The organism is Nakamurella sp. GG22 (assembly GCF_052976845.2).
Genome location: NZ_JBRIIO020000004.1, coordinates 219,079 through 276,454, shown reverse-complemented (window position 1 = coordinate 276,454; position 57,376 = coordinate 219,079). Strand labels below are relative to the sequence as shown.

At 67.0% G+C, this 57,376-nt stretch carries 52 protein-coding genes and 1 tRNA gene (1 of these 53 cut by a window edge); 21 read left to right on the top strand and 32 right to left on the bottom strand.

Annotation, left to right across the window (positions count from 1 at the left end; all coding sequences use genetic code 11):
* The first annotated feature begins 74 nt into the window (after positions 1–74).
* Complete coding sequence (locus tag ACVBEQ_RS07110; RefSeq protein ID WP_447153575.1) at positions 75–977, top strand: glycoside hydrolase family protein; 903 nt, start codon at positions 75–77, stop codon at positions 975–977.
* A 76-nt stretch (positions 978–1,053) separates the two neighbouring features.
* Positions 1,054–1,908 (top strand): aldo/keto reductase, encoded by an 855-nt coding sequence (locus ACVBEQ_RS07105; protein WP_447153574.1) that lies wholly within the window; start codon positions 1,054–1,056, stop codon positions 1,906–1,908.
* A 109-nt stretch (positions 1,909–2,017) separates the two neighbouring features.
* On the opposite strand, the gene ACVBEQ_RS07100 is transcribed toward ACVBEQ_RS07105, so the two are convergent.
* Entirely contained in the window at positions 2,018–2,968 is a 951-nt protein-coding gene (locus ACVBEQ_RS07100) for a sulfotransferase family protein (protein ID WP_447153573.1), read from the bottom strand.
* Positions 2,969–3,315: 347 nt separating this feature from the next.
* Here ACVBEQ_RS07100 and ACVBEQ_RS07095 point away from each other — a divergent pair, with 347 nt between their 5' ends.
* Together ACVBEQ_RS07095 and ACVBEQ_RS07090 are read left to right on the top strand one after the other, a co-directional pair.
* Entirely contained in the window at positions 3,316–4,449 is a 1,134-nt protein-coding gene (locus ACVBEQ_RS07095) for a DNA recombination protein RmuC (RefSeq protein ID WP_447153572.1), read from the top strand.
* The gene (locus ACVBEQ_RS07090; protein WP_447153571.1) at positions 4,446–4,892 is read left to right on the top strand and encodes a DUF6542 domain-containing protein; all 447 of its coding nucleotides are present in this window, start codon (positions 4,446–4,448) and stop codon (positions 4,890–4,892) included. The genes ACVBEQ_RS07095 and ACVBEQ_RS07090 overlap by 4 nt, the downstream gene beginning before the upstream one ends.
* Positions 4,893–4,953: 61 nt before the next feature.
* Here ACVBEQ_RS07090 and ACVBEQ_RS07085 read toward each other — a convergent pair whose 3' ends face one another.
* Positions 4,954–5,916: a 4-hydroxy-3-methylbut-2-enyl diphosphate reductase gene (locus ACVBEQ_RS07085; RefSeq protein WP_447153570.1), complete on the bottom strand. Its 963-nt coding sequence runs from the start codon at positions 5,914–5,916 to the stop codon at positions 4,954–4,956.
* A 154-nt stretch (positions 5,917–6,070) separates the two neighbouring features.
* Here ACVBEQ_RS07085 and ACVBEQ_RS07080 point away from each other — a divergent pair, with 154 nt between their 5' ends.
* The 3 genes from ACVBEQ_RS07080 to ACVBEQ_RS07070 are packed head-to-tail and all read left to right on the top strand — an operon-like array spanning position 6,071 to position 8,941.
* Entirely contained in the window at positions 6,071–7,378 is a 1,308-nt protein-coding gene (locus ACVBEQ_RS07080; RefSeq protein ID WP_447153569.1) for a lipid droplet-associated protein, read from the top strand.
* Entirely contained in the window at positions 7,375–8,649 is a 1,275-nt protein-coding gene (gene xseA / locus ACVBEQ_RS07075; RefSeq protein WP_447153568.1) for an exodeoxyribonuclease VII large subunit, read from the top strand. The genes ACVBEQ_RS07080 and xseA overlap by 4 nt, the downstream gene beginning before the upstream one ends.
* Before the next feature lie 58 nt (positions 8,650–8,707).
* Positions 8,708–8,941, top strand: a complete 234-nt coding sequence (locus ACVBEQ_RS07070; protein WP_447153567.1) for an exodeoxyribonuclease VII small subunit — start codon at positions 8,708–8,710, stop codon at positions 8,939–8,941.
* On the opposite strand, the gene panD is transcribed toward ACVBEQ_RS07070, so the two are convergent.
* Together panD and ACVBEQ_RS07060 are read right to left on the bottom strand one after the other, a co-directional pair.
* Positions 8,938–9,354, bottom strand: a complete 417-nt coding sequence (gene panD / locus ACVBEQ_RS07065; protein ID WP_447153566.1) for an aspartate 1-decarboxylase — start codon at positions 9,352–9,354, stop codon at positions 8,938–8,940. The genes ACVBEQ_RS07070 and panD overlap by 4 nt on opposite strands.
* Positions 9,355–9,479: 125 nt before the next feature.
* Positions 9,480–10,271, bottom strand: coding sequence for an SDR family oxidoreductase (locus ACVBEQ_RS07060; RefSeq protein ID WP_447153565.1), 792 nt, complete (start codon positions 10,269–10,271; stop codon positions 9,480–9,482).
* Positions 10,272–10,329: 58 nt separating this feature from the next.
* Between ACVBEQ_RS07060 and ACVBEQ_RS07055 the strand changes: the two genes are divergently transcribed.
* Complete coding sequence (locus ACVBEQ_RS07055; RefSeq protein ID WP_447153564.1) at positions 10,330–11,343, top strand: PHP domain-containing protein; 1,014 nt, start codon at positions 10,330–10,332, stop codon at positions 11,341–11,343.
* A gap of 3 nt (positions 11,344–11,346) precedes the next feature.
* Here the strand turns inward: ACVBEQ_RS07055 and ACVBEQ_RS07050 are convergent, their stop codons facing one another.
* The gene (locus tag ACVBEQ_RS07050) at positions 11,347–11,901 is read right to left on the bottom strand and encodes a DUF4245 domain-containing protein (protein WP_447153563.1); all 555 of its coding nucleotides are present in this window, start codon (positions 11,899–11,901) and stop codon (positions 11,347–11,349) included.
* 98 nt (positions 11,902–11,999) lie between these two features.
* On the opposite strand from ACVBEQ_RS07050, the gene ACVBEQ_RS07045 reads away from it, so the two are divergent.
* A complete protein-coding gene (locus ACVBEQ_RS07045) occupies positions 12,000–13,403 on the top strand; it encodes a class II fumarate hydratase (RefSeq protein ID WP_447153562.1) in 1,404 nt (467 codons plus the stop codon).
* A gap of 31 nt (positions 13,404–13,434) precedes the next feature.
* Here the strand turns inward: ACVBEQ_RS07045 and ACVBEQ_RS07040 are convergent, their stop codons facing one another.
* The 6 genes from ACVBEQ_RS07040 to ACVBEQ_RS07015 all read right to left on the bottom strand — a co-directional run bounded on the left by ACVBEQ_RS07040 (position 13,435) and on the right by ACVBEQ_RS07015 (position 21,329).
* Positions 13,435–15,024, bottom strand: coding sequence for an ICP22 family protein (locus ACVBEQ_RS07040; RefSeq protein ID WP_447153561.1), 1,590 nt, complete (start codon positions 15,022–15,024; stop codon positions 13,435–13,437).
* 89 nt (positions 15,025–15,113) lie between these two features.
* Positions 15,114–16,406 (bottom strand): PhoH family protein, encoded by a 1,293-nt coding sequence (locus tag ACVBEQ_RS07035; protein WP_447153610.1) that lies wholly within the window; start codon positions 16,404–16,406, stop codon positions 15,114–15,116.
* Positions 16,407–16,772: 366 nt separating this feature from the next.
* Complete coding sequence (locus ACVBEQ_RS07030; RefSeq protein WP_447153560.1) at positions 16,773–18,470, bottom strand: sensor histidine kinase; 1,698 nt, start codon at positions 18,468–18,470, stop codon at positions 16,773–16,775.
* Between the two features lie 22 nt (positions 18,471–18,492).
* The gene (locus tag ACVBEQ_RS07025) at positions 18,493–19,185 is read right to left on the bottom strand and encodes a response regulator transcription factor (protein ID WP_447153559.1); all 693 of its coding nucleotides are present in this window, start codon (positions 19,183–19,185) and stop codon (positions 18,493–18,495) included.
* A 136-nt stretch (positions 19,186–19,321) separates the two neighbouring features.
* Positions 19,322–20,524 carry a DUF885 domain-containing protein gene (locus ACVBEQ_RS07020; RefSeq protein WP_447153558.1) on the bottom strand — a complete coding sequence of 401 codons (1,203 nt, stop codon included), beginning with the start codon at positions 20,522–20,524 and terminating at the stop codon, positions 19,322–19,324.
* Between the two features lie 37 nt (positions 20,525–20,561).
* Positions 20,562–21,329 carry an isoprenyl transferase gene (locus ACVBEQ_RS07015; RefSeq protein WP_447153557.1) on the bottom strand — a complete coding sequence of 256 codons (768 nt, stop codon included), beginning with the start codon at positions 21,327–21,329 and terminating at the stop codon, positions 20,562–20,564.
* Positions 21,330–21,444: 115 nt separating this feature from the next.
* Between ACVBEQ_RS07015 and trhA the strand changes: the two genes are divergently transcribed.
* Positions 21,445–22,125 carry a PAQR family membrane homeostasis protein TrhA gene (trhA, locus tag ACVBEQ_RS07010; RefSeq protein ID WP_447153556.1) on the top strand — a complete coding sequence of 227 codons (681 nt, stop codon included), beginning with the start codon at positions 21,445–21,447 and terminating at the stop codon, positions 22,123–22,125.
* On the opposite strand, the gene ACVBEQ_RS07005 is transcribed toward trhA, so the two are convergent.
* From ACVBEQ_RS07005 to mca, 3 genes are all read right to left on the bottom strand, one after another.
* Positions 22,118–22,819, bottom strand: a complete 702-nt coding sequence (locus ACVBEQ_RS07005; RefSeq protein WP_447153555.1) for a hypothetical protein — start codon at positions 22,817–22,819, stop codon at positions 22,118–22,120. The genes trhA and ACVBEQ_RS07005 overlap by 8 nt on opposite strands.
* Positions 22,820–23,051: 232 nt before the next feature.
* A complete protein-coding gene (locus tag ACVBEQ_RS07000) occupies positions 23,052–23,354 on the bottom strand; it encodes a hypothetical protein (RefSeq protein ID WP_447153554.1) in 303 nt (100 codons plus the stop codon).
* A gap of 17 nt (positions 23,355–23,371) precedes the next feature.
* Positions 23,372–24,262: a mycothiol conjugate amidase Mca gene (gene mca / locus ACVBEQ_RS06995; RefSeq protein ID WP_447153609.1), complete on the bottom strand. Its 891-nt coding sequence runs from the start codon at positions 24,260–24,262 to the stop codon at positions 23,372–23,374.
* Between the two features lie 511 nt (positions 24,263–24,773).
* Here mca and greA point away from each other — a divergent pair.
* Complete coding sequence (greA, locus tag ACVBEQ_RS06990; protein ID WP_447153553.1) at positions 24,774–25,265, top strand: transcription elongation factor GreA; 492 nt, start codon at positions 24,774–24,776, stop codon at positions 25,263–25,265.
* A 218-nt stretch (positions 25,266–25,483) separates the two neighbouring features.
* A complete protein-coding gene (locus ACVBEQ_RS06985; protein WP_447153552.1) occupies positions 25,484–26,602 on the top strand; it encodes an acyltransferase family protein in 1,119 nt (372 codons plus the stop codon).
* Between the two features lie 39 nt (positions 26,603–26,641).
* On the opposite strand, the gene ilvA is transcribed toward ACVBEQ_RS06985, so the two are convergent.
* The 5 genes from ilvA to ACVBEQ_RS06960 all read right to left on the bottom strand — a co-directional run bounded on the left by ilvA (position 26,642) and on the right by ACVBEQ_RS06960 (position 32,084).
* Complete coding sequence (ilvA, locus tag ACVBEQ_RS06980) at positions 26,642–27,853, bottom strand: threonine ammonia-lyase (RefSeq protein WP_447153551.1); 1,212 nt, start codon at positions 27,851–27,853, stop codon at positions 26,642–26,644.
* Between the two features lie 54 nt (positions 27,854–27,907).
* Positions 27,908–28,882: an ROK family protein gene (locus tag ACVBEQ_RS06975; protein WP_447153550.1), complete on the bottom strand. Its 975-nt coding sequence runs from the start codon at positions 28,880–28,882 to the stop codon at positions 27,908–27,910.
* Positions 28,882–30,033 carry a cystathionine gamma-synthase gene (locus ACVBEQ_RS06970; protein WP_447153549.1) on the bottom strand — a complete coding sequence of 384 codons (1,152 nt, stop codon included), beginning with the start codon at positions 30,031–30,033 and terminating at the stop codon, positions 28,882–28,884. Before ACVBEQ_RS06970 ends, ACVBEQ_RS06975 begins: the two co-directional genes overlap by 1 nt.
* Positions 30,034–30,067: 34 nt before the next feature.
* Positions 30,068–30,610 (bottom strand): hypothetical protein, encoded by a 543-nt coding sequence (locus tag ACVBEQ_RS06965; protein WP_447153548.1) that lies wholly within the window; start codon positions 30,608–30,610, stop codon positions 30,068–30,070.
* 100 nt (positions 30,611–30,710) lie between these two features.
* The gene (locus ACVBEQ_RS06960; protein ID WP_447153547.1) at positions 30,711–32,084 is read right to left on the bottom strand and encodes a cystathionine beta-synthase; all 1,374 of its coding nucleotides are present in this window, start codon (positions 32,082–32,084) and stop codon (positions 30,711–30,713) included.
* Between the two features lie 215 nt (positions 32,085–32,299).
* Here ACVBEQ_RS06960 and ACVBEQ_RS06955 point away from each other — a divergent pair, with 215 nt between their 5' ends.
* Positions 32,300–33,310, top strand: a complete 1,011-nt coding sequence (locus ACVBEQ_RS06955) for an SGNH/GDSL hydrolase family protein (RefSeq protein WP_447153546.1) — start codon at positions 32,300–32,302, stop codon at positions 33,308–33,310.
* A gap of 12 nt (positions 33,311–33,322) precedes the next feature.
* On the opposite strand, the gene ACVBEQ_RS06950 is transcribed toward ACVBEQ_RS06955, so the two are convergent.
* On the bottom strand, positions 33,323–34,099 hold the full coding sequence (locus ACVBEQ_RS06950; RefSeq protein ID WP_447153545.1) for a Bax inhibitor-1/YccA family protein: 777 nt from the start codon (positions 34,097–34,099) through the stop codon (positions 33,323–33,325).
* Between the two features lie 251 nt (positions 34,100–34,350).
* Between ACVBEQ_RS06950 and ACVBEQ_RS06945 the strand changes: the two genes are divergently transcribed.
* The 3 genes from ACVBEQ_RS06945 (at position 34,351) to ACVBEQ_RS06935 (ending at position 39,247) form a co-directional block, all read left to right on the top strand.
* On the top strand, positions 34,351–35,868 hold the full coding sequence (locus tag ACVBEQ_RS06945; RefSeq protein WP_447153544.1) for an aldehyde dehydrogenase family protein: 1,518 nt from the start codon (positions 34,351–34,353) through the stop codon (positions 35,866–35,868).
* A gap of 180 nt (positions 35,869–36,048) precedes the next feature.
* The gene (locus ACVBEQ_RS06940) at positions 36,049–37,773 is read left to right on the top strand and encodes a purine-cytosine permease family protein (protein ID WP_447153543.1); all 1,725 of its coding nucleotides are present in this window, start codon (positions 36,049–36,051) and stop codon (positions 37,771–37,773) included.
* A gap of 118 nt (positions 37,774–37,891) precedes the next feature.
* A complete protein-coding gene (locus ACVBEQ_RS06935; protein WP_447153542.1) occupies positions 37,892–39,247 on the top strand; it encodes a GNAT family N-acetyltransferase in 1,356 nt (451 codons plus the stop codon).
* A gap of 69 nt (positions 39,248–39,316) precedes the next feature.
* Here ACVBEQ_RS06935 and ACVBEQ_RS06930 read toward each other — a convergent pair.
* Positions 39,317–39,390 (bottom strand) — tRNA-Leu (locus ACVBEQ_RS06930).
* 846 nt (positions 39,391–40,236) lie between these two features.
* Between ACVBEQ_RS06930 and ACVBEQ_RS06925 the strand changes: the two genes are divergently transcribed.
* Together ACVBEQ_RS06925 and ACVBEQ_RS06920 are read left to right on the top strand one after the other, a co-directional pair.
* Positions 40,237–41,031 carry a cellulase family glycosylhydrolase gene (locus tag ACVBEQ_RS06925; RefSeq protein ID WP_447153541.1) on the top strand — a complete coding sequence of 265 codons (795 nt, stop codon included), beginning with the start codon at positions 40,237–40,239 and terminating at the stop codon, positions 41,029–41,031.
* Complete coding sequence (locus ACVBEQ_RS06920) at positions 41,028–42,431, top strand: glycosyltransferase family 4 protein (protein WP_447153540.1); 1,404 nt, start codon at positions 41,028–41,030, stop codon at positions 42,429–42,431. Before ACVBEQ_RS06925 ends, ACVBEQ_RS06920 begins: the two co-directional genes overlap by 4 nt.
* Here ACVBEQ_RS06920 and ACVBEQ_RS06915 read toward each other — a convergent pair.
* From ACVBEQ_RS06915 to ACVBEQ_RS06890, 6 genes are all read right to left on the bottom strand, one after another.
* Positions 42,373–43,581 carry a glycosyltransferase gene (locus ACVBEQ_RS06915; protein ID WP_447153539.1) on the bottom strand — a complete coding sequence of 403 codons (1,209 nt, stop codon included), beginning with the start codon at positions 43,579–43,581 and terminating at the stop codon, positions 42,373–42,375. The genes ACVBEQ_RS06920 and ACVBEQ_RS06915 overlap by 59 nt on opposite strands.
* A 53-nt stretch (positions 43,582–43,634) precedes the next feature.
* Positions 43,635–44,123, bottom strand: a complete 489-nt coding sequence (locus tag ACVBEQ_RS06910) for a MerR family transcriptional regulator (RefSeq protein ID WP_447153538.1) — start codon at positions 44,121–44,123, stop codon at positions 43,635–43,637.
* Positions 44,124–44,220: 97 nt separating this feature from the next.
* Positions 44,221–45,360, bottom strand: a complete 1,140-nt coding sequence (locus tag ACVBEQ_RS06905; protein WP_447153537.1) for a hypothetical protein — start codon at positions 45,358–45,360, stop codon at positions 44,221–44,223.
* A gap of 164 nt (positions 45,361–45,524) precedes the next feature.
* Positions 45,525–46,829, bottom strand: coding sequence for a hypothetical protein (locus ACVBEQ_RS06900; RefSeq protein WP_447153536.1), 1,305 nt, complete (start codon positions 46,827–46,829; stop codon positions 45,525–45,527).
* Positions 46,830–46,995: 166 nt separating this feature from the next.
* Entirely contained in the window at positions 46,996–47,847 is an 852-nt protein-coding gene (locus ACVBEQ_RS06895) for a sugar phosphate nucleotidyltransferase (RefSeq protein WP_447153535.1), read from the bottom strand.
* Between the two features lie 74 nt (positions 47,848–47,921).
* Positions 47,922–48,968 (bottom strand): alpha-hydroxy acid oxidase, encoded by a 1,047-nt coding sequence (locus ACVBEQ_RS06890; protein WP_447153534.1) that lies wholly within the window; start codon positions 48,966–48,968, stop codon positions 47,922–47,924.
* Positions 48,969–49,507: 539 nt separating this feature from the next.
* Between ACVBEQ_RS06890 and ACVBEQ_RS06885 the strand changes: the two genes are divergently transcribed.
* Both ACVBEQ_RS06885 and ACVBEQ_RS06880 read left to right on the top strand, forming a co-directional pair.
* A complete protein-coding gene (locus ACVBEQ_RS06885) occupies positions 49,508–50,773 on the top strand; it encodes an MATE family efflux transporter (protein WP_447153533.1) in 1,266 nt (421 codons plus the stop codon).
* Positions 50,770–51,696 carry a hypothetical protein gene (locus ACVBEQ_RS06880; protein ID WP_447153532.1) on the top strand — a complete coding sequence of 309 codons (927 nt, stop codon included), beginning with the start codon at positions 50,770–50,772 and terminating at the stop codon, positions 51,694–51,696. The genes ACVBEQ_RS06885 and ACVBEQ_RS06880 overlap by 4 nt, the downstream gene beginning before the upstream one ends.
* On the opposite strand, the gene ACVBEQ_RS06875 is transcribed toward ACVBEQ_RS06880, so the two are convergent.
* The 5 genes from ACVBEQ_RS06875 to ACVBEQ_RS06855 form a co-directional block, all read right to left on the bottom strand.
* Entirely contained in the window at positions 51,690–52,553 is an 864-nt protein-coding gene (locus ACVBEQ_RS06875) for a glycosyltransferase (RefSeq protein WP_447153531.1), read from the bottom strand. The genes ACVBEQ_RS06880 and ACVBEQ_RS06875 overlap by 7 nt on opposite strands.
* Positions 52,554–52,618: 65 nt before the next feature.
* Positions 52,619–53,905, bottom strand: a complete 1,287-nt coding sequence (locus ACVBEQ_RS06870) for an NAD(P)H-dependent oxidoreductase (protein WP_447153530.1) — start codon at positions 53,903–53,905, stop codon at positions 52,619–52,621.
* Positions 53,902–54,447: a dTDP-4-dehydrorhamnose 3,5-epimerase gene (gene rfbC / locus ACVBEQ_RS06865; RefSeq protein ID WP_447153529.1), complete on the bottom strand. Its 546-nt coding sequence runs from the start codon at positions 54,445–54,447 to the stop codon at positions 53,902–53,904. Before rfbC ends, ACVBEQ_RS06870 begins: the two co-directional genes overlap by 4 nt.
* Positions 54,444–55,472 (bottom strand): NAD-dependent epimerase/dehydratase family protein, encoded by a 1,029-nt coding sequence (locus ACVBEQ_RS06860; RefSeq protein ID WP_447153528.1) that lies wholly within the window; start codon positions 55,470–55,472, stop codon positions 54,444–54,446. The genes rfbC and ACVBEQ_RS06860 overlap by 4 nt, the downstream gene beginning before the upstream one ends.
* Positions 55,473–55,765: 293 nt before the next feature.
* Positions 55,766–56,881 (bottom strand): acyltransferase family protein, encoded by a 1,116-nt coding sequence (locus tag ACVBEQ_RS06855; RefSeq protein ID WP_447153527.1) that lies wholly within the window; start codon positions 56,879–56,881, stop codon positions 55,766–55,768.
* A gap of 221 nt (positions 56,882–57,102) precedes the next feature.
* Here ACVBEQ_RS06855 and ACVBEQ_RS06850 point away from each other — a divergent pair, with 221 nt between their 5' ends.
* Positions 57,103–57,376 carry the 5' portion of a serine O-acetyltransferase gene (locus ACVBEQ_RS06850; protein WP_447153526.1) on the top strand. It continues 311 nt past the right edge of the window, so 274 of the gene's 585 nt are visible here — the first part of the coding sequence; it begins with the start codon at positions 57,103–57,105; the stop codon falls past the right edge of the window.

The following is a 57,376-nucleotide window of genomic DNA, read 5'->3' as shown; positions in this document are numbered from 1 at the left end:
TTCTGCGCATCCTGTTGATTGCCGGGTCCGCCTGCCGGAGGGTGATGTCCGGGAGCCTTCGTATGCTCTGCGCCGTGACACTCATCGACCGCATCGGGAATGCATTGGCAACGGGCCCGTCGGACGTGGTGATCTCGCCTCCCGGAGTCGGCGAGGGTTTCTGGGCCGGCGGACCGAGCGTGGTGTTCGACGAAGGGGCGTTCCATCTGGCCTATCGGCTGCGTCGTCCGGTCGACCAGGGCCGCGGCTACGCCAATGTCGTCGCGTCCTCGACCGACGGCGTCACCTTCGAGACGGTCGCGACTGTCTGGGCACGAACCTTCGACTGCGCGTCCCTCGAACGGCCCGCCCTCATCCGCCGGCCGGACGGCGGGTGGCGGCTCTACGTGAGTTGCTCCACTCCCGGGTCGAAACACTGGTGGGTGGAGGCGGTCGACACACCGCCCGGGGGCACACCGGCGGATCTGCAGAACGGCCGGCGGACGGTGGTGCTGCCCGGCAACGATGTCTCCGCATGGAAAGACGTGGTCGTCACGCGCAGCGGCTCGACCTGGCGGATGTGGGCGTGCGAGCACCTGCTCGACCTCGGCGACGACGAGGCGGACCGGATGCGGTCGGTCTATCTCACCAGCACCGACGGGATCGAATGGGCCCGGCAGCGAACCGCACTGGGACCGACCCCGCAATCCTGGGATGCCCGGGGAACGAGGATCACCAGCGCGTTCGAGTACGACGGGAAGTGGATCGCCAGTTACGACGGTCGCGCGTCGGCCGCGGAGAACTGGTTCGAGCGAACCGGTTTCGCCATCGGGGCGACTCCGGACGACTTCGTCGCGGCGGCCGGCCCGATCGGCGCCGCGGGACACACCCTGCGGTACCTGTCCATCGCGGAGCTGCCGGACGGGCTGCGGCTGTACGTCGAGACGGCAAGGGACGACGGCGCCAACGAGCTCCGGACCACCTTCGTGGCGACGTGACTATTTGTTTCCGCAGGCCCTGCAATGGGCACCGGATTAGTGACACACCAGAGACCCAACAGATCGGGAGTTCTTCGTGACCGAAGCAGCAACGAGCACCGTGCCCAACATCCAGTTGAACAACGGCGTCGAGATCCCCCAGCTCGGCTTCGGGGTGTTCCAGATCGAGCCCGCGGACACCGCCGCTGCCGTGACGGCCGCCCTCGAGGTCGGCTACCGGCACATCGACACCGCGGAGATGTACGGGAACGAGAAGGAGGTCGGGCAGGCCGTCGCGCAGTCCGACCTGGCCCGGAGTGACATCTTCGTCACCAGCAAGCTGAACAACGGATTTCACGCCTACGACGACGCCCTGAAGGCATTCGACCAGACGTTGGCCGATCTCGGATTCGAGCAGATCGATCTGTTCCTGATCCACTGGCCGCTGCCGGACGTGGGCGACTACGTCGAGACCTGGCGGGCGATGGAGAAGATCTACACCGACGGCGGCGCCAGGGCGATCGGCGTCTCGAATTTCCAGCCGCACCACCTGCGTCGGCTGCACGAAGAGGCCACCGTGCCGCCGGCGGTGAATCAGATCGAGGTCCACCCGTACCTCACCCAGGAGGAGCTGCTGGCGTTCGACGCCGAGCACGGGATCGCCACCGAGGCCTGGTCGCCCATCGCCCAGGGCGCCGTCCTGGATGATCCGGTGATCGTCGAGCTGGCCCGCACCTACGGCAAGACCCCGGCGCAGATCGTGCTCCGCTGGCACATCCAGCTGGGCAACATCGTGTTCCCGAAGTCGACCACCCCGAGCAGGGTCAAGGAGAACTTCGAGATCTTCGATTTCGAGCTGGCAGCGCCGGACATGGGCATCATCTCGGCCATGAACCGAAACGAGCGGACCGGTCCGAACCCGGACGAATTCAACTACATCCCCGGCAAGTAACCGTCGGTCGTAGGTTCGGAAAGTGTGTAGCTCGAAGGGCTCCGCGTCTGCGCAGGCAGATGCGGAGCCCTTCGCCGTTGTGGTCCCGTTCTTCGTCTGCTCGCGGTGCTCACTGCCGCTCCGTGAACGCGCCCCGGCCGGTCTCGTTGAGCCAGTCGGAGCAGTCGATCCCGGTCAGCTTCCCGATCAGCGCGTTGTCGGCCTCGAAGTACGGCAGCAATGTCCTGCGCTGCTCCGCGGGCAGCGCCGGCCGTTTCAGGGCCCCCCGATGCAGCGCCGCGAGCAGTGGTCGCTGCGCCTGTCGCCACGCCTGCGGTGGCAGGTGGGCCCCTCCGGCGGCACCGAGCCGGACCACCTTCTGCAGGACCCGATTGACCGCGGTGTCCGGCACCCAGGTGGACACATTCGAGCGTGGGACGCTCGACACGACGCCGGTTCGCACCCCCAGGAACCGGCAGATTTCGTCGAGGATCTCGGCCGAGTTGTCGATCAACTGCCGGTACCTCAGCACGAAGACCTGTTCCCTGGGAAAGACCCCGTACAGGTGCTCGAGCTGCTGCCCGTACAGGCCGGTCTCCAGGTACCGCCAGAACGGCGCGTAGCCGGCAGCGATCCTGGCCGGCTCCGCTCGGCAGGCCGCGAGGAAGTCGGCCTCCGGCTCCAGACCGTCACACCACAGGTGACCCCAGTTGGAATACGCACGGTCGATGGGGTCCCTGATCACCGCGATCATCTTCACCCGAGGCACCTGCGCATGGATACGGCCATGAGAAGCCCTGTCCCACAGGTAAAAGGGCGTGCTCTCGCCGCACAGGGTGCCGGCCGGTGCGCCCTCGAACAATCCCTGGTACCTGTCCCGGTCCCACACCCACTCACGCGCGCTGTGCGCGTCACCGGGACCCTTCTGGTGTGCGGGATCGGGCGGGGCCTGATCGCACATGAAGTATTTCGGCTCTTTCGGGGTGGACAGGAACAGGTCGGGGTGCTGGGCCAGCGCAACGTGCAGGGCCGTCGACCCGGCCTTCGGTGAGCCGATGATCAGGAAATCGGGAATGGCCATCACTTCTCCTCGGGGAGACGATTCGGGGTTGCGCCGCATGGCCCACCAGCGAAGCGTCGATGGCGGGACATCCACAGCGCGAGGGCCGCACCGCGGCTCGGTGCGCGGTAGCGGCAAGAGTGAGAGGGTCCGGAGGGTCCGGATCAGCCGGCACAGGGGCGCAGACAGGACGCACCGGCGACGCGCACGAGATCGATCTCTCGGCGACGGACCAGCAGCAGTTCCCGACCGGGCATGGCGTGCAGGGTAGCGCCTCGACATTGCCGCCAGGTCGATCACGCCTTGGCTCGGGGCGCGCCGAGGCCGTTCTGACCCGGCCTGTCGGTGTGCGCGGTCATGCTGTCGCCATGGATTCCACCGCACTGCTCATCGGGGCCTTGCTGGTCATCGGCTCCCTGCTGGTCGGCCTGCTGCTCGGTCGGTGGTCGGTCCGCGGCGCAGCGACCGATCCGGCGATCGAGGTGGCGGGCCTGCTCGCCCCGGCCGCGGATGCGCTGTCCCGGGTGGAGCAGCGCCTGCAGGAGGTCGAAAGGGACCGGATCGGTGCGTACGCGGGCCTTCGCGAGCAGGTGGCCGCGCTGCACCGGACGTCGGCCGAACTGGGCAGCCAGACCCGCTCGTTGGTCGGCGCGCTGCGCGCCCCGCAGGTCCGCGGGCGCTGGGGGGAGGTCCAGCTGCAACGGGTCGTCGAACTCGCCGGGATGGTGGAGCACTGTGACTTCCAGACGCAGGTGAGTGCGCATGCGGCGGGCGTCGACGGTCCGGGCGTCCGGCCCGACATGATCATCCGTCTGTCCGGCGGCCGGCAGATCCCGGTGGATGCCAAGGTTCCGTTCGCGGCCTGGCTCGAAGCGCTGGACTGCACGGACGACCGACGGCGCGGCGCGCTGATGGCGGCGCACGCACGCGCGCTCCGCGGGCATGTCGACGCTTTGGCCGCCAAGGCCTACTGGCGGCACTTCCAGCCGGCACCCGAATTCGTCGTGCTGTTCGTCCCCGGTGAGCCGTTGCTGGATGCCGCGCTCGCGCTGGACCCCGGGCTCTCCGATCACGCATTCGGCAGGAACGTGGTGATCGCCACCCCGACCTCGTTGATCGCGCTGCTCCGGACCGTCGCCTTCACCTGGCGCCAGGAACGGTTGTCGGCGTCCGCGGCAGAGATCCACGCCCTCGGCCGCGAACTGCACGGGCGGCTCGGCACCCTGGCCGGGCATCTGACCGGTCTCGGTGCGGGGCTGGAGAGGGCGGTGCAGTCCTACAACCACACCGTCCGGTCGATGGAGACGCGGGTTCTGGTGACGGCCCGGCGGTTCACCGACCTGGGAGTGACCGGCGAAGAACTCCCGACGCCGGAACAACTGGACGTGGTTCCCCGACGCCCGCAAGCGGCCGAACTGATCGACGACCCGCCTGACCCCGCGCAGGTGATGCCGCTGCGCAGTGCCTCGCGCCGGGTTTGGGACGCTACCGTGGACGGGTGAGCACCACTGCCGCCGCGACCCGCGTGCCGACCGCCGACGCCTCGGTCCTCCCGGGTGTCCGGGGACTGCCATCGTGGGCGGTGATCCTGCTGGCTCTCGTGCTGACGCTCGGCGGCGCCGCCATCGACGGCCTGGCGACCGGGACCCTGGCCTGGGGTCTGCGGATCGGTTTCTACGCCGGCGTCGTGCTGGCCGCGCTTGCCGTGCGGCGTGGTTCGATCTTCACCGCGATGGTGCAACCCCCGCTGGTGCTGGTCGTGGGCCTGGTGGTCGGCAGCATGCTGTTCACCCAGTCCGGCGGCTTCTACAGCACCGGCCTGCGGATCATCGGCACCTTCCCGACGATGGCGCTGGGTACCGCGGCCGCGGTGCTGATCGGCTTCATCCGGATCCTGGCCCAGCCGCTGCGGTCCGGCCAGCGGTCCCGGGCGTCGCACGCCTGACATCGCACGGCTGGCGTCGCGCGCCTGACGTCACACGCCCTGACGCGGCCGGAAGAGCAGGTCAGGCTGTCGCGGGACGCAGATCCTTCCGCAGTTCCTTCGGCAGTGAGAACGTGAGCGTCTCCTTGGCCGCTGCGAACTCCTCGGCCGCCGGGTAGCCGAGCTCCACCAGGAAGTCGAGTACCCCGATCACCAGGTCGTCGGGAACGGACGCCCCGCTGGTCACGCCCACCGTGTCCGCGCCGGCCAGCCAGCTCTCGTCGATCTCGCTCGCGTCGTCCACCAGGTACGAGGTCCGGGCACCGGCATCCAGGGCCACCTCGACGAGCCGGACGGAGTTCGAGGAGTTCTTCGAGCCGACGACGATGACCAGGTCGCAGTCCGGCGCGATCTGCTTGACCACTTCCTGGCGGTTCTGCGTCGCGTAGCAGATGTCGTCGCTCGGCGGCGCCGTCATCAGCGGGAACCGCCGGCGGAGCAGATCGACCGTTTCCAGCGTCTCGTCCACCGACAGGGTGGTCTGCGACAGCCAGATCACCTTCTCCGGGTCGCGCACGCTGACACTGTCGACGTCGGCCTGGTCGTTGATCAGCTGGATCGACTCGGGCGCCTCGCCCTGGGTGCCCTCGACCTCTTCGTGGCCGCGGTGGCCGATCAGCAGGATGTCGTAATCCTCCGCCGCGAACCGGCGGGCCTCCTTGTGCACCTTGGTCACCAGCGGGCAGGTCGCGTCGATCACCTGCAGCCGGCGCTGCGCGGCCTCCTCGTGCACGGCCGGGGAGACGCCGTGTGCGGAGAACACCACCAACGCACCCACCGGGACCTCGTCGGTCTCGTCGACGAAGATGGCGCCGCGGGCCTCGAGGTTGGCAACGACGTGTTTGTTGTGGACGATCTGCTTGCGGACGTACACCGGCGCGCCGTACTGCTCCAGCGCCTTCTCCACGGTCACGACGGCACGGTCGACGCCGGCGCAATAGCCGCGCGGGCTGGCGAGCAGGACACGTCGGACTGGAGCTGTCATGGCTTCATGGTAGGTCGCCGAGCAGACCCGGCGGGTCGGCCGCGCACGGCCGGTGGCTGATCCCACACCGATCGGGCACGCCGCGACCGCCCTTCATCGGGGCCGCCCGGTGGCCCCGGTGACGCGACGGGGACCAATGGGGCAGGCTGGTGGCATGGCCATCACGCTTCCGCTGCCTTTTCGCGTTGCCGCCGGACTCCTCGCGACCGGCATCGACCGCGTCCGCGCGCTCCCCGAGGACATCCCCGCGCTGCCCGTCTCGCTCGTCGGCAACGCCATGCGACTGTCCATGAAGGTGCAGCAGGAGATCGCGACGCTGGCGACCCGCGGTGACGAACTGCTGGGCGGGGTGATCGGCGCACCGCAGGAGAGCCCCTCCTGGGCACGTTTCGATGACGACGAACCCCCCGCCCGCACCGCTACACAGCCCCGCCCGGCGACGCCGCCGCGCGCCGGGCGCGATACCGCCGCCCGACCGAAGGCCCGCACAGCGGACGCTCGCCCTGCGCCGGAAAAGGAGAAGGACACCTCCCGCAAGACCCCGGAGGCCTCGTCCCTCCCGCCCGAGACGACGATCGCCATGGCGGCGGCCGTCGAGGTCCCGGACGCCGTCGTCGAGCAGGCATTGGTCGCGACCGACGACGCCGCTTCCGAGGCGGCCGCTCTGGAGCAGGCGGCCATCGAGGATTTCGTCGAGGAGATCGCTCTCGACGCCGAGGCCGCCATCGAGACCGCTGTGCTCGCCGAGGAACTCGTCGAGGAGACGGTGCTCGAGGAAGCCGTGCTGGAAGAAGCGTTGGAGGGCGCGGCCGCGCAGGAGGCGCAGATCGAGGAGGCACTCGAGGAAGCCGCCCTCGACGAGGCGATCCTGGAGGAGGCGGTCGAGGAGGCCGCCGTCGAGGAGGCCCTGCTGGAAGAAGCGCTGGACGAGGTCGTCCAGCAGGAAGCCGCGCTTCGTCAGGCCGTCCAGGAAGCCGCAGTCGAAGAGGCCATCCTCGAGGAAGCGCTCGACGAGGTCGTGCAGGAAGAGATGGCCCTCGAGGATCAGGCCATCGAGGTCGCCACCGAGGGGGCGGAGCTCGAGGACGCCCTCGAGGAGGCAGTGATCGATGAGGTCGTGCTGGAGACCGTGATGCAGGACGCGGTCGACGAGGCCGCGGCGGACGCCGCGGTGATCGAAGAGGCACTGATCGAAGAGGCGTTGATCGAGGAAGCGGTCATCGAAGAGGCCCTGATCGAGGAAGCGGTGGCCGAGCAGGCGTTCATCGAGGACGACGACCAGGATCTGCCGCTGCCCGGTTACGACCGGATGACCCTTGCCCAGGTGCGGGGTCACCTTCGTGAGCTGACCGCCCAGGACGTCGCCGATCTGCTGGAGTACGAACGCGCGAACGCCAACCGCCCACCGTTCCTGACGTTGCTCAGCAACCGGATCGTCACGCTGGACGCCCAGAACTCGTGAGCACGGCCGCACGATCCGACAGCTCCGGCGGTCGACCCGCACTGCCGGCCAAGGCCGGTGAAACGACCCGCGAGAACCCCTGGCCAGTCAGGGCTCTCGCCCAGCGAATGGCCGAGTATGTGTCGAAGGCACCCGCTGCCTGGGTGGAGGGTCAGCTCGCCCAGGTGAGCATGCGCTCCGGATCGCAGATGTCCTTCCTGACCCTGCGGGATCCGTCGGTGTCGATGTCGCTGTCCGTCGTCTGCTCCCGATCCGTGCTGACCGCCCTGTCGCCGCCGCCCACCGAGGGCTCACGGGTGGTGGTGCACGGGCGGTTCGAGTTCTACCCGGCCCGCGGATCGCTCACCTTCCGGGTGGACCAGATCCACCCCGTCGGGCTCGGCGAACTCCTGGCGCGGCTCGAACGGCTCCGGCAGCTGCTCGCCGCCGAGGGACTGACCGCACCGGAGCGCAAGAAGCCGTTGCCGTTCCTGCCCGGCGTGGTCGGACTGATCACCGGGCGTGCCAGCGCCGCGGAGTCCGACGTGCTGGCCAATGCGCGGGCCCGCTGGCCGGCCGTCCGGTTCAAGGTCGAGAACCCATCGGTGCAAGGGGTTTCGGCAGTACCGCAGCTCATGGAGTCGCTGGCGAAGCTGGACGCCGACCCTGCCGTCGACGTCATCGTGATCGCCCGCGGCGGCGGCAGCGTCGAGGATCTGCTGCCGTTCTCGGACGAGGCGCTGTGCCGGGCGGTATCCCGGTGCCGGACACCGGTGATCTCCGCCATCGGTCACGAACCCGACCACCCGATCATCGACGACGTGGCCGACGTGCGGTGCTCGACGCCGACCGATGCCGGCAAGCGGGTCGTTCCGGACGCCGCAGGCGAGTTGCGCCAGGTCGAGCAGCTTCGTGGGCGGGCCAGGCGCGCGCTGACCGGCTGGGTGAGCACCGAGCAGGCGCGGCTGCGAAGGCTGACCTCCGCCACCGTCCTGGCCGACCCGCTGACCCCGATCGCCGGCAGGGTCGCCGATGTCAGCCGGTTGCGGGACCGCGGTCGGGCGCAGGTCACCATGACCCTGGAGCGCATCGACCGGGACATCGCGCACCGCCGCGCCCAGCTCTCGGCACTCGGCCCGGCCGCCACCCTCGCCCGGGGCTACGCCGTCGTCCAGACCGGTCACACCGTGCTGCGCTCCATCACCGAAGCACCGGTCGGCACCGAGCTGAGGATCCGCGTCGCCGACGGCGCCCTGCATGCCACCACCACCGGATCCGAACCGGCCGAATGATCCCGACATCACCGACACCGACACCGACACCGACACCGACTGCAGCACAGGAGTTCTGATGACATCGTCCTACGAGCAGGCGCGGGACGAACTCGCTTCGGTGGTGGCCCAGCTGGAGTCCGGCGGACTCTCCCTGGACGAGTCACTCACCCTGTGGGAGCGCGGCGAGCACCTGGCCGGCGTCTGCACCCGATTCCTCGAGGAAGCCAGGGAGCGGGTCGAGGCGGCCCTGCGGAAATCGGAGCAGCAGGAACTGGACGAGCAGCAAGCGGCTGCGGGGTCAGACGCTTAGGAACGGCCGATTCCGGACGGCATGAGTCGGAACCCGAGCGGTACGTCACCGGCGTCGGTACCCAGCTGGACGATGCGGTTCTCGGCGTCGACGAACACCACATTCGCCGCCCTGCTGCGCGCTTCCGCGTCGGTCAACATGCCGTAGCCGATGACGATGACCACGTCTCCCGGATGCACCAGGTGCGCTGCCGCACCGTTGATCGACACCCCGCCCCGGCCGCGGTCACCGGCGATGACGTAGGTGGTGAGCCGGGCGCCGTTGGTGACGTCGACGACGTCGACCTGTTGGCCCGGGAGCAGATCCGCAGCGTCGAGCAGATCCGCGTCGATGGTGATGGAACCCACGTAGTTCAGGTCCGCGGCCGTCACCGTCGCCCGGTGGATCTTGCCGATGAGCATCGGACGGAGCATCGTTGCCTCCCGGGACTGGTCGAGCGTTGACCTGATGAGCGCGCCCAAGGATCACACGGACGGGTCGACCACCGCCGGTGAATGTGGTCACACCCCTTCGGTCAACCCGTGGTCGACGAGGCCGTTCAGCCGCGGCCGACGTACGGCATCGCGCTGGCCATCACCGTCATGGTCAGGACGTTCGCGGCGAGCGGCAGGCTCGACATGTAGAGCACGGCGCGGGCGACGTCGGCGACGTCCATGGTGGGTTCGACGCGCAGGCTGCCGTCCGGCTGCCGGGTGCCCCCGCTCCACTGGGCGGTCAACGGGGTGGCCGCGTTGCCGACGTCGATCTGGCCGCAGGCGATGCCGTAGGGCCGGCCGTCCAGCGAGGTGGACTTCGTCAGCCCGGTGATCGCGTGCTTGGTCACCGTGTACGCCGTGGACCGGACCCGCGGTACATGGGCGGAGATCGACCCGTTGTTGATGATCCGGCCGCCCTGCGGCTGTTGCGCCCGCATCACCCGGAAGGCCGCGCGGGTGCAGAGGAAGGCGCCGGTCAGATTGACCGCGACGACCTGGTTCCACTCGTCCAGCGGTATCTCGTCGGGCTCCCGGGACGGGGCGAACATGCCGGCGTTGTTGAACAGCAGATCTACCCTGCCGTGCTCGGCGACTGCACCATCGAAAAGGGCGGCGACGGCGGCCTCGTCCGTGACGTCGGTCGGCACGGGGTGCAAGCCACCGGTCAGGTCGGCGCCGCTCGCGGCGACGTCGGTGAGCGCGGACGCGCGGCGCCCGGCAAGGACCACCTGCCACCCCTCGGCGGCGAGCGCGAGCGCCGTGGCTGCGCCGATCCCACTGCCGGCTCCGGTGACCACGGCGATCCGGGAGTCCTCCGACTGCTGTGCTGATGACTGCTGTGCTGATGACGACATCGACCGAGCGTGCCATGGCCGGGACAGACCACCGAGGGCCAGGGTTTAGCCTGCGTCAATGGATCCGATGGCCGCCCTGCGTCGGATCGCCTTCCTGCTCGAGCGCTCGCAGGCTCCGACCTACCGGGTCAAGGCCTTCCGCACCGCGGCGCTGACGCTGGCCGGACTCGCCCCCGGTGAGCTCGAGAAGCGCGTGCAGGCAGGCACTCTGGTCGATCTGCCGGGGATCGGGCCGAAGACGTCGGCGGTCGTCCAGCAGGCGGTGTCCGGCCGGACCCCGGACTACCTGGCCGATCTCGAACGCGACGCGCGTCCACTGGCCGAGGGTGGCGAGGAGATCAGGGCGGCGCTCCGCGGTGATCTGCACTCGCACAGCAACTGGAGCGACGGCGGGAGTCCGATCGAGGAGATGGCCGTGACCGCGGTCGAACTGGGCCACGAGTACCAGGCACTCACCGACCATTCCCCGCGGCTGACGGTGGCCAATGGGCTCACGGTCGAGCGACTGGAGAAGCAATTGCGGATCGTCGCCACGCTGAACAAGCATCTCGGGGACTTCCGGCTGCTGTCCGGCATCGAGTGCGACATCAACGAGGACGGCACCCTCGACCAGACCGACGACCTGCTCGGGCGGGTCGACATCGTCGTCGCCTCGGTGCATTCCAAGCTGCGGTCGGAGGCGGCGGCGATGACCAGACGGATGCTGCGGGCCATCGAGAACCCACGGACCGACATCCTCGGGCACTGCACCGGGCGACTGGTGACCGGTGGCCGCGGAACCCGCCCGGAGAGCCAGTTCGATGCTTCCAGGGTGTTCGCCGCCTGCGCCGAGAACGGCGTGGCGGTCGAGATCAACAGCCGGCCAGAGCGCCTGGACCCGCCGCGCCGGCTGCTGCGGCAGGCGGTCGACGCCGGCTGCCTGTTCAGCATCGACACCGACGCGCATGCCCCAGGTCAGCTGGACTGGCAGTCCTACGGGTGCGCGCGGGCCGCCGAGTGCGAGGTGCCGCTCGGCCGGATCGTCAACACCTGGCCGGTGCAGGACCTGCTGGACTGGACGAACCGCCGCTGACTGTCAGGTCGTCACCGCAGCGGCGCCGGCGAGAACCCGGAAGTCCTCCGGCGACGCACTACCGGTGATCAGATAGGTGACCCCGTCGACGGATCGGAACCAGGCCTGCTCGGTGCGCCGGCCGGTCGTCACAGTCCACTCGGCACCACTGACCGTTTCGGTGCCCTTCGCCGGACCGGCGGCGCCGACCTCGGCGGTCAGCACGTCGGTCACCGCGCCGCTCGACTGGACCAGGGTGATGAAGCGGCCCGCCTCGGTGAGCCAACCGGCCCGGGCCGCGGGCGGCTGCGCCGGGCTGCCCGGCTTCTCGGTGAAGGAGAACGAATTCGGCGTCCACCCGGCGGGTATGTCGGACGGGATGACGACCGGGAAACCGACCAGCGGTGGCGCCTTCTCCAGTCCGCCCGTGACGTCCGCGGTGACGACCTGACCGCCGGACGGACCGCCCGGCGAGAAGCTCACCCCGCCGTACATGCCGACCAGGACAAGGGTGACCACGGCGATCAGGCCCATCGAGAGCGCCATGTCACGCAGGGTGTTGGGTCGTCGTCGGGCCACCAGACCATGGTTGCACGAGCGACGCCGCTGCCCGGGTGTGACCGAGTCGGGTCGACGTCGGTTGGTCGCCGGGTGACCGCCCCGGATAGCGTTGGCACATGGCAGATCACAACGGCGAGGTCGACTACCGCATCGAGCACGACACCATGGGCGAGGTCCGAGTACCCCGGAACGCCAAGTACCAGGCGCAGACCCAGCGGGCGGTGGAGAACTTCCCGATCTCCGGCCGTCCCCTGGAGCGGTCGCAGATCAGGGCGCTGGCGTTGATCAAGTCCGCGGCCGCGACGGTGAACGTCCGGCTCGGGGTGATCCCCGCCGAGATCGGCGAGGCCGTGAAGACCGCCGCCGACCGGGTGGCGGCCGGTGAGTTCGCCGGCGACTTCCCGCTGGACGTGTTCCAGACCGGTTCAGGCACCAGCTCGAACATGAACGCCAACGAGGTCATCGCCACCGTCGCCGCCGAGTCGTTCGGCTCCAAGGTTCACCCGAACGACCACGTCAACGCCTCCCAGTCCTCGAACGACGTGTTCCCGACGTCGATCCACGTCGCGGCGACCGAATCCGTGGTCCGCAACCTGCTGCCCGCACTGGAGCACCTGGAGCAGGCCCTCGAAGCCAAGGCCGTCGAGTGGGCGACCGTGGTGAAGTCCGGCCGGACGCACCTGATGGACGCCACGCCCGTCACCCTCGGGCAGGAGTTCGGCGGTTACGCCGCGCAGATCCGCAATGGCCGGGAGCGGCTCACCTCATCGCTCCCCCGGCTCGCCGAGCTGCCGCTGGGCGGAACCGCTGTCGGTACCGGCATCAACACGCCGCCCGGGTTCTCCGCCGCCGTCATCGAGGAGTTGGCGGCGACCACCGGCCTGCCGTTCACCGAGGCGCGCAACCACTTCGAGGCGCAGGCCGCCCGGGACGGTCTGGTCGAGGCATCGGGTCAGCTGCGGACGGTCGCGGTCAGCCTGTTCAAGATCTGCAACGACCTGCGGTGGATGGGCTCCGGGCCCACCGCCGGGCTCGGCGAGATCGCGCTTCCAGACCTGCAGCCCGGCTCGTCGATCATGCCCGGGAAGGTCAACCCGGTGCTGCCCGAGGCCACGATGATGGCCTGCGTCCAGATCATCGGCAACGACGCGACCGTCGCGTTCGCCGGCACCCAGGGCAACTTCGAGCTGAACGTCATGCTGCCGGTGATCGGTCGCAACCTGCTGGAATCGATCAACCTGCTGACCAGCACCAGCCGGGTGCTGGCCGACCGGTGCATCGTCGGCATCACCGCCAACGTCGAGAAGATGCGGGCCTACGCCGAGTCGTCGCCGTCGATCGTCACGCCGCTGAACAAGTACATCGGCTACGAGGAAGCGGCGAAGATCGCCAAGCAGGCGCTCAAGGAGAACAAGACGATCAAGACGGTCGTTCTCGAACGCGGGCACGTCGACAACGGCACGCTGACCGCCGAACAGCTCGACGCGGCGCTCGACGTGCTCTCGATGACCCACCCGTAAACACGGCACCCGTAAATACGGGTGGCCCGGCTTACCGCCGTTGGTCGGGGCCGGGCTCGCCGCCGCTCGGCGGCTGGTCGGGGGTGTCGTCCTCGTCGGGCGTCCACGCCTGGGTTCCCGGCCCATCGATCGGATCGGACGCCGGATCGGACGCCGGCGGCCGGTAGCCCTCACCCTGGCCCTCGCCGAGCGGCGAGCCGTAGGGACCGCGACCCTGGTTGTGGTCCGCTGGCGGCAGGATCTCGGTCGGTCCGGCGGGGTCACCTCCCGGATAGAGATCTTCCCGACCGGACAGCAGACCGTAGGGGTCGGCACCGGCCGGCGGCCCGCCCGGTGCGACCGGGGGCAGGAAGACCGTCGGGGCGTCCGATCCCGGGTCGTAGCCCGGCGTGCCGTAGGTGCCGGCCGCCTGCTCACGGGCCGCGGCGTCGGTGATCTCCTGCTCGTCCCGCTCGCGCTGCTGCTGTTCCTTGTTGCGCCGGTACACCACGATGCCGGTGATGATGGCCGCCAACGCCACGATGCCGAGGATCAGCCACAGCCACCACAGGCTGGACCCGTCGTCATCCGAGGTCCCCGCTGCCGCAGTCGGTGTGACGGCCGTGGACGGCGCGGCACTGCTGCTCGCCGAACTGCTGGCCGGCGGGGAGGACGTCGACGGACTCGAACTGGAACTGGGCGTCGAGGTCGACGACGGGGTCGATGAGGGCGTCGACGAGGTGGACACCGGCGGCGCCGTCACCTGGAAGCTGGCCACTCCCACCGTCCGGGACTCCTGGCCGATCGCCTCCAGCCGGTGCGTCCCGGCGGCGAAGTCCGGGGGTACCACGAACTCCGCCCGCGCCACCCCGGTTTCATCGGCCTGCACCGGTGACAGCGTCAGCGGTGCGGAGAACAGGGTGAGGTTGACCTGCTCGCCCGCCTGGAAGCCGGAAAAGACCACCAGCTGGGTCCCGCCCGCGACGATCGAGGCGCTCTGCACGACCTGGACGATCGCCGTGCCGGGTGCGGTCGGCGCCGTCGAACTCGGCGTGGTCGGCGGCGGCTCGCTGGATGAAGTCGGCGGTGCGGCGAAGGCCAGCGGGACGGCGTTGTCCTCGGCACGGATGGAGTCGTCGTCGCTGGCCGTGTAGAGCGAGCACTTCCCGGTGACGCAGTTGACGTCGCCCTCGTCGACCTTCGGCAGGGCCAGCGTGACGGAGAACGACCCGTCGGGTCCCCACGCCGCCTTGACCCCGCCGGCGCCCTCGCCGTCCGCCGTGATGTGCGCCCAGCCCGTCGTCGTGTTGCCATCCGGGATGGGGCCCCCGACGCACTTCGTCAGCGTCTCCGGAGCGCCGGAGCCATCCTGGCAGACGGCGATGAAGAGGCCGTGATCGACATCGAACCCCTTGCCCTGCACGGCAATCGACGCATTCTCGACCGGCAGGCCGGTGGTCGAGTCGACGACCAGGGTACGGGTCCCGTTGGCCGTGCTGACCGGGGTCTCAAGGCCCGCCGGTTCCGGCGCGGCAACGGGTGGGTTCGGTGCCGCCTGCGCCGGGACGAACGTGATGAGCAGGGCGGCGGCGCCGATCGTCACCGCCGCCAGTGCTCCGGCAGCGTTGCGGGCTCGTCTCATCGGCACCTCTCCAGGTCGGCGGCGCACATCCGGACGCCCGCACCTCACTGTGCCGGTTGCCCGTGACGGGCGCACGCCGACCCGCCGGGTCACGCCAGGTCGGGCAACTCGAGCAATTCGGTCACCAGCGCCGCGATCGGTGACCGCTCGGACCTGGTCAGCGTCACGTGCGCGAAGAGCGGGTGGCCCTTGAGCGTTTCGATGACGGCGGCGATGCCGTCATGCCGGCCGACGCGGAGGTTGTCCCGCTGGGCGACGTCGTGGGTCAGCACCACCCTGGAGTTGGTGCCGAGCCGGGAGAGCACGGTCAGCAGGACGTTGCGTTCCAGCGACTGCGCCTCGTCGACGATCACGAACGAGTCGTGCAGCGAGCGGCCCCTGATATGGGTCAGCGGCAGCACCTCGAGCATGCCCCTGGCGATGACCTCTTCGATGACGGCCGGCGAGGCAACGGCGGACAGCGTGTCGAACACCGCCTGCGCCCACGGCTGCATCTTGTCGTTCTCGCTGCCGGGGAGGTAGCCCAGTTCCTGCCCGCCGACGGCGTACAGCGGCCGGAACACGACGACCTTGCGGTGCGCGCGGCGCTCCATCACCAGTTCGAGTCCCGCGCACAACGCCATGGCGGACTTGCCGGTTCCGGCCCGGCCGCCGAGCGAGACGATGCCCACCTCGTCGTCCATCAGCAGGTCGAGCGCGATCCGCTGCTCTGCCGACCGGCCACGGAGCCCGAATGCCTCACGTTCGCCGCGGACCAGCCGGATCTGCTTGCCCGGAGTCACCCGACCAAGGGCGGAACTGGACGACGTCACCAGCTTGACGCCGGTGTGACACGGCAGTTCCCGCGCCTCGTCGACGTCGATCAGCCCGGTGTGGAACAGCGTGTCCACCTGCTCGCTGGTCACCGGCAATTCAGCCATTCCGGTCCACCCGGACGGCACGATGTCCTGCGCGTGGTACTCGTCCGCGGCCAGGCCGACGGCCGAGGCCTTCACCCGCAGCGGCATGTCCTTGGTGACCAGGATGACGGTGTTGGCCGGTCGCTCCAACGCCAGGTTCAGCGCGCAGGCCAGGATGCGGGAGTCGTTGCTGTCATTGCGGAATCCAGCCGGCAGCACAGCTGAATCTGTGTGGTTGAGCTCGACATGCAGGGTCCCGCCGGGGGCGCCGACGGGCACCGGAGAGTCCAGCCGGCCGTGATCGATGCGCAGCTCGTCGAGGATGCGCAGGGACTGCCGGGCGAAGTACCCGAGCTCCGGATGGTGCCGCTTGGCCTCGAGCTCGCCGATCACCACCAGCGGCAGGATCACCTCGTGTTCGTCGAAACGGTTGAGCGCCCAGGGATCGGACAGCAGAACGGAGGTATCGATGACGTACGTCAGACGCTGGTCGCCGGATGCGCCGGGCGGCGCCGCGGCACCTCCGTGATTGGTGGGGTTCAGATCTGTCGTGCTCGATGCTGTTGCCGGGACTGCGGGGGCGGAACGGCGTGCAACCACGAGCGGCTCCCAAGCGGACGCGGACCAGCACGTCCGGTTCTTCGAGAAGGGCCGGCGGTGTCCCTTCGGCCTCCGACAACTCGTCGGATGGCACGGGGGCCCGGTGCCGGCCCCCTCGTGCTCGGTGCTGCATCAGCGGCACGCACGATCGGGGCCTCCCGTGTGACCGCTTGTCCTGCGGCTCACTCCTCGGACGCTACCCGCGGGATTTCGCGGAACCCTGCTAACACGCGAACAAGCCCGTGAACATCAGGTTGCCGGGCCGTTGCCGGTTCCCCCACCTGCGCTGCCGGCCGGCGGCGTATCGACTCGCGGTGCGCCTGCGGGCGGTGCATCGGAGGGCGGGGGTTGCACCGGCATTGCCCGCACCGGTAAGGCCTGCGCCGGGGGTGCTTCGGCCGGAGCCGGCACGGCGGCGGTTCCGGTGGCCCTGGGCAGGACGACCGTCATGGTGAGACCGCCTCCCGGAGTGTGAGAGGCGTGGATCTCACCGCCGTGCGACCGGACGATCGCCGCCACGATGGACAGCCCGAGACCGGTGCCGCCGTTTGCCCGGCTGCGCGAGGCGTCGACCCGGTAGAACCTGTCGAACAAACGCTGCAGATCCTCGTCAGACACCCCCGGCCCGTTGTCGCTGACCGTGACGGCGATGTCCTGGAGCCCCGGGAGCACCGAGACGGTGGTGGTCGTCCCGGGCTGGGTGTGGGTACGCACGTTGCCCAGCAGGTTCGCGAACAGCTGGTGCAGGCGCAGCCGGTCCCCCAGCACCACGACCGGTCCGAAGCTGCCGGCCAGTCGCCAGGTCCGGCTCGGGTCGATGACGGCGGCGTCGTCGACCACACCGGTCAGCAGCTCGGACAGGTCGACCGATTCGTGCATCATGGTGCGTTCGGCGTCGGCCTGGATCAGCGTCAGCAGGTCCTCCACCAGCGCACCCATCCGCCGGGACTCGAATCCCATACGCTGCATGGCGCGCTCGACCGCTCCGTCGTCGGGCAGGGCGCCCGCCGCGTACAGGTCGGTGTACCCACGGACCGCGGCGACCGGTGTCCGCAGTTCGTGGGAGGCGTCGGCGACGAATTGCCGCAGCCGGTGCTCGCTGCGGCGCCGCTCGTCGAGCAGGGTGGAGATGCCGTCCAGCATGTCGTTGAACGCCACGCCCAGCCGGCCGATCTCGGTCCCAGGGTCCGACTCGTCGACGCGGCGCTGCAGGTCGCCCTGCGCGATCGCGTCCGCAGCCGTCGCCATTGATTCCAGCGGACGGAGCTCCCGGCGGATCACCAGACCGGCCGTCGCGCCCAGCAGGACCAGCAGGCCGCCGGTCACCAGCAACTCGACCAGGATGAGCCGGCGGAACGTCTGGTCGATGTCGGTGAGCGGCATCCAGGCCACCAGGTAACCGGGCCGCTCGTTGATCGCGACCTTGAAACCCCGTGCCCGATAACGATTCTCGGGGTTGGAGGAATCCGGCACGGTGACGGGGCCACTGGTCGACCAGTCGATTCCCGCCACGTCCGGATTCGCCGTGCTGTCACTGACCGTCGGGACCTCGACCAGCGATATCCCGGAACCCGACACGGACGACCAGCCGATCTCGCCGCGCAGTTGCGCGAGGCTACTGAGGTCGGACAGCATCCTGGCGCTGACGTTCGAATCCCGGCTGATCGTGGTGATGACGCCGGTGAGGGTGGCGTCCTTGGCCGCGATGGCGGCATCGCGCACCACCAGCGGCAGCACGATGTTGACCGCGACGAGTGCAACGGCCGCGGTCGCGACGACCAGGGCGATCAACCTCGCCCGCAGGCTCCACCGGCGGTGCGAGACGGTGTTCACCGGCCGCCGGCCGGTGACCTGCGAGCCCGGGCTGGACGGTCGCATGCTGGTCGGCGGTAGCGCCGGCGGTGCTGCGGCCGTGTCCACCGTGTCCTGCCCCCGTCCGGTTCTCATGCCTGCTCAGCGTGCGGCACGGTCACCGCCGCTGGCCGCGCAGGACGTAACCGAAACCCCGATGGGTGTGAATCAGCGGCTCGCCCGTCGCGTCGATCTTGCGCCGCAGGTAGGAGATGTAGGTGGCGACCACCGAATCGTCACCGTAGAAGTCGGTTCCCCACACCGCGTCAAGCAGCTGCTGGCGGGACAGCACGACGTTGGCGTTGATCATCAGGTGACGCAGCATCTTGTACTCGGTCGGTGCCAGCTCGATGGGTTGGCCCGCCCTCGTCACCTGGTACGTCTCGGGGTCTAGCTCCAGGTCGGCGACCCGCAGGACGCCGTCCTCGGCGGCGTCCGGGCGGGTGCGTCGCAGCACCGCGGCGACCCGGGCGGCCAGCTCCTCCAGACCGAACGGCTTGGTCACGTAGTCGTCGCCGCCCGCGGTCAGGCCGGCGATCTTGTCGGCAGGGGTATCACGCGCGGACAGGAAGACGACGCCGGATCCGACACCGGCGGCGCGGACCCGTTTCATCACCTCGAGACCGTCGAAGTCCGGCAGCATCACGTCGAGGATGATCAGGTCGGGGTGGCTGTCCGTGGCGATCCGCACCGCTTCGCGGCCGGTGGCGGCGACCGCGACCTGATATCCGAGGAACCTCATCGAGGTTGCGACGATGTCCTGCAGGGACGGCTCGTCATCGACCACCAGCAATCTGGCCTGACCACTCATCGGTACTCCCTCTTGGCGCGGTCACCGTGGACCCGGCATACGTCGGCCAGCTCACCAGAGCCGAACCGGACACTCCGAAGAATCCCATGGGAACTGCCCATGAAGGCCGGCTTTGCGCGCCGCGTCGAGGCGGTTGTCAGGCGGCCAGCTCCGCCTGGACGACGGCGGGCGTCAACGGCTCGTCCAGCAGTCGTTGGAACCGTTGCAGCGCAGTCGTCTCCGGCGATCGCGCAGTCAGCCATGGCCGGAGCAGTCGGTCCCCCTCGACGTAGGTGGAGGTGTACGCGCGCCACAGCGGATCGGTGAGGAAGCGCATGCGTTGACGCGCCTGCTCCTCGCTCGACATCGCCCAGCGCTGCTGGTAGGCGACGACGTCCTCGGGGTCCGCGCCCCGGTCGTGCAGCAGGATGGCGGCGTTCTGCCGGACGGTGTTCAGCGGCCGTGACGCGACCTCGAGCGCCTCGACCACCTCCGGGTCGAACCTGGGACCGATGCCGTCCAGCACCTCGGCCAGCCAGCGTCCCCAGCCGTCGCCGACGGCGGCGGTCAACGCGAGGTCGCCGAGCCCCTCGGCCATCAGGCACTGCGGGGTGTTGACCAGGAAGATCGTGTGCTCGGCCTCGCCGCCCCGGTTGACCAGCAGGTCCTCCTTGCGGCAGTGCTCGGTGTGGTGGCCGGGGTAGCACTCGTGTGCGACCAGCACGCCGAACTGGCTCATCCGGTGTCCGATGTCCGCGTTCACCGCCACCCGTGACCGGTAGCCACCGAGGTAGTAGTTGAAGCCGCTCCACGCGACGTCACGGGCGATCTCGAAGTCGATGTGCTCGGGCAGTCCCGCGAGCCCGGTCGGCCCGGTGACCCGCTCTCGCAGAGCGGCCGCCACGGTTCGCACCGCCCGCTCGACCAGTTCGGGCGGGCAGGTCTCGGCGGACCGGAATGCCGACAGCCGATCTGCCACGGGGCCGGAACCGCCCAGGATCGTGGAGAGCTCGTCGTGGGCCGCCGCGTAGACGTCGGTGTCGACCTCCTGGATCCGGACCTGGAAGTAGCTGTGCACCTCGTCGATGAACGACATGGCCTCCCCCGCGAGCCGGCGGCCGGCCACCGCCAACGCCTCGAGGTGAGCCGCGATGAAGGCCGCCCGGGGAGCTGACAGGCCGGCGTCCGGCACCGCCGCGGACAGTGCCGCGGCCTGCCGGGAGAGGTCCGCGGGATCCGGGGCCGGCTCGTCCGCGACCTGTTCGCGCAACGCCGGATCGCCGGTGTAGGCATCGACGAACCCGTCGACCACCCTGTCGAACCGCAGGCCCAGCTTCAGATACTCGGTGACCAGATCCACGCGGTCAGGGTAAACGCGGTCAGGGTAAACGCCGAGCTCATTCGCCGTAGCGACGGTGCCGGGCGGCGTAGTCGCGGAGCCCGCGGAGGAAATCGACCCGCCGGAAGTCCGGCCAGTAGGCCTCGCAGAACCAGAACTCCGAGTGCGCGCTCTGCCACAGCAGGAACCCGGACAGCCGCTGCTCCCCGGAGGTGCGGATCACCAGGTCGGGATCCGGCTGGCCGGAGGTGTACAGGTGTTCGCCGATGGCCTCGACGTCCAGTGAGTCGATCACCTCGCGAATACCGTGGCCCTCCTCGATGCCGGTCTCCAGCATCGACTTGACCGCGTCCACGATCTCCTGCCGGCCGCCGTAGCCGACCGCGATGTTGACCTCCAGGCCGCTGCGCGAACTGGTCCGCATCTCGGCCGCGGTCAGCCGGGTGGCCATCGCGTCGGGCAGCAGCTCCCGGGCACCGACGATCCGCAGCTTCCACGGCTGGCCGGGTGCGGCCAGCTCGTCGACGACGTCGGTGATGATCTCGAGCAGCGGCAGCAGCTCGTCGTCGGCCCGGCGGAGATTCTCGGTGGAGAGCAGCCACAGGGTGACCATGCCGATGCCGGCCTCCTGGCACCATTGCAGCAGGTCGGCGATGTGGGCCGCCCCCGCCCGGTGCCCCTCGGTCGGGTCGGTGAATCCCGCCTTGCGGGCCCACCGACGGTTGCCGTCGAGCATGACCCCGACGTGATGCGGGATTTGCGCCCCGACCAATTCCCGGGTCAACTTGCGTTCGTAGACGCGGTAGACCAGCGACGGGAGCCTCACGGGTGTTGACCCTACTGTCGCGCGGCCGGCGTGACGGCTTGTCGGCGCCGGTGGGGGACCGGGATCACCCGACGGCCCGCTGCCCAGATTCGCATCGATCGAGGACGATGGAGCCATGACGACAGCAGAACTCGCCGGCGCGGCGGTTCACGGCAGACCGCGGGCCCGCGGTTGGATCCACGTGTACTCGGCGATCGTCGCCGTGGTGATGAGCCTGGTCCTCATTCCGATGGCCGCGGTGTTCGACGGCCTCGGCGCAGCTTTGGCTTGCACCGTGTACGCAATATCCCTCGTCGGGTTGTTCAGCGTCAGCGCGATCTACCACCGGCACACCTGGGTCTCACCCCGGGCCAGGACCTGGATGAAACGCGCCGACCACTCGATGATCTTCATTTTCATCGCAGGCTCGTACACGCCGCTGGCCACCCTGGCGCTCACCCCGCCGACCAGCACCGTTGTGCTGATCGTGGTGTGGGTGGGCGCTGCGGGCGGCGTCGCGTTGAAGATGCTGTGGCCGCATGCACCGCGGTGGCTGGGGGTCCCGTTCTACCTGGGCCTCGGCTGGGTGGCGGTGTTCGTCCTCCCCGACATCCTGCGGAGCGGTGGGGTGGCCGTCCTCGTGTTGATCGCGACCGGCGGGGTGCTGTACTCCGTCGGCGCGATCTTCTACGCGTTGCGCAAGCCGAACACCTGGCCGGGGACGTTCGGCTACCACGAGTACTTCCATGCCTGCGTGACGCTGGCCGCGCTGTGCCATTGCGTCGCGATCTGGCTGCTCCTGCTCTGCGTCAGCTGAGGTCCGGCCCCTTGTCGCGGAGCCTGGTGACCTCTTCCATGGCGTTGCGCAAATCTCCGAGCCAGGTGTCGGCGTTCTGGCCGAGCAACCTGACCGCCCACACGACCGCATCCGAACGTGACCGTGCGACGCCGGACTCGACAAGCGTGTCCAGGATCTGCCGTTCCGGCTGACGCAGACGGGTCATCACCGGCGCCGAGAGCGTGGTGAACAGTTCCTCGGAACCTCCGAGGCGTGCGCCCCAGGAGATCTCCCTGCCGTACCGGTGCTGGCCCTGACGGGCGATCTCGATCCGCTGCTCCCTGGTGTCCTCCCGGAAGCGTGAGATCCGTCCTGCCTCGGCGGCCGCACGAGCGGCCTCGTCGGCGAATTCCTCGGTGAGCGCCGGCAACTCGCCGACGATGATGATCTCGTCACGATCGACGCTGACGTCGGGCGCACCGGTGAACCACTCGTCGGGCAACCGACCGGCGAACCATGCGGCCGCGTCGGAGGCGTCAGGCGCCTCGGGCGCACCGCCCCGGCCACGACCGCGCGGGCCGAATCCGCGACCCGGCCCGTAACCGCCGAAGCCCGGACCGCCGCGACCGGCTTGACCCCGACCGCCGCCGCCACCTCTACCGTGCCCGTGCTTTCCGGGCCCTGCTGGGCCGGGCTGCTCGCCCTCGCCCCAAGCTGCGAAGTATCCCTTCATCGGAGCCTTCCTTTCTGTTAGGTACGTTGCAATGATTACAACGTTACACCCGCTACAACGCATGTGGGAGCGGTTTGTTCCCCAGCAAAGGTCAGAAGGTGTGCAGCACCGAACGGGGGCTTGGGACGGGCGTCAGGGTGCAGCAGTACGCATGTGCCCGCCGGCGGCGTCGCACATGCGGACAACGATGATCAGGCCGAGATGATCAGGCCGAGATGATCGGCTCGCGGGATCACGCAGGTGGACGAGGCGATCGCTCGCCGACCGGCTCGGAGCCGTCTTCGACCACATCAGACCCGGCTCGTTCAGCCTCGGCAGACTCTGCGTCGAGGGGCTGGGCCCCCTGCTCGGCGATCGGACCGAACGACTTCGGGACCTTGCGCATGTTGCGGTTCATCGAGCGCAGCAGGAAGAAGGTCGCGACGCACATCAGCAGGATGACCAGCAGACCGACGGGCGCCGCCTTGCCGAACTCGGCACCCTTGCCGGTCGTCGGATCGATGTCGGCCGGCGGGGCCTCGGCCAGCGCCTGCATGGCCGTCATCAGCAGGCTCATGCCCGATCCCGGGCGGCTCGGTCCAGTTCGGGTTGGGACCGGTCGCGGAGACCGGCGAACAGGTCGTCCTCCGGCAGCGGGCTGTCCACCAGTGACCGGGCCAGCTCATAGTCGTCGGTGCCCCAGATCTCGGCCTCCAGGTCGTGCGGAACCGCGAACCAGTGCGAGTCGGGGTCGATCTGCGTCTCGTGCGCCTTGAGCGCGGCATCCCGGTGCTCGAAGTACTCCGCGACCGGGACCTTGGTCGTGATCCGGCTCGCCGGGTCGGGACGCGGATGCTCGGCGAACCGCTGGATCCACTCGTCGAACGGTCCCTCCCCGGTTCGTTCCTTCACGGCGTCGTTGATCGCCAGGATGCGCTCACGGGAGAATCCGACGTTGTAGTACAGCTTCAACGGCTGCCACGGCTCGCCCGCCTCGGGGTACGCGTCAGGGTCGCCGGCCGCCTCGAACGCGCCGACCGAGACAACGTGGCAACGGATGTGGTCCGGGTGCGGGTAACCGCCGTTCTCGTCATAGGTCGTCATCACGTGCGGCCGGTACTGCCTGACCACCTTGACCAGCGCCGCAACCTCCTCCTCTACCGGGAGCGCCCCGAAGGAGCCCTCCGGGAGGTCCCAGCTTTCCGGCGGCCCCTCGTGGTAGCCGGAGTCGTGGAAGCCGAGCCAGACGTGCGCGACCCCGAGAATCTCTGCAGCGCGGGCCATCTCGGCAATGCGCAGTGCCGGGATGTCGATGCCGTCGACCGCGAACTTGGGGTTGAGGATGTCACCGCGCTCTCCACCGGTGCAGGAGACGACGACGACGCCCGCGCCCTCCGCGGCGTACTTGGCCAGCGATGCGGCGCCCTTGCTCGACTCGTCGTCCGGGTGCGCATGCACGGCCATCAGGCGGAGCGGCGCGAGCCTTGCGGCGTCGTCCCGCTCGGCGACCGGATCGGTCGCCGCTGTGCCCGCGGGCGCCGGACCGGACGTATTTGTCGCGGCGCTGTCCGCCACCGACGTATTGCCGTTACTCACCGTGTGCCGCTCCCCTTTCGGTCCCGCCTCACTGCCGGGCTCCGTCCATTCTCCACCGCGCACCGACAGTCTCGAACCAGCCGCCGGGATCGGCCGGCGGAATGCTCATCGCCGCAGGTCACAGCCTTCCCCACGGGCTTCGTCGGCATGTGATGGCGACTCGGTGGCCGGCCCGGAGCGCGCATGAAATCGGACTGTAGGTCTTCCTATCGTGGTAGAATTGGTGACGCCAACGGCCCCTGGACGGGGCCGTGACGTGTTTCTCGGGCCCATTGCGAGCGGTTACACCGCATCGCAAACGGTTCAGTACGTCAGCACAACCCCCGCGTCACCGGATCCCCGGTGCTGCGCACGATATCTGCAGTAGTGAGGAGTTGCCATGACCGGCACAGTCGTGACTTGGCTGACCCAGGACGCCCACGACCGCCTCAAGCAGGAGCTCGACGACCTGGTCGCTCACCGCCCGGTCCTCGCGTCGGAGATCAATGCCCGCCGCGAGGAAGGCGACCTGAAGGAGAACGGCGGCTATCATGCCGCCCGCGACGAGCAAGCCAAGCAGGAGGCAAGGATCAGGCACCTGCAGGAGATCCTGCGCAGCGCCCAGGTCGGCGTCCCGCCCGCCGACGACGGCGTTGTGGAGCCGGGGATGGTCGTCACCATCGCCTACGACGGCGACGACAACGACCGCGAGACCTTCCTGCTCGGCTCCCGCGAGGAGGGTGTGCACGGCTCGTTGCAGGTGTACTCCCCGCAGTCACCGCTCGGGCAGGCCATCCTCGGCGCCAGCCGCGGCGAGTCCCGCGAATACGTCCTGCCCAACGGGCGGGTTCAGAAGGTCAGCGTGGTGGACGCCAAGCCGTTCGCCGGCTGAGCTGTCCCACCCGCCCCTCGGCGGAGAGCCGTCCGACGGCCGCGACCCGGTGTATTCACCGCGTCGCGGCCGTTGCCTTCTGCTGTCTTCTCAGCTCGCTCGCTCATCATGACTCCTACTCTCGCCCCGATGGTCTACTCTTACGGAAGGGGAGGGTTGACAGAGAGTGATCTGTTGATCCTTGAGGAGAGCGTCTGTTAGACGATACGGGGAGTGGCGTGACCGCAGTCGGCCAGCGATTCCATCCGCGCAATAACAGCGTCAACGCTCTCCGGCTGGGCCTTGCGATTCTGGTCCTTGTCTCGCACACCCTCAAGTTGCACGGCGGTCAAGATCCCCTCGCCGAGCGCACCAATGGCGCCGTCGACATCGGAACCGTTGCCGTTGACGGCTTCTTCGCGCTCAGTGGCTTCCTCATCGCCGGGAGCTTCCTCAGTTCGCCGTCGGTGTGGCGCTATCTTTGGCGGCGGTGCCTGCGGATCCTCCCCGGTTTCTGGGTCTGCCTTTTGGTGACCGGGTTCGTGCTGCTGCCGATTGCGCAATTGCTGCAGTACGGCAGCATGTCCGGATACCCGTGGACCGGCGATCTGTCAGTTGCTGGATACATGATCGGCAATTCCGCGCTGTACATCCAACAGTACGAAGTCCGCGGCCTGCTCGGCGGACAGGCAGTCAACGGGTCGCTCTACACACTGTTCTACGAGTTCGTCTGCTACTTGGGCATTGCGGTACTCGGGGTTGCCGGACTGCTCAGCCGCAGGCGGTGGATCGTTCTGGTGATCGCATCGGTCGCCTGGCTCGCGAGCTTTGCCGATCTGGTTACCGATGGGGGTTTGACCGGGGGCAGCGTCACCGCCTCGATCTTTCTTCGGTTCGGTTCGATGTTTCTTGCCGGTGCAGTCTTGCGGTTGTGGTCTGATCGGATTCCGCTGAACTGGTTCTTCGGCGCCGGCGCGGCCGTAGCTTTCGCGGGCGGATTGGCGGCCGCAATCTTCATCGGATCCGACCCTGCCGGTCGGCTGGCCTACGTCTTGATCGCTGCCCCGGCAGTCGCGTATCTGGTCCTTTTGCTCGGGTCGAGTGCCCGCCTGGCGCGCGTTGGGGCGAAGCGCGACTTGTCGTACGGCGTATACGTGTATGCCTGGCCAGTGCAGGTCCTTCTACTGCTGGTCGGCGCGGAGGGGTGGTCGGTCTTGGCCTACTTTGCAGCGTCGCTGGTCATCACGTTGTTCCTGGCGTTGCTCAGTTGGACGCTGGTGGAATCACCAGCACTGGCACTGAAGTCATGGACGCCCCGCCGACTGGTGAGGCCAGGAAGTCAATCCGCCCCGCGCTGAGTTGCGATGACGCCGCCAGGTGTGACCCTCTACGACGCGTCAGCGCTGTTCCAACACGCGGAAGCCGGCCGCGGCCAGCGCCTGTACGATCTCCGCGCAGTGCGGTGCTCCCCTGGTCTCCAGCCGCAGGGCGACCTCGACATCACCCAGCGGCAGCGACGAGCCGACCCGGGAATGCTCGACGTCCACGACGTTCCCGCCCAGGTCGCCGACCAGTGCCAGCAACGAGGCCAGTGAACCCGGCCGGTCGATGATCTCCAGCCGCAGCGAGAGGAAACGACGCGCTGCCACCAGGCCGTGCTGGGTGAGGTGCAACAACACCAGCGGGTCGATGTTGCCGCCCGAGAGCACCGCGACCACCGGCGGCCGGAATGCCTCGGGGTGCGCCATGATGGCCGCAACGGCCGCGGCACCGGCCGCTTCCACCACCAGCTTCGCGCGTTCCAGGCACAGCAACATGGCCTGCGAGAGCTGGTCCTCCGACACGGTGACGATCTCGTCGACCAACTCGCTGACGTGCGCGTAGGTCAGCGCCGTCGGCTCCCCGACGGCGATGCCATCGGCGAGTGTCGACATGTTCCGCAATCTGACGGGCCGGCCCGCCCGGAGCGATCCCGGCCAGGCGGCGGCCTGTTCGGCCTGCACCCCGACGATCCGGACGTCCGGGCGCAGGGCGCGGACGACAGCGGCCACGCCGCTGATCAGCCCGCCCCCGCCCGCAGCCACCACCACCGTTGCCAGCTCGGGGACCTGCTCGAGGATCTCGAGGCCGACCGTGCCCTGACCGCGCAACACGTCGGGATGGTCGAACGGATGGACCAGCACCGCGCCGGTCCGGGCGGAGAACTCGGTGGCTGCGATGAGCGCGTCGTCGAGCGACTCACCGACGAGGTCCACGGTGGCGCCGTAGGCCCTTGTCGCGGTCAATTTGGCGATCGAGGCCCCGACCGGCATGAACACGGTCGCTTTCGCGCCGACCAGATCGGCGGCGAGAGCCACTCCCTGCGCGTGGTTGCCGGCCGACGCCGCCACCACCCCGGCCGCCTTCTCGGCGGGGCTGAGCCGGGAGATCCGCACGTAGGCGCCGCGGATCTTGAAAGATCCGGTCCGCTGAAGGTTCTCGCACTTGAGGAAGACGGGCCCGCCGACCGCATCGGCCAGCGGCCGTGACGATTCCATCGGCGTGTACCTGGCAACTCCCCGCAGCAGCTCAGCTGCTTCCCGGACGTCCTCGACGCTCACCTGTTCCATGGGTGCATCCTGCCAGCGGCCGCCAGGGCCGGCGGCCTCAATCAAGGGCTCGGTTCAGGCAGCCGATCCGCCGCTACGCGGCCAGTAGGCGTCGGGCAGCAGCACCACCGCGGCGGCGCCGATGAGCCCGGCGGTCCCGCCGAGCACCGCCGGCACCAGCCGGGGGGTGGCGGCGAAACCCAGCGCCGCATACCGGCTGTACGCGGCGGCCAGCGGGTCGAACAGCAGCGGACCCACGGCGGCCACCCCGCCGCCGACCACCACGAGATCCAGGTCGAGCAGGGTGACCGCGCCGGCGATCGCCAGACCGAGCGCCTCGCCGGCCCGGCGGAACGCCGCCACGGCCACCGGGTCACCGGCATCGGCGGCCCTGGCCACGGCGACGGCCGTCCCGTCTCCTCCGGTGAACCCGTTCGCCTCGGCCCAGCGGGTCAGCGATGGGCCGCTGGCGATCGCTTCCAGGCACCCGGTGCCGCCGCAGACGCACCGCGGGCCGGCGGGGTCGACCGAGATGTGGCCGATGTGGCCCGCGTTGCCGGTCGAGCCGGCCACGGCACGACCTCCGAGCACCAGGCCACCACCGACTCCGGTGGACACCACCATGCCGAGTACACCGTCATGACCCCGCGCGGCACCCTTCCAATGCTCGCCGACGGCCATCGCCACGCCGTCGCCGATCATCCCGACCGGCACCCCGAACCGGTCGGACAGCCTGTCGCGCAACGGGAACGATCGCCAGCCGGGAATGTTGACCGGCGAGACGGTCCCGGCCGCCAGATCGAGCGGCGCCGCCGTTCCGACGCCGATCGCCGGCGCCAGACCGCCCGTGCCGAACGCCAGACCCGTGGAATCCAGTACCCCGTCGACGGCCGCGACGGCCGCGCCGAACACCTCGTCCGGGTCGGTGCTCCGCGGCGTCGGCACCCGCTCGGTGGCGACGACCTCACCGTCCTCGTCGACGACGGCGGCCGCGAATTTGGTGCCGCCGATGTCGAGAGCCATTGCCAGCCGACGGTTCTCGTCTGCCATCAGTCGAGCGCGTCCCGCAGATCGACCAGCAGGTCGTCGAGGTCCTCGATGCCGACCGACAGCCGGATCAGGTCGTTGGGGACCTGGAGAGAGGACCCCACGACGCTGGCGTGCGTCATCAGTCCGGGGTGCTCGATGAGCGACTCCACGCCGCCGAGCGACTCGCCGAGGGTGAACAGCCGGGTGCGCTCGCAGACCTTCAGCGCCTCGTCCTGACCGCCGACCATGGTGAACGACACCATGCCGCCGAAGCGCAGCATCTGGCCCGCCGCGACCTGATGGCCCGGGTGATCGGGAAGCCCCGGGTAGTACACGCGGCCCACCCGGGGATGCCCGACGAGCAGATCCGCGATGCCCTCGGCGTTGTCGCAGTGCCGTTCCATCCGGACGGCCAAGGTCTTCACGCCGCGCAGGGTGAGCCAGGCATCGAACGCGCCGGGGACGCCGCCCATCGATTTGGTGTGGAAGGCCAACGCCTCAGCGAGGGCGTCGTCGTCGGTGACCAGTGCGCCGCCGATGACGTCCGAGTGCCCGCCGATGTACTTCGTCGTCGAGTGCAGGACGACATCGGCGCCGAGGGCCAGCGGCTGTTGCAGATACGGCGAGGCAAAGGTGTTGTCCACCAACAGTTGGGCGCCGGCACCGTGGGCGATGTCCGCCAGTCCCGCGATGTCGGCGATGGCCAGCAGGGGGTTGGTGGGCGTCTCGCACCAGACCAGCCGGGTCTCCGGCCTGATCGCCGCACGGACCGCATCGAGGTCGCCCAGCGGCACCGAGGAATACGTCAAACCCCATGGCACACCGATCTTGTCGATCAGCCGGAAGGTCCCGCCATACGCGTCGTCGGGGATGATCAGGTGGTCATCGGGCCGCAGGACCGCACGGATCATGGTGTCCGACGCGGCCATCCCGGAGGCGAACGCGTGACCGTGACGGCCGCCCTCGAGGCTGGCCAGTGCCTGCTCCAGTGCCGTCCGGGTGGGGTTCCCGGCCCGTGAGTAGTCGTACCCCGCCCTGGTCTGCCCGACCACGTCCTGCGCGTAGGTGGACGTCTGATAGATCGGGACGACCACGGATCCGGTCAGCGGATCGGGGTCCTGGCCGGCGTGGATGGCACGGGTGGAGAACCCGTCATCGGACTGCAACGTCATGCGGGTCAGGGTAATGCGGCTCCCCGACCGCCCTTCACATGCCGGGCCAGAGCACCGCGCCGGATTCCGTGGTGCCGATGACGGTCGACGGTTTGGCAGCTGCCCGGCTCTTCCCGATCCAGCGCGCGGTCGCAGGCAGCAACCCGAAGACGGCGACCACCACGCCGCCCCAGAACAGCGGCCACTGGTTCACCACGACCGTCGCGCCGTCGCCGCCGTACCCGAGACCGTAGTGCGCCCAGGCCGTCGTGCCGATGGAGATCAACGCACCCAGGATGAGCAGCTTGCGGCCGCGGCGGAACAACAGCAGGACGGCACCGATCGTCATCAGCACCGCCGCGAGCGCCCAGCCCACCGTGGGCACGGCGACGGTGTCCAACTCCGACGTCAACGCGTCCTGCTCGGCATCGGTCAGATTGCCCATGGCACCGTCGATGACGTCGCGGATCACCGGGTACGCCTGCTGGCCGATCACCCACGAGGTGATCAGGGCGACCGTCGCGGTGAGGATCGCTGACAGCGTCGCGGACAGATCGTCCTGCTGTGGCGACTCGTAGGGAGCCGGTAGGTAGCTCACGGGACCTCCCCTGCGATCGGTGACCACGATCGGTGACGCAGGCCAATGGTAGGCCGAAGCGGGGCATTCGCGTGCGGAACACCCAATCCGGTCGGGCGGGTCAGCCTCGCTCGCCGGCCAGGAAGGTCAACAGATCCGCGCGGGTCAGGACGCCGACCGGCTTGCCGTCGTCGATCACCATCACCGCGTCGCTGTCGTGGAGGGCCTTCCGCAGCGTCGCGATGTTCTCGCCCGACCCGACCAGCGGGAAGGCCGGGGCCATGTGGTGCGACACCGCGTCCGCGAGGGATGCGGTGCCGGCGAACAGCGCATCGAGCAATTCCCGTTCCGCCACCGCACCGACGACCTCGCCCACCATCACCGGCGGTTCCGCCGACACGACGGGCATCTGCGAGACCCCGTACTCGTGCATGATCTCGACCGCGTCGCGGACCGTTTCCTTGGGGTGGGTGTGCACCAGCGACGGCAGTTCACCACTCTTTCCGCGGAGCACCTGACCGACAGTGGCCTCGCCGTCCCGGGCGAGGAATCCGTAGGACGCCATCCAGCCGTCCGAGAAGATCTTGGACAGGTAGCCGCGCCCGCCGTCCGGCAGCAGGACGACGACGATGTCATCGGCCGTCAACCTGCCGGCCAATCGCAGGGCGGCAGCCACCGCCATGCCGCAGGACCCGCCGACGAGCAAGCCCTCCTCGCGGGCCAACCGGCGGGTGATCGCGAACGACTCCGCATCGGACACGGCGATGATCTCGTCGGTCACCGTGGGGTCGTAGGCGGACGGCCAGAAGTCCTCGCCGACACCCTCCACCAGGTACGGCCGGCCCGTTCCCCCGGAATACACGGAGCCTTCGGGGTCGGCACCGATGATCTGCACCCGGCCGCCGGAGACCTCCTTGAGGTAGCGCCCGACGCCGGAGATCGTGCCACCGGTGCCCACGCCGGTGACGAAATGCGTGACCCGGCCGTCGGTGTCGGCCCAGATCTCCGGACCCGTCGTCTCGTAGTGGCTGGCCGGATTCTGCGGATTGGAGTACTGGTCCGGCTTCCACGCGCCAGGCGTCTCCCGGACCAGCCGGTCGGAGACGGAGTAATAGGAGTTCGGATCCTCCGGGGCCACTGCGGTCGGGCAGACCACCACGTCGGCGCCGTAGGCCCGCAGCACGTTCCGCTTGTCCTCGCTGACCTTGTCCGGGCAGACGAAGACGCACCGGTAGCCCCGCTGCTGCGCGACCAGCGCCAGCCCGACGCCGGTGTTGCCGCTGGTCGGCTCGACGATGGTCCCGCCCGGCCGGAGCGCGCCCGACTCCTCTGCCGCGGTGATCATCTTCAGCGCAATGCGGTCCTTCACGGATCCACCCGGGTTGACGTACTCGACCTTGGCGAGCACCAGCGGCGCAACGTCCTTCGCCAGTGGGCCGAGCTTGACCAGCGGGGTGTTCCCGACCAGGTCGACGACGGACTGTGCGTAGCGCACGGGGTTTCTCCTCGGTTCGGGACAGGCGACGGTCCCAGGTTATCGGCACGGCGCAGTCCGGCCGGCCGTATCAACCGGTCCCGGCGCGATCTCCAGAAGGGCAGTGGAGACCACGTCGGCCGGAACATCATCGCCACGCGCGTGTTACACAAAGAGAATCGTCGTCCGGATCAGGTCAGAATGGGGCGATCGTCCCGACGTCAGGGGGTGCGCTCGTGACTATCGGATCGGGCCCGAACCCCACGTCCGGCCCCCGGATCGGCCTGGGCACGATGGCCGGCCTCGGTCTTCTCGCCGGCGTCAGCAGTGCACTGCTCACCTTGTTCGGGCAGGCGAAGAGCACCACCCGGTACATCGAGGCCGCCGGTGTCGATGCGTTCCTCGCGGACGGCTCCCTGGTGCCTCCCGCACTGCCCGGCGGTTCGCGGGCGCAGCAGCGGCTCGCCGACCATCTCCAGCACATCCGGTTGCCGCAGGGTGCGGGCACCTACGCCGCCGACGGCACTGCGCTCGCGTCGGACGCGGCCGATCAACCTTCTCTCACGCTCGTCATGCTGGGCGACTCCACCTCGGTCGGGTACGGCACACGGACGCCGGACGAACTGCCCGGAGTGCTGCTCGCGCGCGGCATCGCCGCCCACACCGGCCGAACTGTCGGACTGGTGTCCCACGGCCTCACCGGCGCGCGGACGTCCGATCTCACCCGGCAGGTGGAACTGTGCCTGGCTGCACCGCCAGATTTGGCCGTGATCCTGGTCGGCGCCAACGACCTGCGCGACATGGTCCCGCCGCGCCGGTCGGCGACTCAGCTGGGAACGGCCGTGCACGACCTGGTGTCCGCGGGCATCCCGGTGGTCGTCGGCACCTGCCCGGACTTCGGGGTGATCACGGCGATCCCGCAGCCACTCCGCACGGTGCTGAGCACCTGGTCGCTCCGACTCGCCGCCCTCCAGGAGCGGGCCGTGCTGTCGGCCGGTGGCGCATCGGTGCCGCTCGCCCGGTTGGTCAGCCCCCAGTTCGTGGGTAACCCGGAGATGTTCGCCGGCGACCATTTCCATCCGTCAGGAGCGGGCTACGAGCGTGCGATGGCGGCCGTTCTCCCGGTTGCGCTGGAGCACCTGGCAGACGATCCCGACAGCACGGACACCACGAACCCGGACAGCACGAAGCCCGGGCCGGCAGCCGAAGGAATCGGTGCCGGGCCCGGGCCCGGTGTGGTCAGCTGACGCCGACGGCGGCTACTGCCTCATGTAGCTGAGCAGCCGCAGGATCTCCAGGTACAGCCAGACGAGGGTGACCATCAGGCCGAAGGCGAAGTACCACGAGGTGCTGGCCGGCGCGCCTTCCTTGATCGCCTTGTCGATGGCATCGAAGTCGAGCAGGAAGCTGAACGCGGCGAGCGCGATGCAGACGATCGAGAAGACGATTGCCAGGGTGCCGCCGTCCCGCAGGCCCATGTTGACACCGAACAGGCCCATGACCAGGTTGAACAGCATCAGCACGGCGACACCGATGATGCCGCCGATGATCATCTTGGTCAGCCGCGGCGTGACCCGGATGGCGCCGGTCTTGTAGACGACCAGCATGCCGCCGAACACGCCCAGCGTGCCGACGATTGCCTGTGCGGCGATGCCCGGGTACCACTGGTTGAACACGCCGGTGATGGCACCGAGGAAGATGCCCTCGGCAATCGCATAGCCGATGATCAGCGGAGGGCTGATCTTGCGCTTGAAGATGACGACCAGCGACAACACGAAGCCGATCAGCGCCGCCGGCAGGGCCAGGTAGTAGGCCTCGAAGTAGGCGGTGGCAAAACCGGCGATGACCGCCAGGACGAGGATCGCCGCGGTCTTGGTCACCACGTCGTCGACGGTCAGGAAACGCTCGCGGGCCGGCGCCTGGTAGGCCGGCTGCTGGTACATCTGGTCGAGGTACTCGGCGCTCGGCGCAGCCTGCTGCTGGGCGCTGATCACCTTCTCCATGTTCTTGAAGGCTGGGTTACTGCTGCTCTGCACGGTGACCTCCGGTGAGGCGGTTGACGCTGACCTGTAGGGAATTCCTGCAGACATGATCACCTGACAATCGGCCGATGTCGATCATCAACTCGATCTCGAGAGCATTCTGCTGGGCTTCCATACCCTCCAACGTCGCCGTCTGCGGCGAAGTTCCCGCGCACGGATAAGGTCGGTGGGAGACGATCACGGTCGGTGCGACAACGGCCGGCCTGATCCGCGGTGTCGCTCGACAGTTCCGCCGGAGGTTCCCCGTGACCATCACCGTTCCCGGTCCGCGCGTGGAGCGTGACGACCGGGCAGCGACCTTCGATTCGCTGGATCCCGCGACCGGCGAGGTGGTCGGTACGCACCCCGTGCACGACGCGGCCGCCGTGAATGCGGCTGTGGAGTCCGCTCGGCAGGCGTCCGACTTCTGGTCGTCGCTGTCGTTCGCCCAGCGGGCGCGGCGGTTGAACGGATGGGCGGCGGTGCTCACCCGGCGGATCGACGAACTGGCCGGCGTCATGCACGCGGAGGTCGGCAAGCCCCTGTCGGACGCCCGGCTCGAGGTCATGATGGCGGTCGAGCACATCGCCTGGGCCGCGGGGCACGCGGAGAAGGTCCTCGGGCCCCGCCGGGTGCGGTCGGGCGCGTTCAGCTTCAACTACGCCTCCTCGGTGGAGTACCAGCCGATGGGCGTGGTCGGGGTGATCGGACCCTGGAACTTCCCCGTCTACACGCCGATGGGATCGCTGGTCTACGCCCTCGCAGCCGGGAACGCGGTGGTGTTCAAACCCAGCGAGTACTCCCCCGGGGTCGGCGCCTGGCTGGTCGACGCCTTCGCCGAGGTGGTGCCCGAGGCGCCCGTGCTGCAATTGGTCACCGGGTTCGGTGACACGGGGCAGGCGCTCTGCCGGGCGGGCGTGGACAAGATCGCCTTCACCGGCTCGGCCGCCACCGGCAAACGGGTCCTGCACGCCTGCGCCGACGGCCTGGTCCCGGCGGTGATCGAGGGCGGCGGCAAGGATGCGCTGCTGGTCGACGAGGACGCCGACGTCGCGGCGGCCGCGGAGGCTGCCGTCTGGGGCGGGTTCATGAACGCCGGCCAGACCTGCCTCGGCGTCGAACGGGTCTACGTCCACCGGAACGTGTACGACGAATTCCTCGAGCAGGTACTCGAGCTGTCGAGCGGCCTGCGTTCTGGACCCGGGCAGAAGATCGGCCCGATGACGATGCCGACTCAGGTCGGTGTCGTCCGACGGCACATCGAGGATGCGCTCTCGCGTGGCGGCACCGCGGTCACCGGCGGCGTCGATGCCGTCGGCGAGCGCTTCGTCCAGCCCACGGTGCTGATCGGGGTTCCGGAGGATTCGATCGCCGTGCGGGAGGAGACCTTCGGTCCGACCCTGACGGTGGCCGTGGTCGGCGACATGGACGAGGCGATCCGGCTGGCCAACTCGTCCTCCTTCGGCCTGGGGGCCGCGGTCTTCGCCCGTCGACGCGGTGCGGAACTGGCCCACAGATTGCACTGCGGCGTGGTGTCGGTGAACTCGATCATCGCGTTCACCGGGATTCCTGCGTTGCCGATGGGCGGCGTCAAGCAGTCGGGATTCGGGCGAATCCACGGGGCCGACGGTCTGCGCGAGTTCGCCTCCGCCAAGGGCATCGCCCGGCTCCGGTTCGCCGGTCCGCTGGCGATCGCCACCTTCGCCCGGACGTCCTTCACCGACCGGTTGATGCTCGCCGCCACGAAGGTGCTGCGTGGTCGGCGGCGCCCGGATCCCCGCTGACCGCGGCAGACCGCCCGAAGGTGTCACTTAGGGTCGCGAACTGTCACACATCGGAAACGCAGCGCACCCTTTCCTCGAAACATCGTGGCCTTAGGTTGCGCGATGGAGTGAGGCAAACGTGGGGGTCCTCGTTCTGTCGTCCCTCGGCCTACCCCCGCGGTCGTCGAGAGGACCCGGCCCATGACCGCATCGCCAGGAGCAGGCAATCCGCAGGTCGGCACAACCGAGTCCCGACATCAGGGCGCCGCCTATGACGCCGGCGGTTTCCCCACCGTTCCGCCCACCGAACCGGAACGGCCCGCGACCGCGGCGAACGAGACGCTCGAGGACTACACCCTCCGGTTCGCGCCGCGCTCCTACCGGCGGTGGGGCACCGGCGTGGTCGCAACATCGGCGCTGGGCGGGATCGCCTACCTCGCCGATTTCGCCATCGGTGCCAACATCGGGATCGCGTACGGCACCACGAACGCCGTGTGGGGCATCCTCATCGCCGCGGTGATCATCTTCGTCACCGGGTTCCCGCTCGCCTATTACGCCGCCAGGTACAACATCGACCTCGACCTGATCACCAGAGGGTCCGGCTTCGGCTACTACGGCTCGGTGCTGACAAACGTCATCTTCGCCACCTTCACCTTCATCTTCTTCGCGCTCGAGGGTTCGATCATGGCCCAGGGCCTCGAACTCGGGCTGGGCATACCGCTCTGGCTGGGGTACGCGGTGTCCACCCTGATGGTGATCCCGCTGGTCATCTACGGGATGAAAGCCCTTGCCAAGCTTCAGGTCTGGACGACGCCGCTGTGGCTGGTGCTGTTCGTCATCCCGATGGTGTACCTGCTGGTGAGCCACCCGGATTCGGTCGAGACCTTCTTCGCCTACCAGGGCGCCGACGGGGACGGGACGCCGAGCTTCGCCGCGATGATGCTCGCCGCGGGCGTCTGCCTGTCGCTGATGGCTCAGATCGCGGAGCAGATCGATTACCTGCGTTTCATGCCGCCGCGCACCGACGCCAACCGGCGGTCATGGTGGCGCGCGGTCATCCTGGCCGGTCCTGGATGGGTCATCTTCGGCGCCGTCAAGCAGATCGTCGGGCTGTTCGTCGCCGTCTACATCATCGCGAAGCTGACCCCGGATGCGGCCGCGACGGCCAACGAGCCCGTCCACCAGTTCCTGACGGTGTACGAGCAGTTCCTGCCGGGCTGGGCCGCGATGACCCTCGCCGTTTTCCTGGTTGGGATCAGCCAGATCAAGATCAACGTCACCAACGCCTACTCGGGTTCGTTGGCCTGGACCAACAGCTTCACCAGGGTCACCAAGCGCTACCCGGGACGGCTGATCTTCGTGATCTTCAACGTCTCGGTGGCCCTGCTGCTCATGGAACTGAACATGTTCAGCGTCCTCAACACGATCCTGGGTTTCTACGCGAACTGCGCCATCGCCTGGGTCGTCACGGTGGCAGCGGACATCGTCATCAACAAGGGACTGCTGAAGATCTCCCCGACGGTGCCGGAGTTCCGCCGCGGCATGCTCTACGCAGTCAATCCCGTGGGCTTCGTGTCGGTGATCCTGTCCGCCGGCCTGTCCATCGCGGTCTTCTTCGGGCTCTTCGGTTCAGCGATCCAGCCGTTCTCCCCCATCGTGGCGATCGTCCTTGCTCTGGTTCTCACGCCGCTGATGGCGGTGCTCACCAAAGGCAGGTACTACCTACGTCGCGATGACGACGGCATCCCGCTGCCGATGTTCGATGACGACGGCAACCCGTCCGGCGAGACCCTCACCTGCCACGTCTGCCACCAGGAGTACGAACGGCCGGACATGGCCAGATGCCTGACGCACGACGCCTATGTCTGTTCGCTGGACCTGTCGACGGACAAGGTCGGCGACCACCTGCTGCCGGCCCGCAGGTAGCGCTCCCCCAAATGCCGATCGCGCGAACTTCTTTTCGGGACTCTCAGTAACATCGGCGAAACATGGCGTATCGTTGCCGAACCAGTCCCACCCGTTCGGCCTAAGGATATGCGATCAAGTGACCAATGCGGCCAAAGGTTCACTGCGCGTAACGTCAGTGGCGCCTACCGATCTCACCACCACCGATCACGAGGACTGGGAGGAGCTTTTCGAACTCCAGTCCTACCCGAGCAACCCGTTTCTCAGCCCTACCTGGGTGATGGGCTGGTATCGAAATTTCGTCCAACCGGACGACCCTCGCATCGTTTTGGTGCGGAACGTCACGACCGGACAGTTGGTCGGCGTTGCCCCGATGCACCGCCAGGCTGTTCGAGTCGGACCGATGACTTTTGCACATCGTCTGGTGATGGTCGGTATGGGCATAGGGCCCAACCCGTTCGAGTTGCCCGGTTACCTCGCGCGTCCTGACTACGCGCGGGATGTCGCTCGAGCGGTTGTCAGCGAAACCCTTGACGCGACGACCGGTTGGTGCGAGCTGGCCATTGACCCGAACCAGGGCTGGTTCGAACCCGAGTGGACCTACGGGAAGAATCGACCGGCGACGTTCAGTTCATACCAGCGGCCGAGGGCCTGTGTCATCCTCCCCCTCGCTGCTACCTGGGAGGAGCAGCGGTCGTCGCTCAAACGCAACGTGAAAGAAAGCCTTCGACGGAGCCAGAACCGCCTCACCAAGAATGGCCGACCCTTCTCACTGCATCGGCGCACGGGTGAAGAGGTCACGACCGCGATCGTTCGCCGCTTCTTGGAACTGCACCGGTTGAGGTCCCGGAACGAACAAGCCGGCGTGCATCACGTGGACGCCTTTGCTGACCCCCGTAATCGCAATCTGATCTTGTCGGTGGTGCCCGAGTTGGCCGCGCAGGGGCGCGCCTACGTCATCGAGCTCGAGATCGACGGGGACATGCTCGCGTCGCAACTGGTTCTGCATTCGCCCGGTTCCAGCTACGTCCACTCCTCAGGCTTCCATCCGGACATTTGGTCGCTCGGTCCCGTGACATACCTCCACGGCGAGCTGATCAAAGCGGCGATCGAGCGCGGTGATTCGGTGGTCAACTTCTCCCCCGGACCGAACGTGTCGAAGCTCCGGTGGAGTGAACAACTATGGGTGACAAACGAATTTGCCTATGGTTCCGGAGCCAGATCAGTTGGATTCCGGTTCGCTGCGCACCAGGCGATGAGTGCAGTCCGAGCCAGCACGAGCGCTATCAGCTTTGTCAGAAAGAGCTCGACCCCGCGTACCACGACACCAACGGTTGACAGCAGGGCCGTCAGGCAGAGCTCCGCGGGCGGCCCGCGAGCCGCCCATGTCACTGACGCCCGGAATGCCGCTGATACCGGGACCCCATATGCGCGACCGCGGGACTTCCAGATGTCTCAGGAGTCGAATCTGCTGAGGGTTTCCGGCCAGGTTTGACGCGTTGTGCCGTGCTCCACGCTGACTTGAAGCGTCATCCTGGGTGACGTTGCCCAAGTCGGGCCGCCGTGCCCCCGGTGGGACTCGAACCCACACTGGGACCATTTTAAGTGGCCTGCCTCTGCCGATTGGGCTACGGGGGCGTCATCCATGGTGATCACACTCGTCCGTCAGGATAGTTCAGCGGCGTTTGACGCCTCGTGTTGGTGGCCGCTGTCCGGGATCGCCCGAGGGCCCGCTCGTGGCAGACCACGCAGATGGCTGCGACACGCACCGTGGTCTTGCATCACCATGGCCGGGTTCGGCGAGTGAGGTCACTTCCCAACCTCCCCGCACCAAAGGCAGCGCGGATCGTCGCAACGAAGGTGGACGAGCACAAGGTCTCACGCATTGTGATGAATACCGGGTTAGCAGCGCCCGCCCGTGTTCATCTGTGCAAACGGGCTAGTCTCGGTCGGGTAATGTAACCGAGAGTCGATCATCAAGACAGACGTTGCTGCGCCTCGCTGATGTGGCGTCGCGTTCCGGATCCCCCGGGGGGGCGATCCTCAACCGACCCGGGGGTTGTCCGTGCACAGCGTGAGGCCGATGGCCACCGAGTACGTCCGTGCTGTACCCCGCCGCTTGCGACCGGTGGCGGATGCAGGGTCCTCTGCCATCTCGGACCCTCCATGACGAGCACACCAATCGGCCCAACGGGATCACCCAGTCCACGCAAACGGCGCTTCCGTCGTCTTGCGTTGTCGGCCGTCGTGGTCGGCGCACTCGTCCTGTCTGTAGCGTTTGTAACGAAGCAGCGAACGACCCGATCGGCGGAGTCTCCGGTCTCGCAGGCACCCGTAGCAGTCAGCCCGACCAGCACTCTGCCTGTCGGCAACGTGCCCTTCACCGTCTCTGGCCGTCAATTACTCCGAGGCGGAGTGCCCTGGTGGCTGGTCGGTTACAACTCGTTCACCTGGTCCGGGGAGTGTGGTCGGCCAGGTGAACTCATGACCCCGCAGCAGGTCGACGAGTGGTTCGACTCGATGCGACATGACGGGCATGGTGCCGTCAGATTGATGTTCTTCGACGGGTGGAGCTTTGAACGGCTCGACGTGGCGCTGGCATCCGCACGCCGCAACAATGTCTACGTCACGATCACGCTCGACAACGGGCTGCCCAACTGCGGTGAAGAAGAGAAAACCACAGAGTGGTTCGCGAACAGCGAAAATCGGAATGCTTACGCCCTTCATATGAGCGAGCTCTTGACCCGGTACAAGGGAAACAACACGATTGCGTGGTTCGAGTACTTCAACGAGCCCAGCTTTGCCGACGGCGCGCTTCGGACCTTCTACGACGAGATGGGTGCATTAGCGGACACCATTGATCCCGCTCGACTTTTCTCGTCAGGGACGCTGGCACCATACGCCCTCGGCGGGCCTCAGAACTTTGCCTCCGTCCAAGACTCACCTGGCGTTGACATCGCATCGCTGCATGAATACGACTACAACGAGGCGGAATCGCACCTCGGCCCGCAGGTCCTGGAGAACTCGGCCGGCAAACCCGTCATCGTCGGCGAGTTCGGCGTCATAGACCCCACGGACGATGCGCAGGCTTGCCTCGCCGACGCCGGCAAACGCGTCCAAAGAGTCCAGGAAAAGCTGTCGGCCTACAGAACTGCCGGATACATCGGTGCCTTCGCATGGGCCTGGCAACCGGGCCATCCCGAGGATGTGTGTGGCAGCCCCGGACTCGACCGCGATGAAGCGGTTCAGCAAGTCATCAGAACTGCCCCACCACCGTGACTCAGGCTTCCAAGATCGACAAGGAACAACACCACGCATCACAAGAGAGGTTGGAAGACATGAAGGAAAGCGCTCTGATCATCAGCGCGGCCCCTCCGGTGCCGGTCGACAACGGCAAGCGGATGGTGATGAACGGATTGCTGACCTACTTTGTGGACCGCCTTGGCGCAGACAATGTCCATTACGCAATGTTGGGACGGCCGGGTGACGAAAGACCGGTCTTTCCGGGAATTGCGCATCGGCTGGATCCGCCCAGTACGTTGGGACAACTGGGCGCTCTAGGCGCTCGCCTTGCCCTGAATCGGTCCTACACCGCCCAAGAGGCGATGCTGGGCTCCGCGGCGTTGCGAGACCAGATTCATGCCCTCATTTCATGGTTGAAGCCAACAGTCGAGGTCTACGACACATTGAGGTTGGGTCAGCACGCTCCCGTTCGATCAGGAGCGAGTCGGCGAATACTGTACTTGGACGATCTGTTCTCGCTGCGCTACGAGAAGATGCTGAAATTTGCGAAAGAGAATCCGGTGACCATCGACCCGCTCGGTGAGTTCGCAAGCAACGTTCCGTCGGCCCTCAGAGCCCTCGTTCGGTTCCCACGTGTTTATAAACCTGTACTTCGAATGGAACGCAGAAGAATTCAGCGCCGCGAGATCCAGATGGTCCAAGACTTCGACACCAGCCTTTTGGTCAATCGCAACGAGGTCGAGATCCTCCGGGAACGCGCCGACTCCAGTTCGGTGCGCCTGATTCACGCGCTACTCCCGCCGATCAGTGCGCCCACCCGGCGGCCGGTGACGCCTCCCGAATTCCTCTTCCTGGGTCGCCTCAACATTCCCCACAACGATGACGGCATCTGCGGGTTCCTCCGCGAAGGCATGCCAGGACTCATCGAGCGGCTGCCGGACGTGATGGTTCGGCTCATCGGCAAAGGGGCCAGCGCCGAACTCCAGCGCCTCGTCGCCCAGTACCCGGACAACGTTCGTCTCGAAGGCTTCGTCGAAGACCTCGAACCCCTGTTCGCTCGCGCCTCCGCCTCTCTGGCCCCGCTGAGGTTCGGCACCGGCATCAAGATCAAGACCCTGGACTCGCTCGCCCGGGGACTACCTGTGCTGGCCACCGGCGGTGGTGCAGACGGCATTCCGCTCGGATCCAACGGCGCCGATGGTTGCGTCGTCGAAGACGATTTCCGGCGGTGGCCCCGACTGTTGGCCGAAATGGCTGGCCGGCACCGGAACACTCAATTGTCACGTGCGGCACTGGCGTTCTTCGAACGCACGTACAGCCCGAACGTCGTCATGGATCAGTACGACGACATTTTCGCACTCGGCGACCGCTCTCGAGCTAGGACAACAGAGCGCGCATTCGCCCAATCTGCCGCACGCCATCCAACTCTGTTGTGACGAACTGAACGGCCTGCCGGCCCAACCTCAATCTTTCGACCGGGTCGTCGATCAGCCGCTGAACAGCAGAAGTAAAGGACTCCGCGTCGTCGGCGACGACGAGGTGCTGCCCGTCTTGCCAAGGCATGCCTCGTGCCCCGGTCTCACTGGACACCACGGCGAGTCCGGCTGACATCGCCTCGACCATCTTGATGTTGACGCCTGCGCCTCGCCTGACTGGGTTGACGAAAATGTCCGCTGAAGCCAAGTGCGGCGCGACGGCAGGGGCATCGATCGTGACACGCGCTCCTGCATCCTGCAGATATCGCACCAGCAATTCCGGCGCGCGGCGTCCGACGACGTGGAAGTCGACGTCGCGGTTGGCTCGACGTAGCTGCGGCCAGCATTCCTCGGTGAACCATCGCACTCCGTCGACGTTGTTGGGGTTGTCCAAAGCTCCCAGAAATAAGACCGTCAGGCGGTTGTCCGGTCCAAGTCGATCAGGCAGCGCCGGCGCTTGGCCGAGCGCTGGGAGGAACGGAGGCAGATGCACAACCGGGGAGGTCGTTTGTCTCGAACGCCACTGCGCGTCTGTCTCGCCAATATCGGCATACCCTGCAACTCGTCGTGATCTATGCAGAGCACTCTCATACCGATGCAATTTCAGTGCCTCGAGCCGGTAGAGCAAATTCTTCGGAAAAGACGCACTCTTGGCCAGTTGTCCGAAGTACCTGGACTCGACGTTGTGCGGTCGTACAAGTAGAGGGACGCTCAGGGCACCCGCCACTGCGGCGCCGAGATGAACCACTCTGAAACTGACCGCGAGCACGGCGTCAAATGGATCCTTCTCATGCGTTGCCCTCATGCGTTCGACGAAGCCCTTCGGAAGGGGGCGCGAAGAGATGATGTACGGCTTCACGGAGAGGTTGGCTGTCCAGTCGGTTCGTCGCTCAATTCCGTCGACATCCGCTTCGGGGATGGCACGACGGTGTGCAGCGGCCGAAGATCCCTCAGTCATACCGGGAACTATCACGTGAAGGCGGACGCCCGCAGCGACCGCCGCGAGCAACATGTTCAACGATTCGACGCGTCCGCCGGAGTCGGCAGGGACGAATTCCTCCTCGGCGATGGCCAACCAGTGCGGCGGCGGGCCGACTGAGACATCATTCATCGAATTCCCCTGTGGTTGCTTGAAGTTGTGCCGCCCCGCCGCCGGGTCGATTGTCAGGTGAGCGGACCCCGAGTCGCTTCGTCACGCAGCCTTTCGACAAATTCTTCGACCTCGGTCACCTGCTGCCGCAGCTTCTCCAACCGACGCTGAGCCTGCTCGGCGTAGTGCTCCAGGTTTCGGGACAGCCGTTGGGCTATGGCGGAGTCGTCGACATGGCTGGATCGTGGCCATACAAGGGCCGAGGACAGATCCTGCTGTGCCCCGGAAGCGAACTGGACGGCGTCTGCTCGAAGCTCGAGAAGCTCGCGCATCTGTTCGAGGCTGAAGTTGAGTGGTTTCATGAACCGCAGAAGCCGCAGTCGGGCGACGTCCTCCTCGCTGTAGAGGCGGAAGCCACCTCGACTGCGCGCACTCGGCCTCAGTAGCCCGACTTCCTCCCAGTGTCGTATCGTCCGGATCGACAGGTTGGTACGAGCTGCCACCTCGCCTATCTGTAGTGGCTTCAGCGCGTCGGCTTCGCTGTCGTCCTGAGCTTCTGACATCGGTTCATACTGCCCTATCGTCTCGTAAATCTGTCCCGATGGACGGTGACGGGTGCCGACAACCGGTCCGGTCCGCCGAAGAGTCGGCCGCTCCCGCTCACACTGCGATGAGGTCTCGCTCCGTATCTCGCAGCGGCGCGGCCGTTCGGGACTTACCGAGGGGAAGTATTTTCTCGATCGGAGGTCCTACCCGCGGTGCCCACAACGTAACAAAAACCATGACCGGCACCACGAAGACACTGGTAGTGATGCCCGCCTGCAGCACCCAGAGCGAAAACAGGAGGGATATGGCGAAAGCCCGGCTGGGACCACCCCAATAGCACCCCAGGATAAATGCGGCAAGCGTCATCCCTGCGATGAGCCCGTACTCGAAGAAGACCTTGGCGGGGCTGGGTACAAGCAGACCGAGAACATTGGACTCGGTGACGATGCGCTGGGACGACCCCGGCCCGTACCCAAATAGCATTCCAGGTAAATTCTCGATCCATTTGGGATACAGCAGCGAGTAGGGAAGGACAGCGCGCAGCGACGTCGACGAATTATCGGTTTGGAACTCCGTGGATCGGCCGAGAAGTAGTGCGCCGAACGGGGTGAAGGTCGACGCGAAGACAGTGACGATCCCGAGGACCGAGTACCTGAGGAGCAAGCGGCGGCACCGATGGAAAAGCATGACAATCGCCCCGACGAGCACGATGACAACCCCCGAGCCTGACACCGTTGCCACGAGGCCCAGGATCAGAACCAGGACTTTCCACATCTGCGCCCGCCCGAAGAAGGCAGCCAACAGTCCGAGGCCGATCAGTGCAGAAGTCACAGATGGCTCGAGACCGATCCAACTGGTCGCCCTGACTATCGGGGAGCCGTAGGCGATCGGGACAACAGTGTTGAAGCCGGCCAACTGGAGGTCAGCTGGCATAAGAATGGCGAACCAGTCACGATAGGCAATACCGGCGAGCTGCGTTGCGATCATCGCCATTGCGGTCACGGCCAGAACCGCTGCAACGTTGGTGACATGCTTCAGCATGAGCAGATATGCCGTCCACTTCCGGTTGCGCAACCGGAACGCAAAGGGAAACCAGACGGTCACCACCAACAGCCAGGCCGGGACGCTCACTTCCGCGCCGCGGACCAGTCTGGTCTGCACCGCCATGCCGATGGCCGTCACGCCGGCAGCCGCCAACCACCACATGAGCCGGTTGCGGTCCAGTTCCGCGACGCGCCGAACAACGGCCAACACTGTCCACAGCGGAACTAGCACCGCGAGGAGCCCGATGCTGGGTATCCCCGGTATTCCGAATCGCTGAAAAATGACAACGATCACGAAGAGCCCAGCGGCCCAATAGGCCGTCCGCCGATCAGAAGGCAGGGCCCTCACGGATGGCCGTGCCAAGACTTCACTGCTCACCGCGCCAAGACGATGGTCGGGTCCGCACGGCCGTACGCTGCGACCGCTCGGAGGGCGGATGAAATGGGTGTACGGCCGCGGCGCATCACGACAAGTGCCCGGAGGTTGGACTGACCCTCCAGGAGGGACGACGATTCGGACCCTGAACCGACGACGAACACGACCATGTCGGTGCCGACCGACTCACGAAGGTTCTCGCGGAAGCGGTGCTGAAGGACGCGGAGCTCATCGGACGTCTGCTCTCCGTCGAAGGGCCCGACTTCGATGACGTCCTTCCCATGGGCGCGAAGCAGACCGGTGATATTTCCAGCCAGGGCGACGCCCTGCCGACGTGCGTCGTCGGTGTACACGACGGCGATCGCCGTTGTTCCGGAATCGATTGCCCGGCCCGCCAATTGCGCGGCCTGCGCGGGCGTGCTGATGTCGGCCTGGGGCAGAAGTTGCCGGAGCCCACGAGCGGAATGAGCTCGCAGGCCGCGGAGGCCCAGCAGTAGAGAGGCCAACCCACCCAACAGTAGGCCGGCGACCAGACCGACCGCGGCGCCCATGGATCGGGTGAGCCCCGCGGGCGAGGCCTCTACGGCGGCGTCCGCGACGAAGAGGTCGCCCGACTGGGATGCGATGGCGTCCTGGCGAGCGGCCAATGCGCTCCCCAATTGTGCGCGACGGGCAGCCTCCGCGTCGGCAACGTCGAGTTGCTCATCCTTGAGAACGCTGTTCGATTCATCGCGTGCGGATTTCAACTGCGCAGCGATCGTTGCTTCGGTTGTATCCACGACGGCTTTGGCGATGGCGTTCGCGTCGGCAACCGCTGCGGAGTCGGTTGTGGCCGTCACCGTGATGGCCACCAAGCTCGTGTCGGCCGACCATTCGGCCGAAACACGACGTGCAAGATCGCCGCCCTCCTGGCCCCGAGCCGCCTGCGCAGCCTCGACGATGTTTCTGGCGACCGCTGTGCGGGCAAGCGTTTGTCCCGTCTGTTTGACGAAGACGCTGTCAGTGCCGGCCGAAGAGAATTCGAGAACAGTCTCCGCCTTGTAGCCGCTGCCACCGGACAGAGCGGCACCGAGGATGAGCCCGACGACGCCAGAGATGATCAAAAGGAGGGGCCTGGCCAGAAGTAGTCCCATCGGGGGGAGGTGGCCGATGGCGATGTCGTCGTCCTGGTCATGGGCTCGAGGCGCCCCAGCCACTCCCGACGCCGAGACCTCGGCGTGCTGCGGGTCACCCTTGCGCTTCCCCGCGCGAGGTGTGTCCGGGTCCGGCTGGGCTACACCCTCCGACTGGGAAGGCGGGACCATTCCACGCCTTGGCCGTTGGCCCTGAGTACTCATGGTCATAGGGTTCCAGTCTCCTGTGCCGCGGGTGGAGAGGCGGTGGGCCGTGCCTCGGTCCGGAATAGCGTCAGTCGGTCGGGTCGGCACCGCTCGAGTCGCATCCCGATGGCTCCGGGTTTGCCGGAGGGCATCAGTCACCCCACACCCGCCAGGGCGCATCTCCCTTGTCCCAGCGGCGGTTCAGCTCGGTCCAGTCGCGGAACGTATCCATACCGGCCCAGAACCCCTCGTGCGGAAAGATCGTCAATTCACCATCACGGGCGACCTGCTGAAGCGGCGATTGCTCGAGCAACAGGTCGGCCTCATCGTCAAGGTACTTGTCAGCGAACTCGCGCTGGAAAAGGAAGAAGCCACCGCTCACCCAACCGGTCGCAAGAGTTGGCTTCTCATTGAACTCGACCACCTGAGCTGCAGCTTCATCAACGTGTATCTCGCCGAATCGGCTGGTCGGATGTACTCCCGTGACGGTCGCGAGACGATTCATCTGGACGTGGTGACGCAATTGCGCCGTCAAGTCCACGTCACCGATGCCGTCGCCATATGTCAGGGCGAAGATGTCGGAGTCCAAGTATTTCCGCACGCGGCGGATGCGGCCGCCGGTGCCGGTCTGCAGCCCGGTTTCTGCGAAGGTCACCTCCCAACCCTCACCACTGGTCTCCTCGTGGAAGACCGGCGTGTGATCTCCTGACAGGTGCAGTGTGAAGTCATTGACCTGCTCGCGCATCTCGAGGAAGTATCGTTTGATGAGCTCGCTTTTGTACCCCAAACACAGGATGAACTTTCGGAAGCCATGAGCTTCGTACGTCTTCATGACATGCCACAGAATCGGCTTACCGCCGATGTCGACCAAGGGCTTCGGCAGTTTTTCACTTGCTTCGCGAAGGCGAGTTCCCATGCCACCGCACAGGATGACGACTGGAATCTCCGACGGGTCGGGGATCTCTTGCTTTTGACCTGCGCCGAGCGCGAAATCGGTGGACACGGCTTCTCCTAGGGTGCTGAAGGATTGTCGGGGCAACCACACCGCGCATCTTCGAGCGGAATGGAAGGTTTCGGTCAGATGCGAACGACGAAGTCCGGCCGCGCAGACGCGACATCCGGGATTCCTGCCAGGGCCATCACATGAGCGAGGTCGGCCGTCAAGGCATCAAGCGTGCTGCGGACGCCGTCCGCACCGCCTGCCGCAAGGCCCCACAGCACCGGCCTACCGACGAAGACGGCCGCTGCGCCGAGCGCAAGGGCGATCAAAGCATCGAGTCCGGATTGCACTCCACCGTCAACCATGACGGGGGCACGACCGTCGACTGCGGCGATGACTTCCCCGAGCGCCAGAGCGCTGGGAATGGCCCGATCAAGTTGGCGGCCACCGTGATTCGAGACAATAACGCCGTTCGCTCCTGCGTCGATGCACTCCTTCGCGGCATCCCCTCGCAGCACGCCCTTGACAACGACAGGCAACCCGCTCAGCTCCTTGAGCCAGCCGATTGTCTCCAGACCGATAGAAGGATCCTGCGCTGCAGCTCGACGGCCGTCGGAACCAGGAGACAGATGACGACGGATGTTCACCAGGTAGTGATCGTCCGGCATCGGGATGCGGACGCCCTGGACTCGGCGCTTCAGACCGACGTACGGCGTGTCACCGGTGAGTACGAGGGCACTCGCACCCGCTTCGACCGCCTCGGCCACAAGGCGCGCGGTAACGTCGCGGTCGCGCATCATGTAGACCTGGAACCACCACGGCCCGTGGGTGGCAGCCGCTACTTCTGCGATGGGTAGTGATGCGCGGGTCGAGAGGACGAACAGGCTTCCGGCTTCGCCGGCGCCGACGATGCTGGCTCGCTCGCCCTCAGGGTGCGCGAGCTTGTGAAACGCCGAGGGCGCAACGGCCACCGGAGTATGTAGGGCGGATCCCAACAGAGTGACCGACGTGTCGACATTCGCAACATCGCGGAGCGGCATCGGGCGCACCCTGAACCGTCTCCACGCGTGGACAGACTCGTCTAACGTCGTCTCGTCGCCGGCGCCGGCCGCGTAATACTCGACCACCTCGGGAGGAAGCAGGGCCCGCGCCTTCTCCTCGTTCTCAGCAAGGAGTGTCAGCACAACGGCTCCGTAGGTGCACGTTCATTGCGTCTCGCACTCGACCCCCATCACTTACAACGCGGCAGCGTCGTAACAACCCCATTTGGCGTAACCGTACACGATTGCTGATCATCAACACCAGCGCAGATCACGTTCAGTCATGACGAATGGCCCATCCAGCGCTCGCTCTTGCGGCTCTCGACGACTGCGACCCTTTCACGCGGGCATGTGACCCAAAGCTGCAGGCTTGCGGACACAGCTGACGTGGCCACTCGAACGGTCTAGTGGTCTTGGTGATTACCTCGACGAATACGTCGCTGAATGTAAGATTGAGCTGACATCGCCGCACGAACGGCGGATGCTCTGTTTCGTTCGGCGGTGACAGCTGACCTATGATCGGTCCCGGGGGCCGGGGCGGGCGATACCGAACCTCGCTCATCACCTGCACAAGTCCACCCACCTGACCTCCGAGGCCCCTGATGCGATCGTTGTCGTCCACCGGTATCGGCCGGGTCGCTTCGCGCGTCAGCTGGACCGTCGTTGACCAGATCCTGTCGGCCTTGTCGAACGTTCTCCTGGCGGTGCTGGTTGCCCGCGCGGTGGATGCCACCGGGTTCGGCGCGTTCTCGACGGCGTTCCTCGTCTTCTCTGTCATGGTCGGTCTCACTCGAGCGGCTGTGGGCCAGCCACTGCAGATCACCTTTGCCTCTGCGGGGCCGCGGCGCTTCAAGTCCGCGGTGCGTTCGGCGCTGGGTGCGTCCCTCTTGATCGGTGTGACCGGTGGGGCCCTCGCCGCGGGAGTCGGCTTGCTCCTTGCTGGGCCGACGGGCGGATGCCTGATCGCGCTGGGCGCGTGCTTGCCTGGACTCCTCCTGCAGGACACCTGCCGGATGGCCTTTTTCAGTTCCGGGCATCCCAAACGGGCGGCGGCCATCGATGCGCTGTGGGCCGCTGTGCTCTTTCCCGCCCTGCTCGGCGTCCTGGCCGCGGGTGTCACAGCGATCTGGGTACCGATCGCGTTGTGGGGAGCGACCGCGGGAATCGCAGCGGCCGTCGGCATGACGATGCTCAGGATGACGCCTCGATGGAGCGGTTCAGCACAGTGGACATTGCGTCAGCGCAGCTTGACCGGCTACCTGACAGCCGAGTTCATCCTCGGGCAAGGCATCGCACAGGTCGGCATCGTGATGGTGGCCGTCCTGGGCAGTGAGGCGGGAGTTGGCGCCCTCCGTGCGGCCCAGGTACTACTCGGGCCACTCAACATTCTGGGCGCCGCTGCCTTCATGTTTGCGATTCCCGAGATCTCGCGCAGGCCAGCGATGACGCAGCGAGGACGGGGCATCATTTGTGCCGGCGTCTCAGGGGCGATGGCAGGTGTCACGGCCGTCTACTGCGGAATCCTGCTTCTGATACCCGACAATCTCGGCGAAGAGCTCCTCGGGGACACGTGGGCCGGTGCCCAATCCGTGTTGCTCCCGATGTGTCTGCTGTCACTGGCCGCGGCAACAGCCACGGGACCCGCAGCAACCCTGTATGGCATGGGTCTGGCCCGGGTCACGTTCTGGGTCAATATCATCAAGGCTCCCGTGCTCGTCGTTCTCATGTCGATCGGTGTCGCGCAGTGGGGGGCAGTTGGCGCGGCGTGGGCGATTGCGACGGCGGAGGCCGTGGTGCTCCCGTTGTGGTTCATCCGGGTTCGGTCGGCGCTGAAACTGCCCAACCAACAGCGAGAAGCTTCGGCCAACGGAAACGTGACGAGCAGTGCATCCATCGTAGGCACCGCTGAACATGTTCCGGTTCCAACGACTGATGAGGTAACGAAGTGACGCTGCACCTCGTTTATCGATTGTACGGCGGCGAGAATCGCAAGGGCCGGCCCACTTTTTACAGCAAACGGTCATCATTGGCCTCATTCCTGCTCGCGGCCGAAGTCGCGAACGCGGACATCGTCGTGCTCGCTGATGGACCCTTACCTGCCGATTTGCGCGCTATCGCCGAGGCACGCGGCCAAGTCGTGGATCTCGCGAACGGCCCGGTCGGAATGCGGGGAAGCTACAGGGCAGCCTTGGCGCTACCGCAGCAGCGGGGGTGGTCGGATGACGACATAGTTTACTTCTGTGAGGACGATTACCTTCACGACCCAAATGCATTCGTCGCACTCGAAGAAGCAGCGAGCAACATTCCGGCAGCCGGTTATTTTGCCCTTTACGCGTCCACACCGGAGCATCCGGCATTCGGACCGCACGTCCCTTTCAGCGCGCCAAAGGACTGGATCCAGCGGCCTTCTGCGGAGGTCCAAGGACGGCGCTGGGTGAACGTGCCGAGCACGGCCAGCACTTTCGGTGCCCGGGTCGGGACCCTGCGTGCCGATTTGGGCATCTTTCGGCAGGGCATGGTCCCTTATCCATCACGTCTGCTGGACCACGAGACCTGCCTCGTGTACCAGGGGCGCTTTCCCTACTCGGCGAGTGAAATGTTCCTCGGCCCGCCTGACACTCGCTTTCGCACCGGCGCGACAGCGATTGCCGCCAACACCGTTCTGACCCCTTTCAGGGTCGCCTATCAGATGAGGTCCCTCACCCGACGGCGTCATCCCCATCTGCTCTACGCGGCCGATCCGAACCTTGCGTGCCATATGGAGACCGAGTTCATGAGTCCTGGCGTCGATTGGCGCTCGTTGGCAACGGCGGCGGAGGATTGGCTCGCCCGCTCGGTACCCTCGTTCGATTCCGAGCGGCCGGATTACTGAACGTACGGAGAGCGTTTGGTCAAGACGCCCTTGATATATGCGCGGTGCTGGCGGGCGACCGTTCGGCGACCCCGCACAGCGGCGAGGACGAGCCTGGGGATCATTCCGGTTGCGAGCATCACCTGCATGAGGACTGTTGCCGCCGGACCGTTGTGATCGCGGAGGTACAGCGCCATGGAGGCACCGCGTTGCTGGGGCATCTTCGTGCTCCCGCCACCGGACCCACCGGTCGCATGCGGCACGAGCAATTCGGTCCGCAAGCGCTGGCCCCACCCCGCCTCACGCAACGACCGGCCGAACGACATGTCCTCGTTGTAGACGAAGTAGCGCTCATCGAAGCCGCCGAGCTCGACAAAGGTCTGCTTCCGCACGGCGAGGCAGGCACCGGTGAGCCAGCCGAGTTGAACCTCTTCACCCACCTTCGGACGGGCTACCGTGCCCGCGTGCGGGAAGAGCCGATGCAGACCGAGGGCATAGATCAGTACCCGGCTGGGTGTCGGCTCCCAACCACCGACGCCGATCTCGATCCGGCCTGATGCGTTGACGGTCGCCGCGGCAACGCTGCCGAGCGTCGGATCTGCGATGAGATCGCCGACCAGCGCGTCCCAGATCTCCGGCGTGGGACGGCTGTCGGGATTGGCGAAGAGGACGAAATCAGCTGTCGAGCTCAACGCGCCTCGATTCGCCGCACAGGCGAAACCACTGTTCTCCCCGTCCAGCCACCGGCCGTGCGGAAATCGCTGCACGACCTCGCGAACGCCGTCCACGCCGGACGCGTTGTCGACGACGGCGATTCGCTGGTCGGGCCGCGCGGCGGCTAGGAGACCCTCCAACTGCTGACGACTGTGATAAGTCACGACGATGACTTCGTAGGAGGCGGTTTCGGCTAAGGCTTGTTCACGCCGGCCCTGGAGTTCCGTACTCATCCAAAAGTGGCCGTCTGCTCGATGCGCAACTTGTCGATCAACCGACCGGCCGGGAGCCGCACGTCGTCATAGGTGATGGTGGCATCCTTCTTCACGGGCCGAACGACCGTGCATCCCTCCGCAACCCCCATCGGGAGAAGTCTCAGATCCGCAGTGATGTCAGCTTTTTCGGCCTCCCCGTAGCTGTGAAACCCGCCCAACGCATCGATGACCGCGCCGACCGCAAGATCGGTTTTGGCCGTCGCGACCACCTCGACCAACGGGGCACCCGCGGCCACGATGGACGCGTCCTGGAAGTCAACGGCTCGGGCAAGACTGTTGGGCACCTCGAAGTGGCAAAGATGATACGGCGTGTAGAACGAGTACAGCGGCCCTTCACCGAGCTTGTACAGATTGAGGTAGTGCCGTTGCGTCGGATCGTCGATGGTCGCGAGACAGAACACGCCGGGGCCGGGCTGGGCGCCGACGACATAGTCGACAACGCCGCCGAGCTCACGGAGCTGATCGACGTCATAGGCAGTAGTCAGCTCGTCGACATGTCCCCGATGGTCGGCGCCCACCATTCCGCGTTGGGCGACCGTCATCCCGACGGCATTGGCAACGATCGCCTGTTCGAAGGAGACCTTCGTGCCGTCGGCGAAGCTGGTGACCATATGCGGATCCTGGCCCCACTTGGCAGCGAAGGCCGCCTGGGTAGCGGGAGTCCGAAACCGGTCCTGCAAGCCTTTGATATTGCCCATCACCAGCGGGGTCAGACCGATTCCGCTCACGAATCGATGGAGATTCACCTCGACGCCGGGTTGATCGCCGTCGACTCCGGAGAACACCACCCCTGCCGAGCGAGCCCGATGGGCGAGCAACGGGCCCACGGTCCCGTCCAGCTCCGCGTTCATCGTGACGACGTGCTTGCCCGCCTCAAACGCGGCGAGCGTCGCTGCTGCCCCGAATTCGACGGCCCCCGTCACGTCACAGATGACATCGATGCCATCGGCTTCACAGATGGTCGTCGGATCGTCGGTCACAACGGGAGTTCCGGCCGCAACCGATTGCGCGACCTCTCGTGTGGACGACGCGTGCCCGAAGTCATCGACACCTGCCTCGCGGAAGGCGCGTTCGGCACCGGCGACGTTCCGGTTCGACACGGCCGCCAGAACCATCCCGGGCGTGTACTTGATGATCTGACGCGCGACACCGCGGCCCATGAACCCGGCACCGATCATTCCGACCCGGATCGGCCGGCCGTCGCGCTGCCGCCGCGCAAGGGCGGAATCGACGACAATCACGACGTCGCTCCCACAGATTCGATCAACGGCCAGGAATCGTCCTTCTCGCTGATCGCACTGACCGGCAACGGCCATTCCAGGCCGAGCGCCGGATCGTTGTACCGAAGGCCGCGTTCCTGACCCGGGGTGTACCGCTCGCTGACCTGGTACATGACCTCCGCACCGTCGACCAGTGTCTGATAGCCGTGGCCGAACATCGGCGGCACGTACAAAGACCGCCGGTTTCGTGCGCTGAGCTCGACGGAGACGTGGCGCAGGTAGGTCGGTGATTCAGGCCGAAGGTCGACAATCTGGTCGACGATGGCACCGGAGATGCACCGTACGAGCTTCGCTTCGGTCGCCGGTGGCAACTGGTAGTGCATCCCGCGCAGCGTGCCGGCCGCGAAGTTGAAGGAGATGTTGCACTGGGCGACGATGGGCAAGAGCCCATTATCGACAAATTCATCCTGGCAGAAACTACGAGCGAAGAATCCGCGGTCGTCACTGCGTTCTTCGAGGTCGATGATCGCGACACCTTCGATGGCCGTTGTCGTGAACCTCATGCCTGGGCCGTCCACAACAGCTCGGCGTCGATCTGCTTGGTGCGCAGCAGATACTCGAGCTGGAGAAGCCGCGTGTGACCGCGACCCGTGAAGGTCGCCGAGTCCAGGTCTATCGCGCTGAAGATCGTCGCCAGTTGGACGGCCCCGCTGGCCGCGTCCCAATCACACGAGAAACCGGGCAGCACCGAATTGATCTTGTCGAAGTTGACCTTGTAGCTGCGATTGTCCGCGCCCGGTGCCCCGAATTCGGTAGTGCATCCCGGAAACGCCCTGGCGACGGTCTCCGCAATGTCACGGACCTGATAGTTCTGCTCGTTACTACCGACGTTGAATACCTGGTTGTGTATGACCTCGCGCGGCGCCTGCAGAGCGCATCTGATCGCCTTTCCGATGTCCAGGGCGTGTACCAGCGGACGCCATGGCGTTCCGTCAGACGTCATGGCGATCTTGCGCGTGGTGTGCGCGAGCCCGCTGAGATTGTTCAGGACGATGTCGAAACGCATTCGCGGGGACGCACCGAATGCCGTGGCGTTGCGCATGAAGGTCGGTGAGAAATTGTCGTCGGCCAAGGTTGCGACGTCACGCTCGACCAGCGCCTTGCAGTCGGCGTAGGCGGTCTGCGGGTTGATCGGCGCCGTTTCGTCCACCACCCCGTCCGCGACACCGTAGACGCTGCATGACGACATGTGGATGAAGCGCTCCACCCCAGCTGCCTTCGCGACGGTCGCCAGCCGGACAGTGCCCCTGTGGTTGACGTCGTAGGTGACGTCACCGAGCAGGTCGCCCATCGGGTCGTTCGACAGTTCAGCCATGTGGACCACAGCGTCGAAGCCCTCGAGCTGCGCCTGGGTGACGGTACGCACGTCCTGATCGAGCGTGAACACGGTCCGGTCCGTCCCCCGATACAACCAACCGTTCTTGAAGTACCCCGTGTCCAGACCGACCACGTCGTGGCCGCGTCTGCTCAGGTCGGGTGCCAGCAGGCTTCCGAGATAGCCTTCTGTGCCCGTCACCAGAATGCGCATTATTTCCTCCATTGACGGCCGTGCGAACTCGCACGGGCCTCTCAGCCCCCACCCCGGGCACGGAGCAACCCGCCCCCCAGCACCGACAACCCTATTCATGCCGGCGGCAAGATCATACGTCCTTTCGGGCGCAGAACGGCCTCGTTCGGCTGAATGCGGCCTAGAACCACTACCGTGCGGTGGCACATGGTGTGCGCCTGACTGGTGATCGGGGTGCAAATGCCCTAGTGGTCCGGATCGTTCCTCGTTCACGGTCACTTCGTGTCAGCGGATCGGCCGACTCCTAGGAGTCCCTAATCCGCCTTGTTGGGCACCTGAGTCCGGTGCCGTCCGCGAGCTGCCACGGCCGGCGTCCGCCCTGATCTTCCGTTCCGCGACAGACGCAACAGCGGCTGCTCGACGAACCGGTAGGCCAGCAAGGAACCGATGAGCACCGCGCCGATCGCGAGCGCAAGCCCCACAGCATGCGCGACGGGGTTGTCAGGCAGCCGGATCAGCAGGAAGCGCCCGAGTCCGGCAAGGATCAAGACGTGCCACAGATACATCGAGTAAGACGCGTCCCCCAACTTCTGCAACCAGCGTGGGGCCACGTAACCGCCCCGTGCCTCCAACCCGACCATGCCGTAGACGAACACTGCGATGAGGGCACCTGCCGGAACGACGCGGTACCAATCTCCCGGAAAGTTGTCGCCACCGATCCAGACGGCCAGTCCGAGCGACAATCCGCCGACGATGGCAGCTGCGGTCGGGAACAGGAACCTGCCGCTCACGACCAGCCATCCGACGACAGCACCGAAGAGGAACTCCAAGCAGATCGGAGCACTGATCAGGCCGAGCCACGGATTGACAGAGTCAGCGAGCACGACCGCGAGCGTCGCGGTCAACATGCCCCAAGCAATCAGCAGCGGAAGTCGGAGCCGCGCCGGCGCCAGCAAAGTCAGGGCGAAGACGAGGTAGAAGTACAACTCGAAGGTCAAGGTCCAGCCGACGAGGAGCAACGGAAGTCCCGATTGCGGCAGGAGCAGCAACGACTCGAAGATCCGCGGCGCGTGCTCCTGCGAGGAATTGACCATTGACGGCGCAATCAGGAACAGCATCAAAGCGGGCAACGTCGCCACCCAGTAGGCGGGGTAGATCCGGGTTGCACGACGGACGAGGAACCGACGGCTGCCCGCAGCACCGGCCGCGAGCCTGGAAGTGGTGACGAACATGATGAGACCGCTGATCACAAAGAAGAGGTCGACGCCGGCGTTTCCCGGTCGGTCGAATGCCGTTAACCATCGATGCTCGCCCTGTAACCAGCTGTTCTCGATTCCGTCTGGATCACCGATGTGTGCCAGGACCACTGCCAGCGCGGCCACCGCGCGCAGCGCCTGAACGTTCTGGAGCTTCACCGATACGGCTGTCACTCGTCACCCTCGTCATCTCGGCGTCGCAGTCGTGATCTCACGAAGGGGTGAGGGTGGGTTCACCGTCGTCACCCTGGGTCATCCAAACTGGGCGGAAGTGTAGGTCAAAGTCGGGGCGCACTGCTGATAGGCCCCCTCCTCACGCCGCGCAACAGCCGGACTGGTCTCAGGGCTGGGTCCGATACGCTGCTGCGCCGGGCAGCCAGTCGGAGGAGCGATCGATGAGTGCATCATTCTTAATGACCAATCGCCCGGTGCGTGGATCGTTGCCTGAGGACCTGCGGCACATGGTCGGCGTATCGGAGGGGCAACGCGGAGGGCTGCTGCGCACGGTAACCAAGGCGATCCTGTACCCGAGGGTCAGGGCAGTCATCTTTTTCCGCATCAGCCAGGTCCTCGCACGCCGACGACTGCTCGCAGCGGCCTACCTGATCCAGGGACGCGCCATCAGGGCGGCTGGGACGGAGCTCAGTCCGCTGGCCAGCATCGGTCCAG

Bases quoted from the DNA above. Each gene is read 5' to 3' on its own strand.
- ACVBEQ_RS07100 (WP_447153573.1), bottom strand. From the start codon at position 2,968: ATGGCCATTCCCGATTTCCTGATCATCGGCTCACCGAAGGCCGGGTCG.
- ACVBEQ_RS07095 (WP_447153572.1), top strand. From the start codon at position 3,316: ATGGATTCCACCGCACTGCTCATCGGGGCCTTGCTGGTCATCGGCTCC.
- ACVBEQ_RS07085 (WP_447153570.1), bottom strand. From the start codon at position 5,916: ATGACAGCTCCAGTCCGACGTGTCCTGCTCGCCAGCCCGCGCGGCTAT.
- ACVBEQ_RS07080 (WP_447153569.1), top strand. From the start codon at position 6,071: ATGGCCATCACGCTTCCGCTGCCTTTTCGCGTTGCCGCCGGACTCCTC.
- ACVBEQ_RS07070 (WP_447153567.1), top strand. From the start codon at position 8,708: ATGACATCGTCCTACGAGCAGGCGCGGGACGAACTCGCTTCGGTGGTG.
- panD (WP_447153566.1), bottom strand. From the start codon at position 9,354: ATGCTCCGTCCGATGCTCATCGGCAAGATCCACCGGGCGACGGTGACG.
- ACVBEQ_RS07060 (WP_447153565.1), bottom strand. From the start codon at position 10,271: ATGTCGTCATCAGCACAGCAGTCATCAGCACAGCAGTCGGAGGACTCC.
- ACVBEQ_RS07055 (WP_447153564.1), top strand. From the start codon at position 10,330: ATGGATCCGATGGCCGCCCTGCGTCGGATCGCCTTCCTGCTCGAGCGC.
- ACVBEQ_RS07045 (WP_447153562.1), top strand. From the start codon at position 12,000: ATGGCAGATCACAACGGCGAGGTCGACTACCGCATCGAGCACGACACC.
- ACVBEQ_RS07040 (WP_447153561.1), bottom strand. From the start codon at position 15,024: ATGAGACGAGCCCGCAACGCTGCCGGAGCACTGGCGGCGGTGACGATC.
- ACVBEQ_RS07030 (WP_447153560.1), bottom strand. From the start codon at position 18,470: ATGAGAACCGGACGGGGGCAGGACACGGTGGACACGGCCGCAGCACCG.
- ACVBEQ_RS07025 (WP_447153559.1), bottom strand. From the start codon at position 19,185: ATGAGTGGTCAGGCCAGATTGCTGGTGGTCGATGACGAGCCGTCCCTG.
- trhA (WP_447153556.1), top strand. From the start codon at position 21,445: ATGACGACAGCAGAACTCGCCGGCGCGGCGGTTCACGGCAGACCGCGG.
- ACVBEQ_RS07005 (WP_447153555.1), bottom strand. From the start codon at position 22,819: ATGAAGGGATACTTCGCAGCTTGGGGCGAGGGCGAGCAGCCCGGCCCA.
- ACVBEQ_RS07000 (WP_447153554.1), bottom strand. From the start codon at position 23,354: ATGCAGGCGCTGGCCGAGGCCCCGCCGGCCGACATCGATCCGACGACC.
- mca (WP_447153609.1), bottom strand. From the start codon at position 24,262: ATGGCCGTGCATGCGCACCCGGACGACGAGTCGAGCAAGGGCGCCGCA.
- greA (WP_447153553.1), top strand. From the start codon at position 24,774: ATGACCGGCACAGTCGTGACTTGGCTGACCCAGGACGCCCACGACCGC.
- ilvA (WP_447153551.1), bottom strand. From the start codon at position 27,853: ATGGAACAGGTGAGCGTCGAGGACGTCCGGGAAGCAGCTGAGCTGCTG.
- ACVBEQ_RS06975 (WP_447153550.1), bottom strand. From the start codon at position 28,882: ATGGCAGACGAGAACCGTCGGCTGGCAATGGCTCTCGACATCGGCGGC.
- ACVBEQ_RS06970 (WP_447153549.1), bottom strand. From the start codon at position 30,033: ATGACGTTGCAGTCCGATGACGGGTTCTCCACCCGTGCCATCCACGCC.
- ACVBEQ_RS06940 (WP_447153543.1), top strand. From the start codon at position 36,049: ATGACCGCATCGCCAGGAGCAGGCAATCCGCAGGTCGGCACAACCGAG.
- ACVBEQ_RS06925 (WP_447153541.1), top strand. From the start codon at position 40,237: ATGACCCCGCAGCAGGTCGACGAGTGGTTCGACTCGATGCGACATGAC.
- ACVBEQ_RS06915 (WP_447153539.1), bottom strand. From the start codon at position 43,581: ATGAATGATGTCTCAGTCGGCCCGCCGCCGCACTGGTTGGCCATCGCC.
- ACVBEQ_RS06910 (WP_447153538.1), bottom strand. From the start codon at position 44,123: ATGTCAGAAGCTCAGGACGACAGCGAAGCCGACGCGCTGAAGCCACTA.
- ACVBEQ_RS06900 (WP_447153536.1), bottom strand. From the start codon at position 46,829: ATGGTCCCGCCTTCCCAGTCGGAGGGTGTAGCCCAGCCGGACCCGGAC.
- rfbC (WP_447153529.1), bottom strand. From the start codon at position 54,447: ATGAGGTTCACGACAACGGCCATCGAAGGTGTCGCGATCATCGACCTC.
- ACVBEQ_RS06860 (WP_447153528.1), bottom strand. From the start codon at position 55,472: ATGCGCATTCTGGTGACGGGCACAGAAGGCTATCTCGGAAGCCTGCTG.